Source organism: Virgibacillus dakarensis (genome assembly GCF_900155625.1).
Taxonomy (GTDB): domain Bacteria; phylum Bacillota; class Bacilli; order Bacillales; family Amphibacillaceae; genus Lentibacillus_C; species Lentibacillus_C populi.
In genome coordinates this window covers 920,643-978,313 of the sequence record NZ_LT732553.1, presented here as the reverse complement: position 1 = coordinate 978,313, position 57,671 = coordinate 920,643, and the positions used below count along the sequence as shown (strand labels likewise).

The following is a 57,671-nucleotide window of genomic DNA, read 5'->3' as shown; positions in this document are numbered from 1 at the left end:
TGCTATCTTTGGCTAAAATCTGGGTAAGCATTAATAGCATCATGTCTAATAAGAAATTCAACAGCCAGACAGCATCAAGATAAATCGTCACTTAAGCTCTTCCTTTCCCGCATCGCCCCAATCATCATTGAACCTTTTAAAAATCACCGGAAAATGGATGCGTTAAAAGAAGTATAGCGGACTTGTTCAGCAAAGTCTGTCATTTCTTGTATGCGTAATAGCGCTAATTTTAAGAAGTTATCGGGGAGTTTGTCATATGCATAAGAGGAAGCGCTCGGTTAGCGGCTAGAGGACTCTCGCTCTCCAAGCAGGGTGGTTCGGTGTTGCCGCCGGGAGCGGCGGTTTTAACCGAACAAACAACCGCAGGAGATAAAGGAAACATGCCACTAAAAAAGGGATATGTTGACGCCTGAGCGGCAAGCCCGTTTTTAGCGGGTCTTCCTTCCTACCCGAACCGATGTTGACTTTCGTACGGGGGCGGGTGTTGTCCACTAGCCGTTTTAGCGCTGGAGCTGGACGTGGCATATTTTCGACAGATATGGAGGTAGAGGTAAGAATAAAGAAAAAAATCACGGTAACCACAAATAAACGGATGGATAACACATCCATCCGTTTATTTGTGGTAATTTATACTTATCATTATCTTTTTCTGTTCCGGTTCCGTAAAAAGGTAGGAATATCTAGTGTATCTTCTTCCTGCTTAGAGGGCTGCTGATTTACATTACTTCTTGATTCCCTTCGTGGCATTTCTTCATTTACTTTTGTTGCTGCAGCTTGTTTATGGTTGATAACCGGTCGTGCTTTTGGCTGAGGCTCAGCTTTTTGGTTTTCATCAAAGCCGGTAGCAATTACCGTTACGATTATTTCATCTTTCAGGTTTTCATTAATGACCGAACCAAAGATTACATTTACCTCATTATCGGCTGCTGAGGTAACCAAATCAGCTGCCTCCTGTACTTCATATAAGCTTAAGTTTGTTCCACCGGTAATATTCATAAGAATTCCATGCGCCCCATCGATTGAGGTTTCCAGTAACGGAGAAGAAATAGCTTTTTTTGCGGCCTCTGTTGCCCGGTTTTCCCCTGTAGCAATGCCAATTCCCATTAATGCAGATCCTTTGTCAAACATGATCGTTTTAACATCAGCAAAGTCAACATTAATTAGACCCGGTTTTGCAATCAAATCAGAAATACCTTGTACACCTTGGCGTAGTACGTTATCCGCTTCACGGAACGCTTCCAGCATTGGGGTGTTTTTATCGACTATTTCGAGTAAACGGTCATTCGGGATAACAATTAAAGTGTCCACACAGCTCTTTAATGTGTCAATTCCTGATATTGCTTGTGTCGATCGTCTTCTGCCTTCAAATGTAAATGGACGGGTAACAACACCAACTGTGAGTGCGCCTAAATCCTTCGCGATTTGAGCGATGATAGGTGCTGCCCCGGTTCCGGTTCCGCCACCCATACCGGCAGTAACAAAGATCATGTCTGCCCCTTGCAGTACTTCTTCAAGCTGCTCTTTACTTTCTTCGGCAGCCTTTTTTCCAACCTCCGGATTTGCACCTGCCCCCAATCCACGAGTGAGTTTTCCGCCGATTTGCAGTTTTACCTCCGCTTTTGATAGATTTAATGCCTGTGAATCCGTATTGACTGCAATAAATTCAACACCTTCAACACCGTGTTCAATCATACGGTTAACGGCATTATTTCCACCGCCGCCAACCCCGATAACTTTAATTGTCGCCAGTTGATCCATATTTGTGTCAAACTCCAACATATACCGTTCCTCCTAAAATATACAAAATTACGAGAGTTCCAGAATCTAAACATCAACATTTAAGACCGCTGCTCCCGGCAGCAACACCGAACCACCCTGCTTGGAAGGGCAAGAATCCTCTAGCCCCTAACCGGGCGCTTCCGCTTTTGAATTTAATCAAAAAAGTATTTAAATAAATTGGCGATTCCAGATTCCTTTTTCTTCTTCTCTATTTTTTCCTCTGCTTTTGGCTGTTTTTTCGTTCGTTTTGGTTTTTCTTCGTAGGAATTCACAATAACAGATGGAAATAAATCTTTTCCTTGTATTTTCGCATTACGATAAGCAAATTGCAAGATTCCCACTCCTGCTGTAAATTGCGGTTCCCGAACGCCTATATAATCTGGTAAAGACATTCTGACATTTGCCTGGAATAAATCCTGGGCAAGTTCAAGTACACCAGGCATTTTCATTGTACCACCTGTCAGGACATAGCCACCTGGTAATTCATGGTACCCCATTCGTCTGATTTCCCGTTCAGCATACGCATAAATTTCTTCCAATCTTGCTTCAATCATATCGGCAATTTGCAGCTGGTTATACGTTTGTGAAGTATCGCTGCCAATTGTCGGTACGGTAAATGTTTCATCCTCCTGTGCATCATCGAAAAAAGCATGTCCATAATTTAGTTTAATATCTTCTGCATCCTCTGTCGACGTCCTGAGACCTATTGATAAATCCTTTGTAATGTTATCACCACCAAGAGGAATAACACTTGTTGACACCAAATGGTCATTTTCAAAGACGGATACAGTTGTACAGCCGCCGCCAACATCAATTAGTGCGACACCGAGATTTTTCTCATCCTTTGATAATGCAATAGCCCCTGCCGCAAGCGGCTGCAAGCAAATATCGGTTACTTCCAGTCCTGCACGTTCCACACATTTTAAAATATTATGTAAAACCGTCTTTGAACAGGTAATAATCGTTCCTTCCATTTCCAGGCGAACACCGATCATTCCACGTGGATCCGTTATCTCATCCAATCCATCGACAATAAATTGCTTCGGTATCACATCAATAATTTCCCTTTCCGGTGGTATCGAAACAACCTGCGCTCCATCAATTACCCGAGTTATATCCTCATCACCAATTTCCCTATTCTCACTTTGGACAGCTACCACGCCGTGGCACGCCTGCAGCTGTACATGGTTGCCATTAATACCAACAACCACACGGTCAATCTGCATTCCTACCATCCGTTCTGCTTGCTCTACAGCATTACGGATCGAATGAACAGTTTGATCAATATCAACAATGGCACCCTTTTTCATGCCATTTGACGTTGCAGAACCTACACCAATAATGTTTAATGAATCATTTAGCACTTCACCAATAATGACTTTAATTTTTGATGTACCTACGTCCAAGCTTACTAGTATTTCACTGTTGTCCAATGAAAGGCACCTCCCAATAAAGCATCTGATATTCGTATAATCAGATCGTTTCTATCTGCTCTATTCTATTATTATAAATTAAAATTCCATAAGAATATACTCAAAAATAAAAGATATATAGAGTATTTCTACAAAAAAACATCATTTCCCTTTTATTTTCCATTACTTTTTTCCTTTTTCTTAAAATAAAATTCCTTTTTAAGCAAATGCATGCTGCTGATTGCTATAGTTTGCAAGAGTCTTATACCAAATGCAAATATGGCGGCCAAATATAAATCAATTCCCCATTGCAAACTAATAAATGTTAAGCCAGACCGAATGCCATTATTTAAAAGCCCGCTGATAAAGTGAAACTTCATTCAGTTGGGGTTTCCCCATTCGACGTTAGTTGAACGAATCAGGAATTTACGGGCTGTTTACTCCTCCATCTTCCCGTTTTTGGTTTACTCACGCTAGGGGTATTCCAGCCAGTTAATGCGTGATAAAAATTTTTTGCCAACAAATTTCTTTGCAAAATCCATATCCCGCCAAGTAACATCAAATGCAGCATGTACTAGAGCAGCGGGATAATCCATGATTGCCACAGCCTTTTCCCCAGCACTAAACAGTTCGTTAACAACTTGGTGTATATGACTTTCGAGAACCAGATAATTACTTGGGTTTTCCTCGTCTGGAATATAATTAGCATCATGCGAAGTGACTATCATACCATCACCATAAACAGGTAAATCACCATTAATAATTTGAATTCATTACTTTGTTCAACACATTTGCCAATCAGCTTCTCCCGATCAGCAAATTTTATTTCTAAATCTGAATCCTTTTGGGAAAACATGCCTAGTCTTCCGTTTCATCATTCGTCCCCTCTTCTTTCGTCTCCTTATCAAAGGATTCGAAATAAGCACCAACACCAATATGGATAATACCTTTTTTATCCGGGTTGAGTTGGGCGACAATGGAAGGATAAACTTTCATTTTAGTGGCAAAGTCCCGTATTGTGCCATCGACAAGATAACCGTCATTCATATAAAGCATGATCTTATTTTTATCTTCATCTGTTGGCTTCCAATGAATTTCCGATATCATATTTAAAATACTGTCAGGAAGCTTGTTTAATTCACTCGTCATTTTACGCAAATTTGCTTTATCCGAAAAGTCCATTAATAATGGTGCATCCCCATTAATAGACTTTTCCTTAATCGATGTTAAGACTTGTCCATTACCCAGAACAGGATGAAAAGCACCATCGACGTTTATATAACCAACACGATCATATTCGGATAAATGAATCTCTACTGTCCGTGGAAGTTTTTTAGTAATTTCCACTGACTTTATTGTTGGATTCTTGTGTAACCTTTTTTTTATATCCGTTTCATTGATGGTCCAAATATTTGTTTTATTTGTTATGTTGCTTTTTTCAACAATTGCTTCATCCGAAATAAATGAATTGCCTGTTACAGCCACCGTCTTGACATTGCTTAACGGTGATTGTAAATAGACTATAATCGAAATCAACAAGAAAAAAATGGATAGATAGAATATTAATCTTCTATTTGCTTTCTTTTTTCGAGCTTGCTTCAATTTCGGAATACGATCCTCAATCGAAACAATTTTCTTTTTCTCCATTCTATTCTTCCTTTGCAAAAAATTTAGCGACATGAACGTTTGTCATTTGGTTACAGAAATTATATCATAGATTACAAATAATCATGTAGTACAAATTACCTGTTGCCAATACAATAAAAGCACGCCTTTACAGGAAAGACGTGTTTTTTTGTCTTCTAGGAAATTATCACTAGCGTTGCATAAAAAATAAAAGATCTAGTCAACCATTTTGATTTGTAACTTATTTACATTTATCAATTATAAAGAATATTCAGTCTCACCTTCTTCGTGAATCAGAGAAAAAAAGATAATAGGGCTATAAAGGTAGTCCTTCATCCATTTTTTGGAATTCATTAGTTATTTAAACGAGTGGATCGTACGTTAGATCATCTAAATGTAAAACATCTCCTGATTCATATTGTGCTAAGGTTTCTTCAAATATTCGCTGATGCTGCATCTTTCGGCGTCCGTTGGATGTTCGATCCGGTTTTTTGAAAAGTTCTTTTATGAAGCTCGAAAGACTTTTAGACCAAAAATCACTTACCCAATTGAACATTTCCAGTAATGTACCTTTATATCCTAATTTGTTTTTCATTAACAGATTTAAGCAGAATGTAATCATCGCGATGTAAATCTGGTTGAATACGGCATTTTCGCTTTGTCCGTAAAATTTTATCAAGACCAAATGCTGCTTTATCCATTTGAAAAACAATTCGATTTGCCAACGTGTACGGTAGAGGTCACTAATTTCTTGCGCGCTCACTTTTGCATCATTGCATACAATCGAAATGAGGTTGCCTTTACTATCCAATGTTTCTACCAAATGTAAAGGATGTTTCATATTTCCGATTTTCACCATCGCATCACGAATGATTGCAGAGGATGGATCTACAGGTAGTTCCTCTATCACGTGAACGATCGTATTTGCTTTAATTCTGGTGACAAATCGAATTCCGTTTGCACAATAATACTCAAATTTGCCAAAGTCGAAATAGCCGCGGTCGAATACGTGAAGCGCATCTTTACCCAAAATTAATGGGTCTAACTGTGTGACATCTGCTGGCTTTGCAGGAGTAAGAATCACGTCATTTGGATAAGAAACACCATCACAAAAATTGACGGAAGTATGTAGCTTTATTCCAGCTTTTGTCTCTCGGAAAACGGCCCATTCATATTGGCTAAGGCACATCGAGATCGTTGATGAATCGATTAAATGTATCTTTCCAAGTGCCTTATCTGCTTGCTTGGAACCGAGTTCTTGATGCAATTTTTGAACCAGATGATGCAGGATAACCTGAAAAATTTCAGGCGGTATTTCACCCAGCTTTCGTGAAAGCTGAGATTTACTAATACGCTTTATGCCAACAAGTCTTTGTACCATTTTCTTGCGTTTTACATTATCGCTTATCCGCCCAAGACTCTTTAATTCTTTCAGCTGAGCATAAATGAAAGTTCTGATAAACGTGAGTACACCAAGCTTTTTTACATATTTATCGATTTGGGCATGGTCAATCATTTTTTGTATAACTTTTGTATCCAGTGGATGAATGTATTCCTTAAATACATGTTTTATGGTATTATTGTCCATGTTAGCTCCTTATAGTTAGGGATTTGGACTGGACTACCATACCCTAATTATAAGGCTTTTTTTATGACTTTTAAAGGTTAAATTGCCATTATTGCCAAATTTCACATAAAATATATTTCTTGACTTTTATATTTTATTTTCCTGCAACGCTAGTGGGAAATTATAAAATTTATACGCTGTGGATAACTGGATAGTCGAGAGGGACCACGTCCAGTTCCAGCGCGCAGCAGCTAGTTGATGTTTCTGTTTTCGGGTTGATGTATTCATTTCTCGAGTCAATGTACTTGCTTTCCGGTTGATGTCTTCGCTCTGGGGTTGATGTCTTCCGTTCTTCGGTTGATGTCCTTGCTCAAAGGTTGATACCTACAGCCCTCCGGTTGATCTCAGTTATAAAGTGGAGTATCTACTGACATTTAACAGTATCCCTACTGAACAGAGCGTAAGGGTTAAGGAAGAACCACCATAGCTTAAAAATGGCAGTGTAATACCTGTTACCGGAATTAATCCAATAACAACACTAATATTAATCATCACCTGGATCGTTAACATCGAGACAATACCAAGCGCCAGAAAACGTCCAAATGGATCCGGTGCCGCCAAAGCTATTTTTGTTCCGCGCCAAAATAATAACCCGAACAACCCAATGACAATTGTTCCGCCGATAAATCCAAGCTCTTCACCAAGGATCGCAAAAATAAAATCATTTTGCGGTTCGGGCAAATAGAAATATTTTTGTATACTATCCCCTAGTCCAACCCCCATCAGCCCCCCTGGTCCAAGTGCATAGAGTGACTGGATAATCTGGAATCCAGTATGTTGAGGATCCTCCCATGGGTTTAAAAAGGCTGTTATCCGGTTAATACGGTAAGGTGCAGAAATAATTAGCAATAAAAAACCAACAATACCGATGGATGCTAGTCCGAAAAAATGGGAAATTTTAGCACCAGCTATAAAAAGTAACACCATACAAGACAGGACAAGTACAATTCCGGTTCCCAGATCGGGCTGCAGCATGATTAACCCGAAAGCTGTAAATACTAAAAGCAATGATGGGAAAAAACCTTTCTTAAATGACGTAATATATTTCTGATGAGACGCCAAATAGACGGACAGGTAGATGATTAATCCAAGCTTCATAAACTCTGATGGCTGGATACTAAATGCGCCAATACCTATCCAGCTTTGTGCACCGCCCCGTTCCAATCCAATTCCCGGAATTAACACGAGTAATAAGAGGCCAAAACAACTAAGTAAAATCGGCTTCGCATACTTTTGCCATGTACCGTAAGGAATAGCCATGATAAAAAACATGGCAGCAATTCCAACCCCTGTAAATAACAATTGCCGCTTTAAATAAAAGAAACTATCTCCATATTTGTAATCTGCCCAAACATATGACGAACTATAAACCATCACTGCACCTACAAGCAGTAATGCAAATATGATACCGAGCAACGTATAATCTGGTGCATTTTGCTGTTTAAATATTTTCCGAAACAAAAGCAACACCCCTAATCCATCTTCATAGAAATTGGGGCATTATCTCAGGTTGATAATCATAGTGAAATCAAAGGCGATTCCGACCTTCCGAACTCCTGCATCTGACATCCGTACAAGACAAGCCCCTACATTAATGTATGCACAGCTTGCACAAACATGTCACCTCTTTCTTCAAAAGTTCGATATTGATCCCAGCTGGCACATGCTGGGGAAAGTAATATAACATCATCCGTATTGGATACTTCATACGCTCTTTGAACTGCTTCTGTTACATCCTTTACAAGTATGGAGTGTATTCCAGCTTCATCAGCGAGATTTTTTAATTTTTCTTTGGTCTGGCCAAACAGCACCATTGTCTTGACATTAATAAGGTAAGGAAGCAAGTCGTGAAATCCATTTCCCCGATCCAAGCCACCGGCCAGTAAAATAGTTGGTTTGTTAAAGGATAACAAAGCTTTCTGGGTTGCTAAAATATTCGTTGCCTTTGAATCGTTATAGAAAACCCGCTTATTAATTGTATCAACGTATTGCAATCGATGCTTTACACTGCTGAAGGTCGTCAATACTTCCCGGATCCCATCGTTTGTGGCACCACTTAGCTTCGCAGCACTGACCGCAGCTAATATATTTTCCAGATTATGCTCCCCGACAAGGGTGATTTCACGTTTATCGATTATTTTTTCATTTTTAAAATAGATACAACTCGTATCCGCCCAGGCACCGTTTTCCAATTTTCTTTTCACCGAAAATGGAACCTTTGTTGATTTTGCATCCCGTACAGCCTCTGCAACGATTTCATGTTCCGCATTATAGACAAGATAATCATCGCTGCTTTGATTTTTAAAAATATTGCATTTTGCCTCTTTGTAATTTTCAAACGTGCCATGATAATCTAAGTGTGCCTCAAAGATATTCAGCAGCACGGCAATTTTGGGTTTGAATGTTTGGATACCCATTAATTGAAAGGAGGATAGCTCCAGAACCATTTTTTCCTCTGCTTTAAGAGTGCGTGCAACATCAGTCGCGACAGTTCCGATATTCCCGGCAAGCTGAACGGCTTGTTTGCTTGCTGCAAGCATTTGTGCCGTAAGCATTGTCGTAGTTGTTTTACCATTTGATCCTGTTATGCCGATGATCGAGCCTTCCACCATTTTTCCGGCAAGCTCAATCTCGGTAATAACTGGAATCCTTCTGTTTTGTGCTTCCTGAACAATTGGATTATCATACGGAATTCCCGGATTTTTCACAATTATTTCAATTCCTTCCAAAACAGAAAGAGGGTGGGAGCCTGTAACAACCTCTGCACCCACCTGAGTTAATTCTTTCACAAGTTTCTCGTCCGCCGATACTTTCACGTCGTTTACACGCACATGGATATGACTGTCCAGTAATAATTTAGCTGCTGCGGTACCGCTTTTCGCCAATCCTAAAACAAGGACATGCGAATATGGAAAATCTGTTAATTTATTCAAGTCAAGCCCACCTCAATATATATGCCAAGTACACTAAAAACAAGTCCCACTAACCAGAATGTTGTGACAACCCGCCACTCTGACCATCCTAATAGTTCATAGTGGTGGTGTAATGGGCTCATTTTAAATACCCTTTTCCCTGTTGTTTTAAACGAAATAACCTGAATGATGACGGACAATGTTTCAATAACAAAGACACCGCCGATAACGACTAAAATAATTTCCAGTTTTGTTAAAATGGCAATGGCTGCAATGGCTCCACCCAACGCTAATGATCCCGTGTCCCCCATAAACACTTTAGCCGGGTGTGCATTAAAAACAAGAAAACCGAGTAATGCACCAACAACCGCTAAAGCGAAGATGATTACTTCATAATGAGAGAAACCATACCATGCCAATATACCAAACGCACCAAAGGCAATTGCAGCCGTTCCCGCCAATAAACCATCAAGCCCATCGGTTAAATTCACGGCATTCGATGAACCCACGAGCATAAAGATAATTAAGAGTGCATATCCCCAGCCAAGCTCCCATTGCACGGAAGTTCCGGGAATCTGAATATATGTCGGAAAATCATGCGCATCCAATATAAAATAAAAAATTAGAGCAATAATGATCTGGCCAAGCATTTTCTGTTTAGACGTCAAGCCTAAATTACGCTTCATTACAACTTTAATAAAATCATCCAAAAACCCTAACAGACCATATCCGGCAATTACAAAAATTAATAACCAGAGCTCATAGCCAATACCTTCAGGACTGATCTTTTTAACAATAATCAATGATGTTACGATAGCACTGATAACAATCATAATACCGCCCATTGTTGGTGTGCCGGTTTTCTTTAAATGGGATTTCGGTCCTTCTTCACGAATGCTTTGTCCAAACTTTAATCTGCGTAAAAATGGAATAAATAAAGGTGATAAAAGGACGGTAATTAGAAATGCTATTAAAATGGTTACAATTAATACTAAAATATTCACTGGTGCTTCCAGCCTCCTCGTACGAACCGTCCATTGGTTTATGGATGTATAATTGCGTTGACAAATGACTCAAACTGCATTCCTCGTGATGCTTTAAACAACAAGAGTGCATCCTTTTTCAAATATGGACCAAGGGCGTCTGTCAGCGCCTCTTGTGATGTAAAATGGTTGCAGGTAATATTAGGGTGATGCTGTTCCACTGCTTTCGTTATTTCCTCAGCATGTTCGCCCAGTGTAAATAAAACTGTTATCGAATCATCGATCACCGCTGCAACAGACCGGTGTAGCTCGTTTGCGTAATCGCCCAGTTCAAACATATCTCCAAGCACAAGCACTTTATCTGTAAATCCGGTCATTTGCTTAACAACTTCAATCGCCGCTTTCATGGATGTTGGGGATGCATTATACGCATCATTTATCACAGATACGTCATTCGTACCTGTCATTATCTCGAATCGCATGGAAGTTAACGTTAATGTCTGTAATGCCTGCTTGATTACGTCCTTATCAATTCCTAAACGCGAGCCAAGAGCAACAGCGTATGCTGCATTTTTGGCATGGTGCTTACCGAGCAGGGGAATGTGATATACATGTCCGTCAGACAGGTTAAAAACTGTTTCATTATGATTTGTACGAACAGACTCAATGATGACATCATTACTGTTTTCAAACCCGCATGTAATAACATTATCGCGTTTATGCATCGACTCTATTAATGGTTCATCCCCGTCAATTAAGAGGAGACCGTTTTGTTTCAAGCCTTGGGTAATTTCAAGCTTTGCCTTTGCTATCCCCTCCCGTGAACCGAGGTATTCGATATGAGATTCCCCAATATTCGTAATGATGGCAAAATCCGGTTTGGAAAGTATGGAAAGTTGTTCTATTTCACCAAAATGATTCATACCCATTTCAAGTACAAGTACTTCCGTTTCAATTGGCATGGAAAGAATCGTTAATGGCACACCAATATGATTATTAAAATTGCCGTTTGTATAATGTGTCCGATAGCTTGATTTCATCACCGCTGCAACGATATCCTTTGTCGTTGTCTTGCCATTTGAGCCCGTAATCGCAATTACTGTCGGGTCAATTTTGTCCCGGTAGTTTTCCGCAAGTGTCTGCAATGCGGTTAAGGTATCTTCAACAAAAAATACTGGAAAGTCCGTTGGTAAAAACCGCGGCAATGGACGCTGTTTATTCCATATAACCGCTACAGCACCATTATCAAAGGCTTGTTTAACATAATCATGCCCGTCAAATTTTTCCCCTTCAAGTGGAATAAATAACGCTTTTTTTACTTCCTGCCTGCTATCCGTTGTCACAGCATCGACTGCAATTGCATCTTGTGCTGCTCCTTGATAATCAGTTAAGAAAGTAGTAAGCCACTTTGTCGTAAATAACATATCAATTAATTCTCCTTAGCTTGAATTGCTTCTTTCGCTACTTGCCGGTCATCGAAATCGTATTTCACTTCCCCAATTTGCTGGTATGTTTCATGCCCTTTTCCGGCAATCAATATTATATCATTATCTTTTGCATGCTTAATAGCGTATGTGATTGCATCTTTTCGGTTCACGATAACATCATAATGATCTGCTTCCACACCTTCTGTCATATCGTGCAGAATGGCTTCAGGGTCCTCTGTTCTTGGATTGTCAGATGTAAAAATTGCCCGATCAGCATATTTCAAGGCAATGGCTGCCATCAATGGACGTTTGGTTTTATCACGATCCCCGCCACAACCGACAACAACATAAATCTTTCCTTTTGCAAAGCCTTTAATTGTTTGTAATACATTCTCGAGGGAATCCGGTGTATGCGCATAGTCGACAAGTGTCGCAAATGACTGGCCAGCAATTACCGGTTCAAAACGCCCGCTAACACCAGTTATATTTTCAAAAGCAGATTTGATGCTTACTAACGGGATATGAACAGCTATTGCAGCAGCACTTGCCGCCAGCATATTATAAACATTGAACATTCCAATAAGTTTACTATTTATTTCAGCCTCACCAGTTGGCGTTTTTAACGTGAATTTAGTACCAGTTGCCTCCAGCTGAATATTAGCTGCCATTACTTGCGCTCTGTTTTTGCATCCGTACGTCATAACGTGCTGAGCAGTACTGCGTTTTAGCAGTTCGCTTGCTTGATCATCTTCATTAATAACAGCGAATTTTTTACGTCCTTCATTATAGGTATTTCCTAATTGGGCAAACAAAAGACTTTTCGCCCGTAAATAATCATCCATATCTTTATGATAATCCAAATGATCCTGCGATAAATTGGTGAACACCGCAACATCAAAATCACAACCATATACGCGCCCTTGGTCCAATGCGTGAGAGGATACCTCCATAATTGCCGCTTCCACATTTTGCTCAGCCATTTGATTGAACTTTTTTTGTAAAAATAATGCGTCTGGCGTCGTATTTTTTACCGGATAAACTACTTCACCAATTTTCATTTGAATAGTACCAATCACACCGGTTTTCCGGTTAATCTGGTTAAATATCGATTCGAGCAAATAGGTTACAGTTGTTTTGCCATTCGTTCCGGTGATCCCAACAAGCGGAAACTTTGTTGTTGGATAATCATAGAATTTCGCAGCAAGCATTGCCAGTGCTCTGGAAGTATTTGCAACGGTAACAGTTGGCACTGCCGTTTCCAGCTCTTTTTCCGCTAAGATGGCTGCTGCACCATTGCTTGCGGCTTGTTTAACAAAGTCATGCCCATCAACCGTGTAACCCTTTATACAGACAAAGAGATCCCCAGCTTCCACTTCACGAGAATCCATTTTGATTGTATTGATATCGATGGTTTCGATTGAATCAACTGCATGATAAAAAGGTAAGACGGAAAGAATTTCTTTTAATTTCATCATAAAACATCCTAACTGATTGAAATATAACCTACATATGTATTCTGCTCTATGTGCATTTTTAAGAGGGTGGAGCCACCCTCTTTTATTAATCAACTGGTCAAACGGACATCGCTCCTGCCCGGGCGCTTTAGCTTTTGTTCGTCTAGCTCCAGCGCCCAGGAGCTAGTGGGCTTTTGTTATCATTATAGCAAAATTTATTCGGATTCACGATCTTTTTTATCAGAAAAATATATTCTGATTTTTGAGCCTTGTTCAACTTTTGTCCCGGGATCCGGTGCTTGATCGATAATATAATCACCTGATCCACTTGTTTCAATCGACAGGTTTGTCATGTATTCGGTTAATTCTTTTTTCTTTAACCCGACTAGATCAGGTACCTCGATTTTTGGCTGCTCCGGCCAAAGGTATTCTTTATCCAGACCGCCTTCTCTAGGTTCCACACCAAGTGTCCTTAAACTATCTCCGATAATTGTTCCGACAATCGGCGCAGCTACCACGCCCCCAAATTGGACGGTGCCTTTCGGATTATCAATTGCGACATAGACTACAATTTCCGGATCGTCAGCAGGAGCAAACCCAATAAAAGAAACGATATAGTTATTTTGCATATATCCGCCATCAGGTCCTACTTTCTGGGCAGTCCCGGTCTTTCCCCCAACTCGGTACCCATCTACATATGCTGGCCTGCCTGAACCATTAGCAACAACACTTTCTAACGCACGTCGCACCTCTTTAGAAGTCTCTCCGGAAATAACTCTATCTTTTGTCACAGTCTCAACTGTCTCAACTGTCTCTTTTGTTTGCGGATCAATCCACTCTTTAGCAATATGTGGTTCATATAAATATCCGCCATTTACTGCAGCGGCTACCGCCATTACCTGCTGAATCGGGGTAACAGACACCCCTTGTCCAAATGATGTTGTAGCAAGCTCAACAGGTCCGATGTTTTCCTGTTTAAACAGAATCCCGGTTCCTTCTCCTTGTAAATCAATCCCCGTTTTCTTCCCAAATCCGAAATTTCTAATATACGAGAACAATTTTTCCTTTCCTAAATCCATCCCCAAGCTAACAAAACCAGGGTTACAAGAATTTTGCACAACTTCTAAATAGGTTTGGTGACCATGGCCGCCGCTTTTCCAGCAATGCAGCTCTGTTCCATCGACAGAAATGGAGCCATCATCATCGAATGTGTCGTTCATCAGGTCTACTTGTCCTTCCTCAAGAGCGGCTGCCAATGTAATAATTTTAAAGGTTGATCCAGGTTCGTAAGTTTTCCAAATCGGTAAATTCCGATCAAATATTTCCGAATCAACTTCCTGATAATTTTCCGGATTAAAGTTCGGTCTGGATGTCATCCCAAGTACACCGCCTGTTTTGGGATTAACAGCTATCGCCAGTGCCCCATCCGGATTGTATTTTTCTACTGCCAAATCCAGTTCACGCTCCATAATCGTTTGCACTTTGGAATTGATAGTCGTTTTCAAATCCAGTCCATCGACAGGGGGTTTGTATACGTCTGCCATCTCTGTTAGTTTCTTTCCTTTGGCATCCGAATAAAAGGATAGGCTCCCTTCCTCACCACTGAGCTTATCATCATAATAGAGCTCCAATCCCATTAATCCTTGGTTATCGATTCCGGCAAAACCAAGCACATGTGACAAATCATCTCCAAACGGATAATTGCGTTTGGAATCCTTTGCCAGATAAACGCCTTCCAAATCAAGCGTTCGTAATGCTTTTTCCTGTTCCTTTGTAATCTTTCTTCCCTCGGGATTGATATTTACCTGTGATCTTACTTGCGTGACATAGTCGTAAGCCTTATCGACGGATATGTCCAAAACAGATGCCAATTTCTCCGCAGTTTTTTGCGGCTCTTTTACTTGTCGGGGAACAATGATGACAGAGGGAGCAGAGACATTCTCAGCCAAAATCTCCCCATTAACATCTAAAATATTGCCTCGCTCCGGTTGAAATGCAATGTTCCTTGTCCACGAATTATTCGCCTTCGCCATCAACTTGTCGCCGATAATAAATTGCACATATCCTAGTCGAAAAACAATGACAGCTAGTACTAATAATCCACAAAGAAAAACAGTGACTATTCGTTTTCTTACCGTTACAGCAGATACACGTTTCATCTTCCATCCCCTTTTCATAGGCAGGCTTGTATCCACTATATGAATGAAGAAATATGAATAGAACACTGTTTATAAGCATAAAAGCGGAAGTCTCTGCGTAATGGAGCTGGACATGACATACAAGAACACGCTTTCTGTTAATGGCGTTTGTTACAAGTCCAAGGCAGGGCAAGCCCAGCCTTGGTCACAAACTGCTCAATGAGACACTTAAGTCTCGCTGTCATTTTCCGCTTTTTTATCTTTTTCCTTTTTATTTACTGGTACTTCCAGTTCAACACCTAGATAGTCATTCTCTTTTACCTTTGCACCTTCCTTAATACTTTGACTGACGACATAACCATTACCCATCGTTTCAATTTTTAAATGCAGTAAATCAGCCAGCTGTAAAACATCACGCATTGACCAGCCTTTAATATTTGGCATTACAGGTTTGTTGGTCACCAATAGAATGCGATTGTTCGGTAATAGCTTATCACCTGCTGCTACACTTGCATCTACCACTTTGTTACCAGATCCGATCGTCGTTACATGTAATCCAGAATCAGTTAACTTTTGTTTGACCGATTCCGTATTTTCATCGATTAAATCTGGAACCTTAATGGTATCAACCGGTTTGTTTGCGTCCTTATCAGGCTCAATATTTAAATAGCGTAAACTGTTTTTCATGACATTGTTAAAAATAAATGACACTGGCACAGAGCCAGATTCATGGCTTTCATCGTCTAAATCCGGTTGTTTGACAGAGACATACATCATTAATTCCGGATCATCTTTTGGTGCCATACCCAAAAATGAAAAAATATAGTTTTCCGCTCCGGTTAAATATCCGCCATTTTTGGAATTCGGTATTTGTGCAGTACCTGTTTTGCCAGCAACGGAGTAATCTTCCAAATCATAATATTTTCCAGTCCCATGTTCACCTTTCACAACCGTTTCAAGCAGATCCATAACATGCTCAGAAGTTTCTTTGGAAATTGGCTGTCCGACAACCTCTGGTGATTTTTCCTTTATAACTTTCCCTGTTTCCGAGTTGGTTATTTTGGAAATAATGTATGGTTTAACCATTTTTCCGTCATTTGCGATTGCCGTGGCTGCTTTCATTTGTTGAATAGGTGTCAAAGTGGTTCCCTGACCAAATGAGGTCGTCACTTTTTCTATTGGCCAATTATACAAAATTTCTCCAGTTACCTCTTCAGGTAAATCAATGCCTGTTTTTTGATCAAAATCAAATGCTTTGAGATAGTCCAGGAATTTTTCTGGTCCAATTTTTTCCCAAACCAGTTTCATGGCCGCAACGTTTGATGAACGCTGAAATCCTTCATCAAATGTAATTGAACCCCACGTTTGTTTCCAGTCGCGGATCGGCTTATTCCGGTCACTAATCCGATAACTGCCGGATTCAAACCATTCGTCCCCATTATAAACACCCTCCTCAATTGCCGCTGCCCACGTAAACATCTTCATTGTTGAGCCTGGTTCAAACGGCGTTGAAATAGCATCATTATACCAATTTTCCACATCTTTCGGGCTATTGGGGTTATAGCTTGGCCGATTGCTCATGGCAATAATTTCACCTGTTTTCGGGTTCATTACAATGGCAGTGATCCGTTCTGGATTATATTTCTTATCCACTTGTGACATAACATCCTCTAGTAACGTTTGTATCTTTTGATCAATGGTCAAATAAACATTGTTGCCATTTTGCGGTTCTTCAATGACTTCTTTCGGGTCCAATAGTTTTTTGCTATATTTGTCACGCTGATAAGAAATATGACCCGCCTTCCCACTTAAGACTTTGTTCATTTGATTCTCAATGCCGGTTACTCCACTTATTTTTCCATCATCTTTGCGGGCAAACCCAATGATTTGCGAAGCAAACATACCATTTGGATAGTAACGGATCGCTTCTTTATCAAATTTGATTCCGGGTAAATCCAGCTTCTCGATTTTTTCCTTTGTTTGTTGTGATAACTCCCTGCCGTTTGTCCCGAATTCAACTTGAAACTTACCGTTTTTTATTCCATCCCTTAACTTTTGCAGAATGAAATCTTTATCCGTATCTAATAAAGGAGCCAATTTTTCCGCAGTTTTCTCCGGATCATCTACATGCATGGGCTCCTTGGAATCTTTCGTATATGTTTTATCAACTATTGCATAAATACGGAATGTCGGCCGGTCATATGCTAGTGTCATTCCATTACTGTCCAGTATTTTTCCTCTGTCTGCATGAAGGGGATAAGATGCCGTTCTTTTCTTTTCTGCCCAATCATTCAGGGAGACACCATTAATTTCACCTGTTGCCTGAATATATAAAAATCGGCCAGTTAAAATCAGGAAAATCGCCACAAATACAAGAATGAGGATCCCGGACATGAAGTGTGTTGTCTTATTCTTTTTCATACCATATCCACCTTGTTAGTTGTTTAGTGCACTAGCCTGCTTTACCTCTGCATCTTGAATTTTCAGCCCATGTTTCTTAGCAATTGAGGTAATGCGTTCCGGTCTGGATAACTCTTTCTTTTCATACCGATACCCTTCATTCACTACCTCTTGTTGTTTTACAGTACGCTCCAGTGACTGCAAATCTCTGTTCAGGCTATCTGTTGAGGACGAAAAAGAAACCATATAAATACCTGCTGCAATTAAACAAACACCAATGATGGAATATAAGATTTTTTCCCCTTTGGTAATCCAGCTTGTCTTACGTACGACCCTGACTTGTTTTTCTTTTGGTTTATTCGTTTGGTATGACTGTTCCCATTTGTGAGCGTGATTTGCACTCATGATTTCTTCCACCCTTCCTCATAAGTAAATGCTTCATTCCATGGATATATTTTTTCTGCAATACGCAGTTTGGCTGATCGTGAACGGCGATTGCTTACCAGCTCCTGATCACTTGGATTTATCGGTTTTCGTGTAATTAATTTAAATGGTGCTTCATGATCTTTTGGAATGACCGGTAAATTTCTTGGTACCTCTTTTGTTGTACTCCATTTTTTAAATGCTTGTTTACATAGTCTGTCTTCAAGGGAGTGAAAGGTAATTACCGCAATCCGTCCATTAACAGCGACTACTCTTGCCGCCTGGTGCAGTGCGTCATTAAATGCCGCCAATTCGTCATTCACAGCAATCCTTAATGCTTGAAAAATCCGTTTTGCAGGGTGGCCGCCTTTCCTGCGGGCAGCAGCCGGAATCGCATCTTTGATAATCTCAACCAATTGATGAGTCGTGTCGATTTGCTCCAGCTTTCGGTATGCCTCTATTTTTCTCGCTATTTGTTTAGCAAATTTTTCTTCTCCATATGTAAAAAATATCTTCACTAATTTCTCATATGGCCACGTATTCACAACTGTAAATGCTGTTAATTCCTGTTCCTGATTCATTCGCATATCAAGCTTGGCATCGTGCTGATAGCTAAATCCCCGATCCCCCCGATCCAGTTGCGGGGATGAAACCCCAAGATCGAACAAAATACCATCAACATGAGGTATTGCTAACTCATGCAATTTTTGTTTCAGGCTCCGAAAATTGCTGTGCACAAATCTTATTCTACCCTGGTAAGGAGAAAGCCTCTGTTTTGCCGCTGCGAGCGCATCCAGATCCTGGTCGAATGCTACAAGCAACCCGTTTTCAGTTAATCTGGAAGCAATCCGCTCTGAATGCCCTCCACCACCAACTGTACAATCAACATATGTACCATCCGGCTTTATCGCTAACCCTTTCACTGCTTCTTCTTTTAAAACACTGTAATGATCAAACATGCTTGTCTCACCTGTTTCGGGCAAAATTAAGAGGTTTGGTCGAAAGAAATCGCATGATCTTTTCTACCTCTTTAAATATCAAAGTCCATTAAATTTTCGGCAATCTCGGCAAATGATTCTTCAGAGTCATTGAAATAATCATCCCAATTTTCACTTGCCCAAAATTCAATTCTGTTGGATACACCGATTACTACGCATTCCTTTTCTAATACAGCGTAGTTTCTAAGTGGTTGTGGGATATTTATTCTGCCCTGTTTATCAATTTCGCATTCTACCGCACCTGAAAAGAAGAAACGGGTGAATGCTCTAGCATCTTTTTTGGTAAGCGGGAGTTTTTTCAGCTTCTCTTCAAGTAATTTCCATTCATTCATTGGGTAAGCAAACAGACATTTATCAAGTCCGCGAGTCACAACAAAGCTTTCACCAAGCTCTTCGCGAAACTTAGCAGGGACAATAATTCTTCCCTTCGCATCAATGTTATGCTGAAATTCACCCATGAACATATGGTTCTCCCCACCTTCTTGTATTTATCTTACCACATTCCCCCACAATCCACCACTCCATTTTTCCAAAAAAATATATCGTGTGTAAAAATAGGTCTATTGTCTTAGTAAGAAGCATAAAAAAAGCTGTCATTAGTCAACTTAACGCTTCATCAACCATTTGTACTGCGTGGGGTTAAAAACCTGATTTACCACGTTTATTTTCACAAACAGTCTTGCGTTATAAGCTACTAAAGACAGCTTTTTCATGTTTGGTGGCGGAAAGTGGGGGGCTTTTAACGGGATGATGAATTAATTAACCGATCCTTTCTATTCTGCCTCTCCACCTATTCCCTGCAAATCCCGGCAATTTCAATTCTACTTCTCATCACCAAACTTATATATATACAAGATAATGCTCATTTGCAAACGAACAGGAAGCTTCCGTTAATTCCTTAATAAACTGACTTCCATATTGATTGATCCATGGCAATGGATTCCAGACACGCTCCTGCAATCCATTATTCGGGTGTAATGCAGTGTGAATACAATCAAATTCAGATAATTCCTTTGCATATTTTTCCTCAAGTGCTTTTGTCATTCTATCTTCCAAATAGTCAATATCACGAAACAGATAAGATAAATTTTTATCTGCCAGACCGCCTAAATCAGCGCGAATATTTCTTGCAACATCCCGAAGCGGTTTATGTACAGCTTCAATAGATTGCCTGATTTGTTGCGCCATTATTTTTACCGGCGGGTTACTCTGCCCAGCTAGCCAATTCCCGCGTTCCTGAATAACCCCATTGTTAACTGCATGACCGCTTGGAATAGCATATCTATTTAATAACTTTTCCACATTCCGCTCGACGAATGTGAAGGAAAGACGCGGCATGACAGGAGGCATTTTTATTTCCAATGCGCGAAATGCCGGCTTCAATGCTGACCAATAACTTATTTCTCCAGGGCCGCCGATAAATGCCAAGCTCGGAAAAAGCAATTCCTGCATTAATGGTCTTGTTACGACATTATTGCTTAGCAGTTCCGGTTGTGTTTTGGCAATTTCAACCAGCTGTTCGGTTGTTAACACCACATTATTTTGCTTTCCTGCCCACTCCCCGGTATCGTTCCGTGTTAATAGGATCCGCTCCTCTTTGTAATGATAAAACAGATGGGCATCTCCCGGCTCAGTGCCCAATGAGATTGGATAGCCGGATTGCTTCAACCGCTGCTCATACTCATAGACACCTTCACTAATTTCTGGTTGCTTTTCGATGAGGTTTATAAAGTACTCGCTCTCCAGTTCCCTTAACTTGGCATGTGCCGAATCAACTAATACAACACCTTCACTAGCAAATAATTGAAAAATAATCCGAGCAAAAAAGTCGACGTATGTGGGCGATTTATCCAAGCATCCTTTTATCGTATCATATAACTGTTTCGTATGTTGTGTTTCCTGAAGTTGTTCAAATATATGATCAATCCATTGGTTTGCATAGACTTCATCTTTCTCAATGGCAGATACAGACATTTTGCTAACCATGCGCTGTAACAATTGATATTTCTTCATCCGGGGAATTTCGGGAAGAAAAATATGATTGATTTCAGCAAAATCATGATCTTCACCGGCAATCCAAAAAACCGGTATTACCGGAATCGATAACTTTTCTTCTTGCTGGCGTGCCAGCTGAATAATCGATATGATTTTATTTATCGTATACATGGGACCTGTTAAAAGACCTGCCTGTTGTCCGCCAATAACAACCACACTGTTTTCATCCGTTAATCTGTTAATATTTTTATATGTAGCTTCAGGAGCATCCCACTCACGATTGATCATCATCAACGTCTCTGCTAATTGTTTTCTATTAAAAGAACGTCCCTGTAAATCCCGAATCCTGTTTTGGTATGTTGCTTCCTGGAAAGGATGATAGTCAAAGTAATCCAAAATCTTTGTTTTATTATTTCGATAATCCTTCATTAATTCAGATTGATTTTCTAATGAGATAGGGTCGATCCGCATAGATTGCATGCTCCTTTAAAAATAATGAGTACTGCCCAATACGTATTGTACATAAAACAGCAAATAATTTCATGCAATCTGTTTAAGCAGAGGTCAGAGGTTGGAAGTTGGATGTCGGAGGGATGAATTTGTTATAAGTATGTGTTCGAAAAGTCGCTGAACCTGAGTCTTGAAGGGTCGAGGCGGCGTAGTTTCGGGCAGCGGACTTGCACAAGACGTACTGTGCCCACAGGACTGGTTTTAGCAGAAGATCCCCTTCCGCCAACGCTAGCGTTCGCCGCTTATCATTTGCTGGCTTTTGAACATCCTCTCTATAAATAGAACAGCTGCTGAATCAGCCCAATCAAAATCAGACATATGTATAAAAAAGTAAAAAGTAAAAAGGTAAAGCGCCAAAACCCCTTAAATGCCCGTTTGAAATCAACTTCTGTCCTGGTTTTCCACTGAATGACAATGATGATTGACAAGATACACAACAGGAGTACGATAATCCAGCCGTAGAAACTGTTGTTAAATATAACCGACATTAATGTCATGACAGCCAGTATGTACCATATCGTCGTCCAATTTACGGCTGTATGAAACGCCCTCCACTTCTGACGATAGATTTTTACCGAAAACTGATAAACAACCCATGTAGTTAGAATTGGGGCAGTAATGATAAATGCAATAGAATAAATGATAATATCCAACATACCTAATCCATGAGCTCCTTTTTCAATCTCAGTGCTTTTATACTGTTATAAGCAAATTGTGTAAATGGAATATCGTGATTTGCATGATGCAGTAAATAACCGGAAATAGCCTCATTCTCCGTCTGCCTTCCTTCTTCGATATCCTTCCACATCGATGACATATTTTCCTTAGTGTTACTGGCTATCTCCTTGACATGGTTCCATTGTTCTGAAAAATCCAGTCCCAGCACATCTGCTGCTTCCCGGCACAGTTCCAGGGCTATCGTACTAATGTAAGGGTTCGTAATGATATCTCCGTTTGGCACCCCGAATAAAGCTGTCAACGGATTGATTACAGCATTTACGACCAGCTTTTTCCCGAGCATAGAAAGCCAGTCATCTTCCAGCTCTATCGGAAAATCCGGTCGGTCCCATTTCGATACCATCATTTCTAACAGACTTCTATCACCATTATAGGAGGCAATCCTAATGCCCCCTTTTCCCGTATGTGCAACTGTATGATCATTTATTTTTCGTGCCCCATGTTCAACAATTCCGAGGAAAACCTGCGCCTGTATGTCACGCAACAAGTCGACATGCCCCATCCCGTTTTGCAGGAAGATAATAGGTGATTGATGTTTATTAAATAGAGGAGTTATGTTTGCAACCTGAAATTGTTTAACACAAATAAACAAACAATCCTCCTTCGCTAATTCTTCCGTTAATAATGCGCTCACTGACAAAGGTTCTCGCTGGTGCGCTAACCTGATACCGTATTCGTTGATTACTTGTTTCTGCTCTTGTCTCCGTACGTAGATCGTGACCTCATGCCCATCGGAAAGATATGCACTAATTAATAAACCAATGGATCCGCCGCCAATAACGCCAATCTTCATTGTTTCCAGTCCCTTCTTGTCTCTAACTCATTGTAGCAAATACCCGTGACTTTGTGTGAAAAATGGTGAAATTTAAGAAATTGCTCCAATATGTTTGTTTCTTTGTCTCTTGGCGAATATTAGCACTTTTCCCGTGTAATATGAATTCCAGGAAGTTTCCTGTTTGCTCTAAACTGTGCCGCCTCGACCTTCAGAAGTCAATTTGATAACTTTTGAACACTTATTTCAAGGTGTTTATTTCATTCGCGGTCTATTTATATTATAATAAGAGAATATATACGAAAAATTAGTTTTTTGACAACAAGGGGGAGAAGGATATGTCCGAAGCAAAGGTAGAAAGACTGTTAATCAATTATAAAACATTGGAAGAGTTTGAACGATTTACAGCATATGGCAATCAGGAATTGTCCATGCTGGAGGATTTACGCAATAACATTGTAGAAAATGATAGTGAATCACCATTTTACGGTGTGTACTATGGCAATGCATTAGCTGCCCGCATGAGCCTGTACAAAGTGGACAAAAAATATGACCAATATTTCCAGCCTTCACAGGATTATTTAATTTTATGGAAACTTGAAGTGCTGCCGAATTATCGGGGAAGAGGGTTTGGAAAAGCATTGGTGGAATTCGCCAAAAACTGCAACCTGCCAATCAAAACGAACCCATTAATTAATTCACAAGGTTTCTGGGAAAAGATGGGTTTCCAGAAAGCAAAATATGAAATGGAACGTGACTTTGGCGAAAATCCCTTAATTTGGATGCCTGAAGGGGTAAAAGAGAAAGAATAATACAGGGGGAGATCAGTCCCCATTTACACTAGTTTTTACCAAGCAGTGTGCTGGAGACTGTCCCCTTCCTTACCCCTCTTTTTTCGTATTTACCCACTTCCATAATTTGCCCATTTCCTCCCAAGCATCCTCATAGCGCTTTAACTGGGACTTTAGTGTTTCATTTTCCTTTTCAAGATGGGTAATGATTTTTTCCTGTTCTTTTTGCGTTAATTGGTTTTCCACGGAATAGTTCAATTTCATTTTTTCCAATAACGATATTGCCGTGTCTATTGTATTCTTTTCAGCATTTTCTCGTTGTTGTACATAGGTCCAAGCCTTTTTCCTTCCAGCCTGTTTGCGTTCTTCCTTCGCCCGCTGAATAGCATCCTGGTAATTCTTGCGGATCGTTGCATTCCAGCGAAAACCACAGGCAGCAGAAGTCCGTGATAGTTGCGCCGCTACATCCTTAAACGCCTCTAGTTGTGTTTGACCCTCCCTAATATAGCGAATTACTGTTTCGGCTAAAATAACATCTTCATCTTTTGTCCATGCATCTTGGCGTGTTGCCTCCATAACATCCCTCCTTACTATTGCTATAAAATGTATGCAAGAAGTAGGAGTGATAGAATAACTGTTTTACTATTTTTAAAAGTTATCATGTTATTTATGGCTATTTGCAAGTGAATAATTTTTGACAGCCGCTTTATCTTCTTCCATTTCCAAAGCCTGGCCCAATTCCGGATCTTTTTATCCATTGAAGCTCGAGAAACTGAAGCGGGGCATGGCCAATTCTGTTAATGTATTGAAAAAGTGACTTTATTCAGCGGGGGTTCCGACGCACAGGACGTGCTAGTGCTGGCGAATGCATGCGGATGTGACGGTTTTAGCCCCACCTTCCTCCCCACCTTCACGTTTTTGGTTTACTCACGCTTAAAGGTGGGGGGATTACGGCCCGTTAATGCGTGTTAACGTTATATTTTTTATCCTTTCTTTACTAGTAAAAAACAGATCACTGTAAATAGTGATCTGTTTACTACCCGAAATATAGCGCGTCTAGCTTCGACACAGCAACGCTTTTGTTAGTTATTTACAACTTCTTTTCCGTCATAATGCCCACATGATTTGCAAACATGGTGTGGTTTTGTTAGTTCACCACAATTTGAACATTCTACCATGCCAGGTACGTGTAATTTTTTATGAGTACGACGCTGATTTTTTACTTTTTTAGAAGTTCTTCTTTTAGGTACTGCCATGACTTACACCTCCTTCAAACGAAAGTAAAAATGGAATGGGGTATTCTTATTTTTCTTTCTTATTATCGTCCAATAAAGACTCCAATTTTTTCAAGCGCGGATCGACCGGTTTTTCAGTGTTTTCTTTAGAAATGAAATCCCATCCAACGCCTTTCATCGGGGCACTTTCAATTGCATTTGCATCATTGGAAAATACTCGAAATGGAACCTCTAATAAAATATTTTCCTTTATATATGGAGTTAAGTCAAGCATTTCTCCATCAATCGGATGAATTTCATTTTCCTCTTCGTCTTCACCATAATAGTCGGATAGTGTAAACACTTCATCCGCCTTTATTTCAAACGGATAAGGCACATCAACGAGTGTCCGGGCACAAGGCAAAATCATTGTGCCTTTGATCGTGAACGTAAAAATAAGCTGTTCACCTTGTAATGTGCATTCCCCAAAAACATGTACCGGTTCAATTTTCCGAATGTCATTGTTCATTGCTTCCAATTCAGAAACATCCACAACTTCATCAAACTTAAAAGGCTCATTATAGGTACTTCGCTTAATCTGACTAACTGAGAATTTCATCTTCATCACCTCGAAAGCAACAAAAGTAATTTTAAAAGGAAAATGGACTTTTGTCAACATATTTTCTTTACAAATCCAAAAGCGGAAGCGGCCGGTTAGCGGCGTATGGACTGCGCCCGGGCAACGCGGGTGGTTCGGTGTGCTGCCGGGAGCAGCGGTTTTAACCGAACAAACAACCGCCGGAGATAAAGGAAACATGCCACTAAAAAAGGGGTAGACGTGAGTTGGCCGCAATGGCCGTTTTTAGTCGGCCTTCCTTCCGCCCCGAACCGATGTTGACTTATCATACGGAGGCGGGTGTTGTCCACTAGCCGCTGGGCGCTGGAGCTAGACGCCACACTATATGAATGTTCAGTTCAGTTACAACTTATTCATATCCTCAAAATGAAAACCATTTTACATATAGCATTCCCTTATCATTTTACATCCATCCTTGGACAAGTGCTAATCAAAGGATTTTTTGCTAAACTAAAAGAAGATGTTCAAAATGGTAACATACGGTAGTGTAAAAAGTTCTATGAAAACAACCTCAAAATAAAACTTCCAAATTTTTGAGAGGAGAAAAACTACCGCCATCGCTCTTGACAAACACGACAATGGTTTACATGTGAGGTGTCAAGGGCGAAGGGAACAAAAGAAGGCATGACAAATAAGCCCTTGACTTTTACCATTTTAAACCATTGTCCAGTTCGGTTTGTCAAGAGTTCGCTACGCCGATGGCTAGTTCGTCGGGCTCAGCTAAACAAAAGCTAGGCCGATTGCTGCTCTATCAAGAAGTCCTGAGCCATGGAGATTAGCTTTGTCCATCTTTCCGGCATATTTGGCATTTTTTCAAGTTCCGGGATGATGACAGGAACACTGTATTCAAGTGATGCGTGCGGGCGTAAGAAGTTAAAATACGCCACAAACAACGTCACGTAGGAAACAGATCCTTCCTGGGAACCAAACCCAGTTGTAGCCCTGTAGTTGCCTTTAAACGAGCGATTCAACCGTTCAATGATTTGTTTCAAGGGACGGTATTCCTTGGAAACAGGGTCGTCGTTGGTAAGCCCAATTACCTTATGTATATCGAAGTGAATGCCATGTTGTGCAAAGTAATGCTGGGCTAGAATATAGATTGGGTTGCCGTCAACGACAAACATTAAGTCATCAGGAATTGTCTTGAACTTTTGCAGGACTTCATCCAATGCCTTGATTGCGGATTGTGTATCACGATTTGGTGAAACCGGATAAGACAGGATAATTTTCTTCACCGCATCAAAGAAAAAGAATAAATAATGCCAACGTCCTTTCACGCGGATATAGGTTTCATCACCACAGAAGCTGTTAGATAGTTCATACGGATAGTGATCAACATATGGCTTTGTGATGAGTGCGACACTGTTCATGTAATTCAATATCGTCTGGTGCGAGATTTTAATTTGATGAACATCGTACATCAGTGCAGCTGTTTTTCGGGCAGAGAGACCATAGTTCACATGATACGTTAAAATAAGTCCTAATGTATGTGGTGAAGCATAGATCCGTGAAAGATCCACTTTAGGATTCACTGGTGATTCCTTGGATAAAGGTTTGAAATCAAAGTAAAATTCACGAAAGATATACCGAACCTTAAACGCCTGTGGATCTTGTTTAAAACGTTCTTTTTCTTCTTCGGTCATCTGGTTCAGCTTCTTTTGGTAAAAGGAACAATTATTGTTTTTACACTTGAAAACGTAGAAATCCTTACGTTCTTTGATTCTTTCTAGTGTTTTCAAGCAGTGAGGGCATTTGATAATAGCCTCTTTCAAAAAGCGATTCTGTTTATTAAACAGACAACCACACACTTTACATTGGTATTGCCCTTTGTCACCGTTGTTGGCATATAAATACGAAGCAGGGGCCGAACACTTTGGGCATGTTAACGTCGCTGGCACCTTAACCACACTATTTTTACGGCGAGCGACAGGTTTTAATACTTTACCATGTTTAGCTTGGTATTTCAGGATAAGTTCTTGAAAATCGAGTTTTTCCAGGGTTTCGATGACAGGCATTTCATCGACTTCCAATTTTCTGTAAGGCTTATTAACAGGCTCATCAAATTGAGCTTTAGCGACCGATTTACCTAAAATAATTCCTAAGAGCCCAAAAATAATCTTTTCTTGGTACTTGATATATTGAAGCAAATAGGCTATAAATTGAGGTAACAACTTGTCACTTCCTTTTTGGGTGTTTATGGGTGTGTGGTTACCTCATTAATACCCTAAATTTAAGGGGGTGGCAAGTTTTTTTGTATAAAAACGCATGAAATCGGGAAAGACAATAGTTTTTACTAAGAAACATTTGACAATACGTAACATACATAGGGGGTGTACAAATGAAGGCATGTGGTTTAATTGTCGAATATAATCCATTTCATAATGGTCATGTATATCATCTTAAGAATGCGAAAAACGTTTCCAATGCTGATTGCATGATTACCGTCATGAGTGGCTCTTTCCTGCAGCGCGGAGAGCCTGCCATTATTGACAAGTTTTATCGGACAAAAGCGGCTGTCACCAGTGGAATAGATATTGTTGTCGAGCTTCCCTACGCTTTTGCGGTTCAGAGCAGTGACCTGTTTGCGAGGGGTTCCGTCCTGACACTTCAGGCATTAGGGGTTGATTCGATTTGTTTCGGCAGTGAGTCAGGAGACATTACTGATTTCATTTCAGGTTACCACTTGTTTAACGAACAGGCTGAACTATTCAGGGAAACGCTGACAACCCAATTGCAACAGGGGCTATCTTTTCCGGAAGCGAGTAAGGCTGCTTATCAAAAAATCGGCCTGACAACAGCTGGAATGGATTTGACCAAGCCTAACAATATACTGGGATTCAGCTATGTGAAGGCTATTTTGGAAAATAATTTGCCAATTGAACCCTTAACCATTAAACGCAGTAAGAGCGGGTATCACGACAAAACGATTACAAGCTCGATCGCCAGTGCAACGAGTATTCGCGAGCAGCTTTTTGCAGATAACAAGATTACCCCCGAAATAGCTGCTGCCATTCCAGAAGCAACGAAAGAACAACTGAACCGTTATCGCCATATTGCAACTAGCTGGCATCAGTGGGAAGATTATTTTCCTTTGTTGCATTACCGCGTTATGACGATGACGGAGCAAGAACTCTCTGCTATCCAAGGGGTTGATGAAGGATTGGAATATCGGCTCAAAAAAACGGCAAAACATGCTACCTCATTTGAAAATTGGATGGAGCAGTTAAAAACGAAACGTTATACCTGGACGAGACTGCAGAGAATGTTCGTTCATATTTTAACGAACACAAAAAAGCGGGATATGACCTTCGTTTTAGAAATGGCTTCCATGCCATATGTACGGTTACTGGGCTTAACTAAAACAGGGCGACAATACCTGAACAGTATAAAAAAACAGATTGAGATTCCAGTGATTACAAAATTAAGCCGGAATATGCATCCGCTGCTTCATTTGGAGGAAAAAGCAAGTGCCGCTTACTATAGTATTCTCCCACCCGCCCTGCAAATGAAATTACGCAGCCAGGAATTGCAACCGCCTATTATGGATCCGTGATATCAAAAGTGCTGTACCATCAAAAATGATACAGCACTTACGGTTTTTATTTCAAATTTTGTAAGTATTGCAATGCATCGTCAAACGTATCAACCGGAACAATTTTCATATCTGTTCCAATCTCCTCTGCCGTCTTTTTGGCGACCTCATAATTGGAATCCGGGGCGCCATTTTCATTGGGGGCAAAAAATATTTTACAGCCCTCGTCATCTGCGGCAATCACTTTTTTATCAATCCCGCCTATACGTCCAACATTTCCTTCGTAGTCCATTTCACCTGTTCCGGCAATTTGATAGCCGTGTGTTAAATCCTCTTTCGTTAATTGATCATAGATTTCCAGCGAAAACATTAGTCCGGCGCTCGGACCTCCAATACTGCCACTGGAAAACTTGACTTTCGGATTTACCGTGACGCTCCGGTCTGTGACCAATTGAATACCAATGCCTATTTTATTGTCGAGTTTTTTAAATGTCTCAAGTGTAATGTCCCTGGTTAACGTTTTGTCATCCCGCTTAAATTCTATGGAAATGGTGTCACCAGCATTTTTATTCTCGACATAGGAAATTAGATCATCCGCCTGCTTTACTTCATTTCCATCAATACCGATAATCCGGTCTCCCATTTTTAACTTTCCCTCAGCAGGCATTCCTTCAATAACCGTGACTACATATACACCATTATATTCGATATTAATATCTGCTCCAGCCGCTTGATACGCTACAACGGTGGACGCCTCCTGCGAGTTCTCCATCATTTGCAACTGTGCATGGAAATATTCATCTTCGGTAATTCCCTCAGGTCTGACCTCTTTTAATGGCAGTACTTCCTGATGTGGTAAAAGCTTTGCCCAGATGTATTGAATCGGAGTCGCTTGTCCTCCTCTAACAGTTACCAAGTGCATATCACCTGCACTCTTATAACCGCCATCAACTGCAACGATTGGATTTAATGGATCGGCCCCGCCCGGCTTATAAATATAATACGGCAATTGATATGCAGATAGAAAAAAAGCAATCGCTACAACAATAATTAAATACAGTATATGGCGCTTGGTAATTTTCACAATATAACTCCTTCCAATTTCAAAATACAACTACTGTACAAATGGTTTGTCTAAAAAGTGTATGGCATAAATGCCGGGGGTATGTGCGTATATTGATAGAGACTCGTACAAAACATGATCACATTTTCAAACCATTATGTTTTTATTATTGCTTTTATGCTGAACTAAAAATTATTCTACTACTATCAAAAAAAGAAGTACAGGGGTAGCACTTCACTAGGGGGCTTTATGTTGAAGCAAATTATAAAAACGCTTGTTTTAGCCGGAATTACAGGGTTTATCGCATTTGCAATATTGACAGTTCCCGACGAAGCCTCCGAGGCCAGCGTGCGCGGACTAAACATATGGTGGGAAAGTGTATTCCCGACATTACTGCCCTTTTTTATCATTGCTGAATTACTGATCAGCTTTGGTGTCGTTAATTTTATTGGCGTACTTTGCGAACCGATCATGCGTCCAATTTTTAATGTGCCTGGCGTCGGCAGTTTTGCCTGGATAATGGGAATGGTTAGCGGATATCCAACAGGAGCCAAAATTTCTGTGCATTTACGGGAAGAGAAACAAATAACACAGATTGAAGCAGAACGACTAGTCGCATTTACCAACGCCTCCAGTCCACTATTTATTATTGGCGTAATTGCAGGCGGGCTTTTCAATGATTTAAAACTTGGCATCCTTTTGATTGCTTGCCATTATATAGGCAATACATTTGTCGGTATTTGTATGCGATTTTACGGAAGATCCAAAGAAAAAGGAAAAAAGCCAGCGGGAAACAAAGTATCACTGACGCGAGCGTTTAAAGAAATGCACCGGACAAGATTGAACGACCCCCGCCCGTTTGGACAAGTCATGGGGGATGCGGTTCTGAATTCGGTTAAAACATTAGTAATGGTTGGCGGATTTATCATCCTTTTTTCCGTTTTCACAAAATTATTATATATCCTGGGTATTTCACCAATTATTGCTAATTCATTCCATTTCGTTTTCCATGCCATTTCACTTCCGGTAGAATTAGCGCTGCCGTTTTTATCGGGACTTTTCGAAATTACGTTAGGCTCACAAATGATATCACAAACATTTATTGATAGTTTGCTGGCCCAGATGGTTATTGTCAGTTTTATTCTGGGTTTTCACGGTCTCTCTGTTCAGGCTCAAGTATCCAGTATTATTGCGAGAACAGATATTCGTTTTGCACCTTATTTTTTTGCACGTTTTCTTCATGCTTTCTTTGCCAGTATCTTAACCATTATTTTATACAAACCACTATATGTAAACAGGGAGGCGTTCGAGCTGGAAAGTATCCCCGTTTCAGAAGGTGCAGATCAAACTATTTGGGTGAGTATTTTAGATATCATAAAGCACGCTGGTCCATTTATTACGATCCTCTTTTTGGCAATTTCGGTACTCATCCTCTATCGGCGAAGGTTTATAAATTAAAAGAATGCTGCACGAAAATCATGTGCAGCATTCTTTTAATTTACAATCTGAATTTCTCCATAAGGGCTTTTTCGACTGCCTTTGGAACAATATCGGATACATCTGCCTTATACTTGGCCACTTCTTTTACAATACTTGAGCTCAAAAAGGAATACTGATTGTTTGTCATCATAAAAAATGTTTCAATATTTTCATCCAGCTTTCGATTCATCGATGTGATTTGTAATTCATATTCAAAATCACTAACTGCACGTAAACCGCGTAAAATTGCACGCGCATTTTGCTCCCTCGCATAATCAATTAATAGACCAGCACTAGAGTCAACCGTAACATTTGGTAAATCCTTTGTCGTTTCCCGAAGTAGCTCCATCCGTTCCTCTACTGTAAATAACGGTGCTTTTGATTGATTGTTAAACACGGCAACAATTACTTGATCAAAAATTTTTGCTCCGCGCTGGATGATGTCTAAATGTCCGTATGTAACTGGATCAAAACTACCTGGACAGATTGCCAATCTGCTCATTCTGCATACACCTCTTCTATCGCTTCTTTAACTATTGCCTGTAACACGATGTAAAGTGAAACTTCATTTAGCACAGGACGTCCTAGTGCAGGCGAAGGCATGGGACGTGACGGTTTTTAGCCTGCCCTTCCTCCCCCACTGAATGTTAGCCCGAGGCTCGTACGATGTGGGTCACAAGGATGTCGGTCAGTCTTTGTTCCTAAAATCGGATATTTACGTGCTGCTGGTATACTCACGCCTAGAGGTGGGGAGTATTACAGTCCGTTAATGCGTGATAAATAGTAATGCCGATTGTCCCCCCATAGTTTTCCTGTTTCAGAATCTTTACATGTTCAAGGTCATCAGGTAAAACTTCGGTTGCATCGTGTTCACAATAAATAATACCATTAAGCTTTACCAGCTGTAATGATTCAATAGTATGTAAAAATTTGGCATAATCGATTTTACTATATGGCGGATCAAATAAAATCAAATCGAATTGCAAACCTCTTTCTGCGAGCCTTTTTAGCGAACGATATGCATCTGTGCGATATACCTCTGCTTGCTGTTCAAGATGGAGCGCATTTAAATTCTGATGAATGGTTTGAATTGCCTTTGGATGTTTATCGATAAAAATTGCCTTTTCCATCCCCCTGCTCAGAGCCTCAATACCTAACGAGCCGCTGCCAGCAAACAGATCCAGACATAACCCGCCAGTGAAAAAAGGTCCGGCAATCTGAAAAACAGCCTCTTTTACCTTATCAGTTGTTGGCCTTGTTGACTTACCGGGAACCGTCTTCAAGTGTCTGCCTTTCATTTCACCTGCTATTACTCTCATATTATTCACCTCAAACTGCCGCTAATCGACATTTTACCACAAAACAAACATACAAGCGACTGTTCTTTTAAGGTGTTGCAATCCATACCTCAAAATTCTGTATGGATTTTAAGTACGTGTTCAATAAGTCGCCGTACTAAGTCTTGAAGGTCGAGGTGGCATAGTCTTAGAGTACCCGGGGTTGCACGGGCCGTGCTGACCTCTGCTGTTGAAGCAGAAGATTCCCTATTGCCAACTTTATAGTTCGGCACTTATCATTTGGTGATATTTTGAAACATCCTCTTAAAAATCTATTCAAAAAACGTATATTATTCTTTTGGTCGTCCATAATAACATAACGAGGCAGCTAATACTTAGCTTAGTTGTTTCAAAACACGGAGAAGACTTACATTTCCCCATAAGTTCTCCTCCGGTTTCTCCTCTCCCTTTGCCTTTTTGTTTTCGAGCAGAAAGCAAAAAGACCTGCAGAACATTCTGCAGGTTTTCTTTTTGTCAGATAAGAAAGTATAAACTTTCTTATCCTGCATAAGTGCAACTAAGGCATTCGCCCAAAGGCTTGGCGAATGCCAAGTTTTCTAATCACTTTTTCCTTCCGTTCATTATGTACCTGAGGAAGGGGTATCTTATATCGAAGGATTGCTTTCCTTAAATTCCCATTTTATAATCGTACTGCTTGGCCTTGTCGGGCTTGGCATTCTCATAATTTGTCCGAATAAAGGGCTTATAGGAGTGATCTATCTTTGATACAAAGGAAAGCTTCAGCAGCTTTTTTTCAATGTCTTTTATCTCATCCTGGTCAACATATAAAACAGCATATTTTAATTTTTTTGATGTATAAATCAAATGACCATAGCGCTTTATTTGTCTCAGGTTTTTCATATGCTGGAACCAGACAATGATTCCTTGACGGTTTGTTCTCATGTTAAGCCCTCACTTACAACATTATTTGGACATAGTATAGCAAATTATCTAAGTGGATAGCTAATCTGTTACGATGCCCGGCAGCCGCAACCACCGCCACTTCCACAGCCACAACCGCCATCACTTAGTGCAGCACCATCCTTTGGTGCTTTAATATCCTTGCTTACACTTAATGCAATATATTGACTGATTTCATCCAGTAATTTTTGCAGATTGCGTTCTGCGACCTTGAATGCTGCTACTTTCTCATTCATGTCCATCTTCCGTTTGATTGAACGTACTTCTTTCATGATCTGATTGTAATCAGGATGATATCTGCCAAATCGCTGGACATCCTCGTAGTGTATTTTTATATCGGTAAAAGCTTTAATCAGCTTTTGTGCTTCATCATCATTATCCAACGCTTCACGGGAATTATTGTAGGCTTCCATGACATCAGACTGTAAAACCATCCGTCCTAGCAGTTCGGAGCGATCCAGGATATCTACATATTCCATCGTTGCTATCATTTGAGTTTTTCACCTCCAATCTTATCATATCATGAATGCTGCTAATATTAAAGCTGGCTAATCTTTCATTGATTCGGCAAACTGAATCAACATTCCTGCCATTTGCACCTGATTGCTTATTTTTTCAAGCCGTTGCGGAAACGTTTTACCGTAAAATTTCTTTGCTTCTCTTTCAAGCTCCGCTATTCGGTTTGGATCTCTCGTTAGATATCGGTACCAAATTGGGTTGTAACGGACAAAGTTTAATAAATGCGGGTGTGACTGTAAATATTGGTAACTAAACTGCTGCACCTATCTCACCTCTTAATCCCGAAACCAGTTAATTGGCCGGGGTTCATTTTTAGGGCCAGGCGAAGATTTTTTCGTTTCCTGAAATTGGCCCAGCACCTCTTGTATGGTGGCAATTGTCGTACTTAGCTGCTTCACTTGTTTTTGCACTTTGTTGATATCAATATTTTCAGTCATTTTTAGCAGCTGGCTAAACAATTCGGATTGCTTCTTTGTTCCTTTCTGTTCTGAATTTTCCTCAACATCTTCCTTGTATTGTGACCAATATGGATCATCTTCCCCGAGTAGCACCCATTTCTCATAATGCTCCTGCCATGATCTTCCACTTTTCCTGATCTCTTTTACTAATTTAGGATGGTTTGCCAAAAAGGCCTTAAATTCCCTGACAGTCGGATGTAATTGATCTTCCATGATTCTCCTCACCTCATTGATGAATCGCTGTTACTAATTAATTTATGATATAGACTCATATACTGTGAGAATCCAATCGAATTGAAATTATATCCTGAAATCTGATCCGTTCAAAAAAGGAATATTAAACGTCTCTACTGTCCAATTTGTATTAAGTTCAAGACCAAAAAAGCCCACCTAAATGAAAGATGGGCTGCTAATTGTTCGTGAAAAAATTAATTGTACAACATTCTATGGCTTTTCAACAAAATTCTGTGTGTAATAAAAATGGTAAACGCCAACACCTAAATGCGTATAATCATTATTCAGAAGGGCAGCACGATGCCCTTCACTATTAAGCCAGCCTTCCATCGCTGCTGGGGCATCGGGATACTGGGCAGCAATATTTTCCCCAGCTGATAAATAATAAACTTCTTTAGCCGCCAATCGTTCTTTTAATCCATTACCATTCTTGCTGTAGTGCGAGAAGTAATTGTTCTCTGCCATGTCCTCACTATGAAGGAAAGCAACCTTACTGACAGTTTCATTCCATTTTACACTTTTCTTATCAAACTGATTGCGCATTACATTGGTAATATCAAAAATTTGCTGCTCCATGCCGGATTCTACCTTCGCCCATTCCTTGTCGGATAAGTTAGGCTCGTCCGGTAAATCACCCCGATATTCGATCTTATACGGCCGGTGCTTTAATAGAACATCTGCCGTTAGGATTCGGATGGAGGATAGTTTACCTGTAAATGTATCAAAATAACATTGAACAAAAACATTATCGGCAATTTTTGCTATTGGACGCATTTTGATGTCATCATCATTTAAGTGAAATGTATAAGAAGAGACCCCCTCATTATAGGAAACTTCTTTGGCAAATGAAAAATGTTTAGTAATTTCATCATAGGATTGGCCAATCTGGATCGGGTCGGTTGATAAATTATTTCCGGATGCATAGATTGTTTTAATCTCACCATCCTGTACACCAAATTGAATATACTGCTCATGCTGATCGGTATACACCCACCAATCATACCCATATGCACTCTTGTCGATCCGTAACGGGTCGCCTAGGCTTTTCGTTAATTCACCGGATGATTTGCCAACCCATAGAAACAAATCGCCCTTTAAAGTTATTTTTGGTAATTTCTTTTCCGGAACAGATTTTGATTCCAGCATACTCTTCTTTTCCTCTAATACATTGCCTATATCATGGACTGCTTCTTTTGGTGAAATATTATGTTTTTCCAGCAAATAAAAAGCCCCAAGTGCCAACAAAAATAGAATTAATATAGTTCGAATTAGACGCATACAGTTTTCCCCTTTTTAAATTATGTGTTCAAGAACTCACCAAATTATGCCAAAAGTTTAATGCGGCGTAATGAGAGTAAGACAAACAACAAAGCGTCCGGGTTCGCAGCATATTTGGTTACTTTTTGAACATCCTGTTTATTGTTATATTAAATATATGTATTAGGTTCCTATTCCATTCTACTTTATCTATTATTCCCTTTCCATTCCAAAAGTAACAACGGGGATGGAAACTTTGGGAAAAATTCATTCCCGCTTGCTCGGCGTACCTTTTCGATTTGCAACTTGGCGAATTTCGTACTATTATAGGTATAGTGAGGAAAATTATGTGAGGTGGAAAAAATGAGATTGGAAAATACTGGGATAGATGATGCAGTCGTTGATTTAAAACCATTAGACCATTTAATGGGTAAACACGCTTTTATTCGTGCCGGCCAATGGGATTACGAACGTGTTACGTATGATTACCGAATTGATTCCAAAGAAAAAAATATTACATATTACATACGTATTCAGGGTTATGCCCTTGAAGGTGATGTGGATCGCGGCAATGCAGTGATTAAACTGTTAACACCACTCCTGGGGAAACATTACTACCCACATGGCGTCGAATACGGTGAAGATGAAAACTTCCCGGAAAGCCTTGTGGAGCGGGCTTACGGTTTGGTAGCAAAAGTACAGGAGGAAGTTGAACAATATAAAAAATAACGGTAACAACTGCTCTTCCCCGTTTAGAGCAGTTGTTTTTTGTTGTTAACTAACGACAGACAGAGCGCACCCCATGCACTATCAATAGACTTTGACCCTTCGTATCATTCCTTTTAGCTTCTACCCGATTCCGATTTTAAAAACTGTTCAAAAAGGTAAATAAATGCTATATTTTTCATATACATAAAAAGATTTGCTTGTGAAAGGAGATATCCCATTAAATTGTTTCGATCGATCACAAAACGTCAATGGACACTTATATTTTTAACCATCATATTCCTGGTAGCAATCTATTTTATTTTACCTATTTCTGTTCCATTAATCATTGCATTTATTACTGCACTTGTGCTAAATCCAGCGGTAGGATTTTTTCAAAGGAAAACAAAAACCAACAGAAAGACAGCGGTAATCATCGTTTTTACGTTATTTTTAATTTTCATCGGCATCGCAGGCACATTTGTTGTAACAAAAGCTGTAACAGAATTAGTAAACTTTGTGGAGGATGTACCGGAATACTTTAACGATTTAAATGAGGTGTATGCTGAATGGGAGAAAAACTTTAAACAGTATTCCGAAAACCTGCCACAGGAATTTGTCCAGGAAGTATCAAGAAGTCTGGAAGATTATCTTTCTTCTTTAAGTACAACAGCGAAAAATGAAATTACTATTGATAACATTACACAAACGTTTGCAAAAATTCCGCAATACATGGTTAGTTTTCTTGTCTATTTAATTGCTCTATTTCTATTTATGCTTGAGTTACCCGCTGTCAAAGCAAATTCATATAAATTGCTAAAAAAAGAGACCGCGGAAAAAGTTTCTTTCATGAATAAACGATTAGCGGACGTAATTCTGGGATTTTTTAAAGCGCAATTTCTTGTCAGTGTGATTATTTTTATCGTTTCGTTGATAGGACTGTTTCTCATTGTCCCTGAAGTTGCCATTATTATGTCGCTTGTCATTTGGGTTATTGATTTCATACCTATTATTGGCTCGATCATCATCCTCGGACCATGGTCATTGTTTATGCTTATTACTGGTGATACTGTATTGGGGGTAAAACTGGCAATATTAGCTGTTATTCTCCTCGGGATACGTCGTACAGTAGAACCGAAAGTGATGGGGAAACATATTGGACTTTCACCACTGGTAACACTGATAGCCATGTTCCTTGGTATTAAAATGCTTGGACTATTCGGCTTTATTATTGGCCCATTGTTATTAATTATGTTTAATTCTGCGAGAGAGGCAGGATTAATTAAATTGAACATTAAAATTTAAGAACAAAGGCGCAAGCGCCGGTTAAGGAAGGCCGACTAAAACCGGCACGTCCTGTGCCAACGTCGGCATGACCTGCATCCTGCAGGCCCGCGTATATGCTGCGCCCTGCCAAGCAGGGTGGTTTGGTGTTGCTGCCGGGAGCAGCGGTCTTAACCGAACAAACAACCGCAGGAGATAAAGGAAACATGCCACTAAAAAAGGGGTAGACGTGAGTTGGGCGCAAAGCCCGTTTTTAGTCGGCCATCCTTCTTGACTTATCGTACGGAGGTGAGGGAAGCATACTAGCCACTGGGCGCTGGAGCCGGACGTGGCCTGCCCTGACATGAGTGGAATAGAGCCTGAATCTTATACTTTCTTACTTATTAAAAAAAGCGTGAAAGCACCAAATGCTTTCACGCTTTTTATGATCCTAGTATCGCCTTAATCATACTTGTCGTTTGTCCGCCATCATAAATAATATATAGAAGCAGGTACACCATAACACCGGTAATTGCACTAAAGAACCAGATGATACTTGTAATCGGCCCTATTCTTCTATGTATCGTTATTTTACGCTTTAATGCGAGCGTTATCGTTACAACTCCAAAGATAGCACCAACAGTTGCTAAAAAAATATGGAAAATCAAGAAAACCGTATAATAAATTTTAATACTATCCGGGCCGCCAAAACTTGTATTACCGATAAAGGCAGTTCTTGATACATAAATGATAAAGAATAGCAACGCACTTATCGCAGCACAAATCATGGTCCGTTTATGTGCTTTGGCCTTCCCCTTAATAATCAATCTCCAGCCAATTGCAACTAATAGTGCGCTTAAAACGATGAAAAAAGTACTGATTGTTGGTAATAATGGCATCAAATTAATTCCTTTCTTACAACAAATTAAGAGTGAAGCCGTAAACACTCTATTGAAAACAATTTACAGCTTCAGATGTTTGGTACGAGATTACTTTGCCCCGTCCGGTTCCGGAATAGGATCGACTTTAAGACTTTCCCGGGTAAACCAGGAAAAGAATACCTTCGCCAAAATAACTCCATACGTTATTTCTTGCATTAGTTTCATAATAATACCGCCCAATTGCTGATCTTCCATTGTGCTCATTGGTGAGAACATTTCCGGTCCAGAAATGGAAGGAGCAAGCCCCTGTAATACTTCACTTGGTACACACAATGCCAGCGCCTGAATCCATGCACCGTCTTGTGAATATGCTGCGTACAAAGGTACATCTGCAAAAATAATTAGTACACATGCAGGCGTAATAAGAACCCCATTGGCAAATATGTAGCCAATCTTTAACAATGGAGATAACTTATTGAATTGCTTTAAAGGTGTCAAGACTGGAAACCAAACGATAAATGCTGCAACGAGAATAATCGTTGAAATCAGCGTATGAGCGACCGGTGAGGATTTTGTATAATCAAAGACTGCCGGAATATGGTAAATTGAAAACATTGTATTAAACAGCAACAGCGAAATAATTGGTTTGGTAAGCAGCTTGATGACTGGTCTTAGTACAGGTACATGCACAACCCGTTCCCAAATCCAAACCGGAATTCCCTTAATCATCAGGATAGGAAATACCAAGTAGTAAGTCGCCAGCTGAATCATATGGGCTGACAGCATGATATGTGTTAACAAATCAACAGGAGAGCCTTTAACAATGTATAATAACAACATTCCCAAATAGAAAAAGAACTGCTGTTTTCCCGTTGGGTTTTCATCAACACCAAACTTGTGCCGATACCGAATGGTTATCAAATAATATGCGAGACAAAGCAATAAAATAAAGGCGAAATAATAAGGACTCCACAACGCACGGAAACCAAATATTTGTAATTCCAACCACATATTAACTCACTCCATAAAAACAGCTTATACCTTATATTATAACGTATTTAATCCGCTTGCACGCATTACGAATGTGACAGAAATACAACAATGTGGGATAAAGTGAAACTTCATTCAGAGGGGTACCCTTCTTCCCCCCACTGAATGTTAGCCTGAGGCCGACACGATGTAGGGCTGGTGCTGGACCTCGCGTGCTAAGAAAATAAAAGACCAGGAAGAATCCCGGTCTTTTATTCATGTTACCACCAAGTAATTACAGTTAGTCCTGCCAATGTTAGTAATGCTGCCCAAACGCCGCCGTAAATCATTACAGCTGCCATTTCATGTCCTTCATGTTTCATGTGCATGAAGTAATAAAATTGGAATCCGACCTGAACGACTGCAAGCGTAATCAGGATAGGAATTGCGATCATTTTATCCATACCTGTTATAACGACAACGAATGCAAGAATGGTAAACACAATCATTAGTGCAAAGCTAATTAATTGCTGCTGCATTTCCTCTTTATTTTTTTTCTTTTGAAATGAATCGAGTTTGGATCCGGTGTTTTCAGTCATGGATTATCCCACCTTTCCCATTAGATATACTACTGTAAAGATGAATACCCAAACAACATCAATAAAGTGCCAATACAAGCTCCAAATATAAAATTTTGGAGCATTGTACAGGTTCAGTCCACGCTTTGCATTACGAATTAACAGTACAATCGCCCAAAATAAACCAAACGTTACGTGACCGCCGTGAAAGCCAAGGAGTGCATAAAATGCCGATCCGAACGCTGATGAACGGAATGAAAAACCATACTCGGTAATGTAATGCGTGAATTCATAAATTTCACAGCCTACAAATCCAAAGCCAAGAATAATAGTGATAACAAACCAAAGAGCCATTTTCTTAAAATCATTATTCTTCATATGGTAAATTGCATAAACACTTGTTAACGAACTTGTCAATAACAATACAGTCATCACAAATACAAGTTCCAACCCAAATAAATCTTGACCCGAAGGACCGCCTGCTGTGGAATTGTGCAGCGCTAAATACGTTCCGAACAAACTGGCAAAAAGAACGGTTTCACCACCGAGAAAGAACCAAAATCCGATAAACTTATTTTTACCTTCAAGGGTAGCTTTCTCCGGATCGTGCGGCATTGTTTCTGGATTTAAGGAATGATCGTGACTCATAACTAGTCAGCCTCCCTTTCAAGTTCTTCTTTCGTAATATGGTGACCCAAGTCATCTTTCATTGATCTTATTACCATCATTGCCAATGAGAACGCCATACCGCCAATAAGCACAGCCAACCATGCTTTATTGTCTGTTTGGTAAATAAAACCAAATCCAGCAACAAATAATCCTAATGAAAATAGAAACGGCAAGAACGAATTGTTTGGCATATGAATATCACCTAATGGTTCAGCAGGTGTCATTTCAGCTTTACCTTCTGCTTTTTCAACCCACAATGGATCAAGTCCGCGTACAAGCGGTGTTTGTTTAAAGTTATAATGGGCCGGTGGTGATGCTGTTGCCCACTCAAGGGTACGACCATCCCACGGATCTGCAGGTGCTTTTTCACCTCTTGCACTAACAATTGCGTTGATAACAAACACAATAACAGCAAAGGCCATCAAAAAAGCACCAATTGTACTAATCAAGTTACCAGTATCAAGATGGTCACCTGAATGGAATACCCAGTAACGACGAGGCATACCCATTAATCCAAGGAAATGCTGAATAAAGAATGTTAAATGGAATCCAATAAAGAATGTCCAAAATGTTAATTTGCCCAGTTTTTCATTCAAAATTCTACCGAACATTTTTGGCCACCAGTAATGCAGGGCAGCAAAAATACCAAAGATGGTACCTCCGACAATAACATAGTGAAAGTGAGCAACAACAAAGTACGAATCATGATATTGATAATCCGCAGCAACTGTTGCCACCATTACCCCAGTCATCCCGCCAATAGTAAATGAAGGGATAAACGCCAATGACCAGAGCATTGTGGAATTGATTGTAATATTTCCACCCCATAATGTTGCAAGCCAATTAAAGATTTTAATCCCTGTCGGAACAGCAATCGCCATTGTTGCAATGGAGAAAATGGAGTTGGCTACCGGACCTAAACCAACCGTAAACATATGGTGAGCCCATACCATAAACCCTAAAAATGCAATCAACATTGTTGCAAATACCATTGCCGTATAACCGAATAAACGCTTTTTGGCAAAGGTTGAGAAAACATCACTAAATACGCCGAATAGCGGTAATATCAGTATATAAACCTCTGGGTGTCCGAAAATCCAGAATAAATGCTCCCAGATAATCGTGTTACCACCTAATGACACATCGAAAAATGCTGTGCCAAACATACGGTCAAACATTAACAAAAACAGCCCTACTGTTAAAGCTGGAAAAGCAAACAAGATTAGAACACTGGCAATAAATGATGCCCATGTAAATAATGGCATCCGCATATATGTCATACCAGGTGCACGCATATTGACGACTGTTACCAGAAAGTTAATACCGCCGATTAATGTCCCAGCACCTGCAATCTGCAGACCCATTACATAAAAATCCACACCATGACCTGGCGATGTTGTTGACAACGGTGCATATCCCGTCCATCCAGCGTCTGGAGCACCGCCCAGGAACCAGCTGCAATTTAGTAATATTCCACCAAACATGAACAGCCAGAAACCCAAGGAATTTAAAAATGGAAAGGCTACATCCCGAGCACCAATTTGCAATGGTAAAACGGCATTCATAATTGCGAAAATTAACGGCATGGCCGCTAGAAAAATCATGGTTGTTCCGTGCATCGTTATCATTTCATTATATAACCCTGCACTCAAAAAGTCATTATCTGGTTTTATCAGTTGAATACGGATTAACATGGCTTCTATTCCGCCGATCAGGAAGAATAAACCACCGCCAAACAAATATAAATGTGCAATTTTTTTATGATCGACAGTCGTTAAATAATCCCATAATACAGCGCCAAAGCCTCTTTTCTGAGTAGCTGCAATACTCACTACTTTAACCTCCCTTTAACATCTTCCATCCCTTAAAAAATCCAATTCTTATCTTTTTCCTAGTCTCCAGCACTTTCAAGCGTAACCTCAGAAGGATTTAATTGCATTAAATAATCAGCGATTTTACTAGCTTCTTCGTCGGAAAGTTCTGGATAATTGTTTGTCATTTTATTTCCGGGTTTAACAGATTCCGGATCCATAATCCATTTTACAACATTTTCCTTATTATGGTCCATAATACCGGCAACTTTTGAACGGTTACCAAAGTCTGTTAAATTCGGTCCGACCTGAACAGGGGAAGATCCAATAGCATGACAACTCATACAGTTTTTCTCGTTGAATAATTCCTGCCCCTCTTTGGCTGTATCTCCTTCAGCGACTGCTTTTGGATCAACACCTTGCATATCATTGACCCACTGATCAAACTCATCCGGACTTACGGCAACAATCTTAAAGTCCATTAACGAATGGGAAGGTCCGCAAAGCTCAGCACACTTACCCCAATAAACCCCTTCTTCATCCGCTTTAATGTACATGGTATTTTCATTTTCAGGGTTTACATCCATTTTACCTGCAAGTGATGGTACCCAGAATGAATGAATAACGTCAGAAGATTTCATGTTAAGATATACTTTTTCACCTGTTGGAATATACAGATCCTGACTCGTTTGAATTTCCTGCCCTTTATAGTTAAAATGCCACCAATACTGATTCCCGGTTACTTCAACATTTAACTTATCTTTAGCACCTTTTGTATCAGCCAGGTCAAACGTTGCAATCGTTGTCGGAACAGCAATTATAATTAACAGAACAATTGGAATGACTGTCCAAATCGTCTCCAGAACTTTATTCCCTTCAACCTGCTTAGGGATAAAATTCTCTTTTCCTTTTTTCTTGCGAAAACGAACCAATACGGTAATATACACTATTGCAACAACCAACAGTACAATCGACATTACTACTGTTGTAAGGATAATTAAATCGTATGATGTCTGTGCACCATATCCTTTAGGTTTTAAAGCTGTTAAATTTTCTCTACCACATCCCGTAAGTACGAGTGCCAGTAAGCCTAACAAACTTAAAGCCCGGAATTTTCCCATCCAACCTTTCATGTATTCATACCTCTCTTTCTCTTTTGTTTCTTCCTTATATTTGATTTTTAATTAAGGACAATTACGTATTATCATTAACTGAAGGGGAATTCAAATGTGACGATTACCATCAGTAGAAAAATGATGGTTAAATAATTCAATGAATAAATAAACATCAAATTTGCCCATTTCAAATCGTTTTTCATAAAGAATCCACCAATACCCAGTGCAAGCCATCCGACATTAAGCAGTGTTGCTATCACTATAAATGTAGTGCCAAGTGAAGCTAAGTAAAATGGCAGTGGCAATAGACATGCTGTATACACAACCATCTGCCGCTTTGTAAATGCAAAACCATGAACAACTGGGAGCATTGGGATACCTGCAGCTTTATATTCTTTGCATTTTTTCATTGCTAATGCAAGAAAATGTGGCGTTTGCCAGATAAACATGATCAGAAACAATACAATTGCTGCCATATGAAGCTCAGGATCTACAGCTGCCCAGCCAATCAGCGGCGGTATTGCCCCGGAAAAACTTCCTACAACCGTGTTTAAGGTGTACCTGCGTTTCGACCACATCGTATACAGGACGACATAGATAAACCAACCCAGAAAACCAAGCACAGCAGCTTCAAGTGTGGTGAAGAGCAACATGATAATACCTGCAGCAGTTGAAGCAATACCCAAGGCAAGCACCTGGTTTAAGGGAATGTTTCCCGTAACGGTTGGCCTGTTTTTCGTGCGGGTCATAACCGGGTCAATGTCAACATCATACCAATTGTTCAGGATACAGCCACCAGCTATAACGAGAGCGGTTCCAGCCATTGTTAACAGGAAGATGCCCCAATTCTCCATAAATGATGAACCTGTAAAATGAAGAGCCAGCCAAAATCCGGCGAATGCTGTTATTAAATTGGAATTGACGATTCCCATTTTTACCAGTGATTTCAAATCATCAAAAAATGTCGTGTCTGTTTTTTCGGTTGCAGTTAATTTACCCATCATTTGTGAAGTTGTTGTTTCCGCTTTATTCAATCTAATATCCCCCCTTCAAATTCCCAACAAAAAGGCGCAAATATATAAGCATACTATCAGAATGCAGCTATATTAACTAATATTCCCCAAAGTATCCTATCATTATCCCAATTGTACCATGGAATTGTATTACATTCTATTTAGCAGGATGTTTAAAAAGTCCGGTAAAAATGACACTTCGGGATAGGGGATCTTCGACTAAGTACCGACACGTCCTGTGTCGAACGTCGAAGTCACCACATCCTGTGGAAGCTAGATAGCTTGTATCTGCGGTCTAGAACTTCTCGGACTTTTTATCCGCCTTTTTGACAACGCACCTTAACTACATACGGTTTAATACTTTTCCGGCTCGCCAAATGTGACAAAATTGTGAAATGGAGACCAAAAATAAAATAAAAGGCATAATAGCCTTCGGTTATAAAACTAAATATATGTAGTTTTCCCGTCTGAAAGGGCAAAGTGGTGGAAATCTTAACAAATATCCCCTACATTATTTCTAGCAAACAACGCTCCACTTTGCAAGGGTTTTTTCTTTTTTTATTGTGAAAACGGTAATAAATCATGATAAGGTGACAATTATGTGTAATTTGTACGTTTATCATTGCTCTTCACACCAGAAAAGTATTACTATATAACTATTGCAAAATATTTTCCGATTTAAAGTGAGGCTTTTTGTATGATTAGAACATTGAAATGGCTATCGGTAGTTGCAACGCTTGGTATGGTCTTTGTCTTAATCGGTGGCGCTCTTGTAACTAAAACAGGTTCCGGTATGGGCTGTGGACCAAGCTGGCCATTATGTCACGGCGAATTTGTGCCAAGTGAGATTACCCCAGAACTGGTTATTGAACTTAGCCACAGATTAATATCCGGCATTATGGGTATTGTCGTGCTGTTATTATCTTATCTGTCTTGGAGATATATAGGGCATATCCGTGAAGTGAAGTTTCTTGCCTTTTTATCAAGTTTCTTTTTAATCCTGCAAGCATTAATTGGTGCAGCAGCTGTTATTTGGAACCAATCCGATTTCGTTTTAGCTACCCATTTTGGTATTTCGCTTATTTCCTTTACGGCGATATTTTTATTGATGCTGCTCATTTTTGAGATTGACAAGAAATTTGATACAACCTCTTTGTATATCCGTAAACGACATCGGATTGAAATATACGCTATTACAATATATTCACTTATCGTTGTTTATACCGGCGCATTAGTCCGGCATGCGCATGCCAGCATGGTGTGCGGCAATTGGCCATTCTGCACCAATAAGTCACCCTTTTCATTTTCATCCTTCAGCTTTGAACAATGGATCCAAATGGGGCATCGACTGCTGGCCGGTATCCTGTTTATTTGGACAGTTGTCCTATTTGTTAAGGTTGTGAAGAACTACCACAATAATCGAGTAATGTTGTGGGGCTGGGCGACGACGTTACTGCTAATTATGCTGCAGGTTTTCTTTGGAGCTATGATCATTTTTACAATAGTTAACTTGGGTATTTCATTATTGCATGCGTTTGTTATCTCTTGCTATTTCGCCATGTTAAGTTATTTCGTCTTACTTTCAACTAGAAGTGCAAAAGCAGAGAATGGAAATCAGAAGTCTGATGACGGAGATCAGAATTCAGAGGCAGGTAGTCAGAAATAGAGTAACAGAGGGCTGATACAGGATAATGCCGATAAAGAGCCATTTTCTGTAATAATTATTTGTAATATAGAAATGGGAAGCAGGTATATTAATCTGCTTCCCATTTTTTCATTCAAACTCAATAAGCAAGTCATTCACAGTTATTGCTTCTCCATTTTTTACGTAAACATCTTTAATTACCCCTGCAAATGGTGCCTGTACAGTTGTTTCCATTTTCATTGCTTCTGTAATCAGCAAGTGATCCCCTTTTTTCACTTTTTCCCCTTTTTCACAGACTACCTTTACAACAGTTCCCGGCATTGTTGCACCGATATGCTTGTTATTATTTGTATCTGCTTTCGGCTTAACGGCAAGCTTGGATTTAACACTTTCGTCCTTCACAACTACTTCGCGTGACTGTCCATTTAATTCAAAATAGACAACTCGAGTACCATCGGGATGTGCCTCCGAAACGGAAACCAGCTTAACAATGAGCGTTTTTCCTTGTTCGATAACTACTTCAATTTCCTCTCCCAGCCGCATGCCGTAGAAGAATGTTGGTGTGTCAAGTACGGACATATCCCCATAGGTTTCAGTGAATTTATGGTAATCCATAAACACCTTTGGATATAGGGCATATGAAATCAAATCAAAGCTGGTAACCTGCCGATCAAGTGTTTTAAACAATGTGTTTCTTAGCTGTACGAAATCAACCGGGTCAAGCAATTCTCCCGGTCTTTCGGTAATTGCCTTCTTCCCCTTCAAGATAATTCGCTGCAATTCCTGTGGGATTCCCTGATATGGCTGTCCGATATATCCTTGTGCAAATTCCACCACCGAATCCGGAAAATCAATAGCTTCACCACGTTCGTATATATCATCTTCTGTCAAGTTATTCTGTACCATGAATAATGCCATATCACCAACTACTTTTGAGGAAGGCGTCACTTTAACCAAATCCCCAAACATTTCGTTAACTTGGCGGAACATCACCTTTACATCATTCCATCGATCTTCAAGTCCTACAGCTTTTGCTTGTTGTTTCAAGTTGCTATACTGGCCACCTGGCATTTCATGGAAATATACCTCCGTATGTGGTGCCTTCATCCCACTTTCAAATTCTGTATAGTATTCCCGGACATGCTCCCAGTATTGTGATAACTTTTCATACGAACCAATATTAATGTTAGGCTGCCGTTTTGTACCTTCAAGGGCGTGGTACAATGTTTGTGCACTTGGCTGTGATGTTAGCCCGGCCATTGATCCACAAGCGACATCTACGGCATCTACACCGGCCTGGATTGCTCGTGTGTACATTTGAATCCCATTGCCGCTTGTATCGTGGGTATGCAGGTGAATTGGTATGTCAACTGTTTCTTTTAATGTCGCGATAAGCTGATATGCTGCTTCTGGCTTTAACAATCCAGCCATATCTTTTACACCTAAAATATGGGCACCTGATGCTTCTAGTTCCTTCGCTAAATTTTTATAATACGCCAGGTCATATTTGTTACGGTTTGCATCCAAAATATCCCCTGTATAACACATCGTTGCTTCGGCAATTTTATTACTGTCACGAACCGCCTGAATGGCCGGCCTCATTCCTTCAAGCCAATTCAAACTATCGAAGATGCGGAATACATCGATTCCTGCTGTAGCACTTTTTTCTACAAATTCCTGAATAACATTATCCGGATAGTTCTTATAGCCAACCGCATTACTGGCACGCAAGAGCATCTGGAACAGAACATTCGGAATTCTTTCCCTGAGACTAAGCAGTCGCTCCCATGGATTTTCTTTCAGGAACCGGTACGCTACATCGAACGTCGCTCCACCCCACATTTCCAGAGAAAATAACTCTGGTGTTAGTCGTGCTGTTGGTTCTGCTATTTGCAATAAATCTTTTGTACGTACACGAGTGGCTAATAAGGATTGATGTGCATCCCTGAATGTTGTGTCCGTGTACAGCACTTCCTTTTGTTCCTTAAGCCAGTTTGCTAAACCATCAGGACCTTGCTTATCCAAAATTTGCTTTGTTCCACCGGGTATTTCCTCGGCATGATGTACTTTTGGAATTGGCGGCTTCGAAAAATACGGTTTTTTCTTTTTGGCCATTCCTTCAAAACCATTAATCGTTGTATGACCGATATAAGTTAACATCTTTGTTCCACGGTCTTTCCGTTTTGGAAACACAAACAATTCTGGCGTCTGATCAATAAACGTCGTGCTATACTCACCAGATAAAAACTTCTTATGAAGAATAACATTTTCTAAGAATGGGATGTTTGTTTTTATCCCGCGAATCCGAAATTCCTTTAAATTACGAACCATCTTTTGCGCTGCTTGTTCGAATGTTAACGCCCATGTGGAAACCTTCACTAATAACGAATCATAATGCGGTGAAATTACTGCACCTTGAAAGCCGTTTCCGGCATCAAGCCGAACACCAAATCCGCCGCCAGTACGGTAGGCCATAATTTTGCCAGTATCCGGCATGAAATTATTTAGCGGGTCTTCCGTCGTTACCCTTGACTGTATTGCATAGCCGTTTGTTTTGATGTTGTCCTGTAGCGGGATACCGATGGCATCTCCATGAAGCGGCTGTCCCTCCGCTATTTTAATTTGCGTTTGCACAATATCAACACCAGTAATAAGCTCGGTTATGGTATGCTCTACTTGAACCCGCGGATTGACCTCAATAAAATAAAAGTCATTACCTGTGACTAAAAATTCAACAGTACCTGCATTTAGATAATCAACATTCTTCATCAGGTTGACAGCTGCCTCACAGATTCTCATTCGTAGTGTTTCATCAAGTGATACACTTGGAGCAATCTCAACAACTTTTTGATGCCGTCGTTGTACTGAACAGTCACGTTCAAATAAATGAACGATATTGCCGTCATGATCCCCAATAATCTGGACTTCAATATGTTTCGGATTTTCAATTAATTTTTCAACGTAGACCTCATCACTGCCAAACGCTGCCCTCGCTTCAGATTTAGCGCGATCATATGCTTCGGACAAGCCATTTTCATTACGTACAATCCGCATTCCTCTTCCACCGCCGCCAAGGGAAGCCTTGATAATGATCGGATACCCGTATTTCTCCCCAAATGCTTCAACTTCATCAAGCGAAATAACTGGACCATCGCTGCCTGGTATTACAGGTAATCCGGCATTAACCGCCTGTGTTCTGGCTTTCACCTTATCCCCGAACATATTTAAATGCTCGCTTGTTGGGCCGATAAAAAGAATCCCTTCCTGTTCACAGCGTCTCGCAAATTGAATATTTTCGGATAAAAAGCCGTATCCAGGATGAATGGCATCAACACCAACGTCTTTTGCAATTTCAATAATCCCTTCGATATCCAGATACGCATCAATCGGTTTCTTTCCTTCACCGACTAAATATGCTTCATCTGCTTTATACCTGTGATAGGAACCTGTATCCTCATTCGAGTATATCGCAACAGTTCGAATGTTTAATTCTGTACAAGCACGAAACACCCGAATTGCTATTTCCCCGCGATTTGCGACCAATATTTTGTTAATTTGTTTTACATCAGCCATGATCTTCCTCCTCTATTAATATTTTGTGGTATATCTTTCTCTTTTGCTGGAACAGGCTGCTGTTCTTTCAGTTTTACACTTCTGGCAATATTATTTAAAATTCCCATGGAGATCATCATGATCAACAGGGAAGAACCACCATAACTAACAAACGGCAACGGTACACCAGTAATCGGCAGGAGTCCGCTTATCGCACCTAAATTAATAAATGACTGGACACCCACCATCGAAGAAATTCCGATGGCGAGTAATGCCCCGAAGCTGTCTTCACACTTTCTGGCAATGAAAATTCCTCTAAGAACAATAATCGCAAGCATTCCCATTACTAAAATAACCCCAACAAAGCCAAGTTCCTCAGCAACAACCGCCATAATGAAATCAGTATGGGCCTCTGTCAAATAACCAAGTTTCTGTACACTGTTGCCAAGTCCTTCACCGGTTAATCCACCAACACCTATAGCCAGATAGGATTGAATAAGGTGATAGCCATCATCGTCTGGATGTTCAAAAGGCTGATAGGCTCCAGTAAACCTGGAAATCCGTTCATCTGTTACCATGTTCGGGATCGCAACCAAAATAATCAATAATCCGGCTGCAATGAGGATAAACAAATGTCTGAATTTGATTCCCGAGCTAAAAATCACGGAACAGGCAATTAAAAAGATAATGGCGGCAGTTCCGATGTCTGGCTGCAAGACAATGAGCCCGAGCACGAATCCGGTTAAAATTAATGGTGGCAATACACCTTTATTAAACTCATTAATATAGGCTTGCTTTTTGGAATAAACAGAGGCTAAATACATGATTAGTCCCAGTTTCGCAAACTCGGCGGGCTGAAGGCTGATAAAGCCAAAGCTAAACCATGACTGTGCACGATTAACCTCTGTTCCAAAAAACAATACACCGATCAATAAAATAATAATGAATAACATGATTATTTTCATTAATTTTTGATAATATTTGTAAGGAAAGAGACTGCAAATAATAAACCCGACAGCACCAATGATAAACCACTGTAATTGCTTAAACAAATAATGGGTACTTTCATAATCTTCCATGACTGCTGTAACCATACTGGCGCTGTATATCATAACCATTCCGAAACCGGCTAACAGAAGCGGAGTAATCATTAATGTGAAATCGTTATTTTTTAATTTCTTTATCATCGTACTTCTCCCCAAGCTATGTATTTAGGTAAAGATGAAATCGAAATTTTTAATAGTATAACACATTTGGCTAAATAGCGTAACCTATTTCTATTGGCAAATTTCTTTTTCGTACTTTACTGCCCTATGTAAATGAATTAGTATAACAGGTATAGTTTATAATAAAAAAACCTTGCCATGAAATTGTCGGCAAAGTTTTTGCTGCGGAACGCCAAAATGAATTACACACAAAACTACACAGATTTTTGCGCTGCTTCGTGTAATATATTTAGCTGTCTTTCGAGATTTTCGAGTAATGCTTTACCTTCATTCTCACCGATTAAATTTAACCGCACTGCAAAATCGATTTCTCTTGATAGACCAAACATTTGTGTATCTAAAACCTCTTCATATAAAGGACATTGCGGTGTCATTAAGTTCTCAATTTGAACTTCAATTAGTTTTAAAATTTTATCAGCATCAGCCTTAAGAAGGGCATAGGCTTTTTCACGATGGCTTACGGTCACCTCAGATAACAAATATATCCCCTCCACATAGAAAGACTTCCTTCTCTACTATATTATCGTTACAAGCCATAAATTGCAAATAAAAGTTTGCAGAAAGTGTGCGGAAAATCACTACATTATCTCAGATGAAATTTTTATCTGTGTCTGCTATTCTTGGTAGGGATATATACTATAAAGGTGGTAATAGCAATGATCATACCAATAACAGGAAATGTTAACTATCCAATTACACTTGATCCAACTGTTTGGATTTTTGACGATCGAAAAATTTTGCTTGAAGAGGCGTTTTCGAAAAGAGCGGAAACTACGGTAAAAGAAGATGAGGTGGAAAAGGCTTCAAAACGCTGGGACCGTGCAGTATTCCAGTCAAGTAAACCACCAGTCAACCCTAATATCTCCCGCAAAGAAGGAGAAAAAATATTAACCAATTCCTATGTTATGCCAATCAGGGATTTTATTGACAATGCTGAATGGGATGCCAATGCAGAAAAAGCAGTACTAGTTACCAGCAGCGATGAAATAACCATCTCACTTGATCTACTAAGAAAATGTTTATTACTGTTTGCCATTGATGGGAAAATAATAAAAGAAGATGGACCTGTTTACATTTTTTACCCAGACGGTTCGAATATGGATAATCCGATTAAAGGCCTTCAGAAAATAATCATAAAGTGACCTGAACTTAATAAGGACCATAAAGTTGGATTTAGCTGATTGCCCGATTAAGGTAATCAGCTTTTTTGTATAATTTAAATCCTCAGGTTAAAAATAAACCAACAACTTCATTTTGAAGGAGGACAGTACATGAGATCTCGATTTTATAAATTTCTTATCGCGAGTTTCATCCTCTTGGCCGGGTGTCAGCAGCAAGGAGATGAAACTTCCCTGCCACGTGAGCAGGAAGGCGGAAATCAACCTATTCAGGTGGAAGATTCGAATCCAGCAAAAAGAAAAAATGTAACAAATGAAGATATGGCAAATCATTTAGCTAATGTTGCCAGAGATGTTCCAAATGTAAATGATGCTGCTGCTGTTGTTGCGGGTCCATATGCAGTAGTCGGGATTGATGTTGATAAGGATTTGGACCGTTCTCGTGTTGGTACCATCAAATATTCTGTTCTTGAAGCGTTGAAGCATGATCCATATGGTAAAACTGCGGTAGTTGTTGCTGATGCGGACATAACAGAACGATTACGCCACATGAGTAATAAAATAAGTCAAGGGCATCCCGTACAAGGGGTCGTTGATGAATTATCCGGAATTGTTAGCAGGTATATGCCGGACTTCCCAATAAATGATGACCAGCCGGAAGAACCGGATCAAAATAAAGAAGTTATCCCGAAAAAAGATGAAGACAAATTGGATAATATCCAAGAAGATCAGTCTAATCCGGGAAAAGGTAATCAATAAGCTCGGGAAGACACTGGCCGCTGGAGCTGAACCTGTCCAATGAGAAAATGAAAAGGTGTTTCCAAATTGGAAACACCTTTTCATATCTGGAATTAAACTTAACCAGATTTATTTCTGTTGTTCCTCTTCCTTTGCTTCATTATAATACTGTACGCCAAATTGGGAACCTTCTGAAACCATTTTTGCATTCTCAAATTGAGCCAGATCTTGATTGTCCGTTTGGTCAGGGATCCCTGCATCGTCAAGCGCGGAATCCTTACCCTCATTTTTAAACATCCCTGATACCGATTTGGCCTTTTCCATTAGCTTTTCTCGTTTGTCTTTGTCCTTCAGCAAAAATCCTGCTGTACCGATGCCAGCGGCTCCTAATGCCGAAACAATGTAACGTTTTTTCATCGAATCGCCCTTTCGTCCTCTTTTACTTCTTTATATTCCCCAATATTTTTCTGTCAAACCTCAGATAATATACTACTTTCATAGACATTTGTCCTGTGTTATAGTTAAATAAAGCAAAACTTGCTATTAGAGGATGTTCAAAAAGTCCGGTAAAAATGACGCATCGAATTTCTTCGTTGGCTTGCTTTTCCGCTCCTCATGTACCTTTTTATGTACACTCCGGTGCCGGGAGCTACCCCGCCTCGAACTTCTCGGTCCTTTTTATCCTCCTTTTTGAACACGCACTATTAGTAGCATTACTGGCCATTATAGATGGGTGTATACAGCCTGGTTTGAGGTGATAGGATGCAGGTCAAATGTGTTATCTGCGACAATATAGAGGGTATAGATGATTATTCTTTGCAGGCAAAACGTTTACGAAACCGGAGAATTCATATGTATTTATGCAAAACTTGCTATGAGCGGATAGATGAAAAAACGAAAGCAAGACATAAATCCGGAAACTTCCGTCTGTACAGAGAAAAGAAACGAAAAAATGATCTTATTTAATAAAGAACTCCTTTGTAATTAGGAGTTCTTTATTGAATTTTACCTATTCATTATTAGCGCGTGCTTTACGTTGCTGATGTAAGCGGAATCGATAAACCCCCATCACCACCGAAATAATAATTAAGCTTTCAGTCATTGGCATTTTAAAAATACTGAATATCGTTATAATATATGTACCAATTGCAAGCATTATATACACAAATAAAGATTTGAGAATGGGCAGCTTCCGGGCAAAACCGAGTTTAAATGCAATTGCGCCAAAGATCAGATTAAGCACATACAAAGTCAGAAAAATATGATCAGTTCCATAGTTATCTTCAATTAAATTAAAAATAAAACTATCCATTCTATAGCCCCCAATAAGTGCGTGTTCGAAAAAACTCTTTTACTATCATACTAAATCTTTCTAGCACATGCTAGTGCAAACATGTGAAAGAAATCCAACAAAGTCATTGCTTTGAAAAACCTTGAAGGATGATTTATACTGGACTATGTAACGTACAGTAAACGATTATAGAGGATGTTCAAAAAGTCCGGTGAAAATGACACTTCGGGATAGGGGATCTTCGACTAAGTACCGACACGTCCTGTGTCGAACGTCGAAGTCACCACATCCTGTGGGAGCTCGTTGGCTTGTTTCTCCGCTGCTCATGTATCAGGAATAAGGATCTTCTGCTAAAAACCGCCCACGTCCTGTGGGCAACGCAGAAGTCAGCACTTCCTGTGCAAGCCCGCTGCTCGAAACTACGCCGCCTCGAACTTCTCGGTCCTTTTCATCCTCCTTTTTGAACACACTCTTATAGTAATAAAGATAGGCTTTTTTGGCAGATAAGAAACCACCATGGCTCCGCATTCGCGCAGCCACCATCTATGATGAAAAAGAATTTCTAATCTAAATGGGAGGATTATCTCATTGATTTATGGCAATACAGTTAATGACAATACGACCAGGTCGAAAATACTTTGGTGGATCCTTAAAGGGGATACCCTGTGTAAGAAACGGGCTGTGGCAGTACGGAAGCACCATCTATTGTGCCTCGAGCACGTATACAAAAGTTTTACAAGAAAATTACTGTCATTTGTATTGTTAATTTAATGATGAGGTGAGTCTCCTATGGAAGCAATGATTGAAAGATGTGCGGGTCTAGACGTGCATCAAGAAACAGTAGTCGCTTGTGTCTTATTCGGTCCATTGGATAAAAAGCCAAAAAAGTCCATTGAAACTTTTCGAACTACAACGAAAGGCTTATTAGAACTAAACGATTGGCTGACATCCATGCAGGTAACGGACGTTGTGATGGAAAGTACCGGTGTTTACTGGAAGCCGGTGTGGAATGTTCTAGAAAGTAATTTTCAACTAGTGCTTGCCAATGCCAAACATGTAAAAAACGTCCCGGGCAGGAAAACAGATTTCAAAGATGCCGAATGGCTTGCCCAATTATTACGGTGTGGGCTTATTGAAGGCAGTTTTGTACCGCCAGAGGATATTCGTGATTTGCGGGATCTAACACGGTATCGAAAAAAGTTGGTTCATAATCGTACAGCCGAACAAAACCGCATCCACAAAATTCTCCAAGATGCGAATATCAAACTTACTTCTGTGCTATCCAACATTTTTGGCCAATCTGGACGTCAAATTTTAGAAGCCATCATTAATGGTGAAAAAATAGAAGAGAAGGACCTTCAGAAGATGGTGCATTGGCGTGTAAAGGCGAGCCTGTCTGAAATAGCAGAAACCGTCAACGGGCGGATACGTCGTCACCATCGCGATATGTTGCGCTATCATTGGGAACACATGATTTATATAGAACAAGTAATAGAGGAACTGGAAGAACAAATTGACCAATGCTTAACTCCTTATCGCAAAGAGGTTGAATTACTGGATACCATTCCTGGTGTAAACAAGGATGCAGCAGCTGTTTTCGTTGCAGAACTGGGGGTTGATATGTCTGTCTTTAAGAATTCTTCTAAGCGTATGGCATCATGGGTTGGTGTAAGTCCGGGAAATAACGAAAGTGCTGGAAAAAAAAACTCCAGTAAAACAACAAAAGGTAATAAAGCATTAAAAACAATGGCAGTAGAATGTGTACTAGGAACTTCAGGACAAAACAATCGAATAAATGCACACCGAAAACGGATTACCAAGCGACAAGGCAAGAAAAAAGGAACGATAGCTTCAGCTCATTTAATTTTAACCATTGCATTCAATATACTAAAAACAGGAGAACCATATCAAGAACTAGGTGCAAATTATATGAAGAAGGAACAAAAAAATAAGGAATTAAAAATGATTGAATACCTAAAAAGGAAGGGATATAATATTTCACCCTCTGATCAAAAAACGGCTTAAATGGCATCATACAGTTAATAAAAAAATAAATAAAGCCCTCCAAAAAAATGAGTAACGAAAGGGCCTAGTTAGGTGTTGTCTTCTTTGGAAAATTGTTTTCATACAAAAGTATAAACTTTCTTATCCTGCATAAGTGCAACTAAGGCGTTCGCCCAAAGACTTGGCGAATGCCAAGTTTTCTAAAATTTAGGAGTGAAAAAATGAAGAATATTAACCTCCCTATGTTATTGTTGGCCACACTGGTAATTGCCATGTTTCTAGCTGTTGGTGTCGCAATTTCCTATCACAATATCTGGTTCGTTCTCTTGTTTATCCTGCTTGGCTTTGCCACAATGGGATTAGGATTAACTATTAAACGAAAAAGAAGTGGCTCGCAATAATGCAAGTCACTTCTTTCCTTTTTCAATGAAATCTTTGATAACAGGCTTTCGTATAG

The 57,671-nt window shown here is 39.9% G+C and carries 58 protein-coding genes (2 of these 58 cut by a window edge); 11 read left to right on the top strand and 47 right to left on the bottom strand.

The annotated features are described in order from the left end of the window. The 21 genes from spoIIGA to CZ382_RS04780 form a co-directional block, all read right to left on the bottom strand. Positions 1-91: the beginning of a sigma-E processing peptidase SpoIIGA gene (gene spoIIGA / locus CZ382_RS04875; protein ID WP_088050091.1), read on the bottom strand. It extends 830 nt beyond the left edge of the window; only the first 91 of its 921 coding nucleotides appear in the window; its start codon is at positions 89-91; its stop codon lies off the left edge, out of view. Positions 92-639: 548 nt separating this feature from the next. After that, positions 640-1,779, bottom strand: a complete 1,140-nt coding sequence (ftsZ, locus tag CZ382_RS04870; protein ID WP_088050090.1) for a cell division protein FtsZ — start codon at positions 1,777-1,779, stop codon at positions 640-642. A gap of 152 nt (positions 1,780-1,931) precedes the next feature. Then, positions 1,932-3,212, bottom strand: coding sequence for a cell division protein FtsA (ftsA, locus tag CZ382_RS04865; protein WP_088050089.1), 1,281 nt, complete (start codon positions 3,210-3,212; stop codon positions 1,932-1,934). Between the two features lie 152 nt (positions 3,213-3,364). Further along, entirely contained in the window at positions 3,365-3,571 is a 207-nt protein-coding gene (locus CZ382_RS04860) for a DUF1290 domain-containing protein (protein ID WP_088050088.1), read from the bottom strand. A 93-nt stretch (positions 3,572-3,664) separates the two neighbouring features. Continuing rightward, entirely contained in the window at positions 3,665-3,919 is a 255-nt protein-coding gene (locus tag CZ382_RS04855) for a hypothetical protein (protein WP_088050087.1), read from the bottom strand. Next, positions 3,916-4,047: a hypothetical protein gene (locus CZ382_RS24510; protein ID WP_268811311.1), complete on the bottom strand. Its 132-nt coding sequence runs from the start codon at positions 4,045-4,047 to the stop codon at positions 3,916-3,918. Before CZ382_RS24510 ends, CZ382_RS04855 begins: the two co-directional genes overlap by 4 nt. A gap of 2 nt (positions 4,048-4,049) precedes the next feature. Then, on the bottom strand, positions 4,050-4,838 hold the full coding sequence (locus CZ382_RS04850) for a cell division protein FtsQ/DivIB (RefSeq protein ID WP_088050086.1): 789 nt from the start codon (positions 4,836-4,838) through the stop codon (positions 4,050-4,052). 340 nt (positions 4,839-5,178) lie between these two features. Beyond that, complete coding sequence (locus CZ382_RS04845; RefSeq protein ID WP_088049366.1) at positions 5,179-6,405, bottom strand: IS4 family transposase; 1,227 nt, start codon at positions 6,403-6,405, stop codon at positions 5,179-5,181. A gap of 387 nt (positions 6,406-6,792) precedes the next feature. After that, complete coding sequence (gene spoVE / locus CZ382_RS04840) at positions 6,793-7,905, bottom strand: stage V sporulation protein E (RefSeq protein WP_250889776.1); 1,113 nt, start codon at positions 7,903-7,905, stop codon at positions 6,793-6,795. A 125-nt stretch (positions 7,906-8,030) separates the two neighbouring features. After that, positions 8,031-9,377, bottom strand: coding sequence for a UDP-N-acetylmuramoyl-L-alanine--D-glutamate ligase (gene murD, locus CZ382_RS04835; protein ID WP_088050085.1), 1,347 nt, complete (start codon positions 9,375-9,377; stop codon positions 8,031-8,033). After that, entirely contained in the window at positions 9,374-10,360 is a 987-nt protein-coding gene (gene mraY / locus CZ382_RS04830) for a phospho-N-acetylmuramoyl-pentapeptide-transferase (RefSeq protein WP_088050084.1), read from the bottom strand. Before mraY ends, murD begins: the two co-directional genes overlap by 4 nt. Before the next feature lie 38 nt (positions 10,361-10,398). Further along, positions 10,399-11,763, bottom strand: coding sequence for a UDP-N-acetylmuramoyl-tripeptide--D-alanyl-D-alanine ligase (locus CZ382_RS04825; protein WP_088050083.1), 1,365 nt, complete (start codon positions 11,761-11,763; stop codon positions 10,399-10,401). 5 nt (positions 11,764-11,768) lie between these two features. Further along, positions 11,769-13,238 (bottom strand): UDP-N-acetylmuramoyl-L-alanyl-D-glutamate--2,6-diaminopimelate ligase, encoded by a 1,470-nt coding sequence (locus tag CZ382_RS04820; RefSeq protein ID WP_088050082.1) that lies wholly within the window; start codon positions 13,236-13,238, stop codon positions 11,769-11,771. A gap of 197 nt (positions 13,239-13,435) precedes the next feature. After that, positions 13,436-15,379, bottom strand: coding sequence for a stage V sporulation protein D (locus tag CZ382_RS04815; protein ID WP_088050081.1), 1,944 nt, complete (start codon positions 15,377-15,379; stop codon positions 13,436-13,438). Positions 15,380-15,586: 207 nt separating this feature from the next. Continuing rightward, positions 15,587-17,779 carry a penicillin-binding protein gene (locus CZ382_RS04810; protein WP_088050080.1) on the bottom strand — a complete coding sequence of 731 codons (2,193 nt, stop codon included), beginning with the start codon at positions 17,777-17,779 and terminating at the stop codon, positions 15,587-15,589. A gap of 15 nt (positions 17,780-17,794) precedes the next feature. Further along, positions 17,795-18,163: a cell division protein FtsL gene (gene ftsL / locus CZ382_RS04805; protein ID WP_088050079.1), complete on the bottom strand. Its 369-nt coding sequence runs from the start codon at positions 18,161-18,163 to the stop codon at positions 17,795-17,797. Continuing rightward, the gene (gene rsmH, locus CZ382_RS04800) at positions 18,160-19,140 is read right to left on the bottom strand and encodes a 16S rRNA (cytosine(1402)-N(4))-methyltransferase RsmH (protein WP_088050078.1); all 981 of its coding nucleotides are present in this window, start codon (positions 19,138-19,140) and stop codon (positions 18,160-18,162) included. Before rsmH ends, ftsL begins: the two co-directional genes overlap by 4 nt. Positions 19,141-19,211: 71 nt before the next feature. Then, positions 19,212-19,643: a division/cell wall cluster transcriptional repressor MraZ gene (gene mraZ / locus CZ382_RS04795; protein WP_088050077.1), complete on the bottom strand. Its 432-nt coding sequence runs from the start codon at positions 19,641-19,643 to the stop codon at positions 19,212-19,214. Between the two features lie 376 nt (positions 19,644-20,019). Further along, on the bottom strand, positions 20,020-21,645 hold the full coding sequence (gene bshC / locus CZ382_RS04790; RefSeq protein WP_088050076.1) for a bacillithiol biosynthesis cysteine-adding enzyme BshC: 1,626 nt from the start codon (positions 21,643-21,645) through the stop codon (positions 20,020-20,022). Between the two features lie 311 nt (positions 21,646-21,956). Beyond that, positions 21,957-22,340, bottom strand: a complete 384-nt coding sequence (locus CZ382_RS04785) for a DUF3397 domain-containing protein (RefSeq protein ID WP_088050075.1) — start codon at positions 22,338-22,340, stop codon at positions 21,957-21,959. A 2-nt stretch (positions 22,341-22,342) separates the two neighbouring features. Beyond that, positions 22,343-23,215, bottom strand: a complete 873-nt coding sequence (locus tag CZ382_RS04780; protein WP_088050074.1) for a 2-dehydropantoate 2-reductase — start codon at positions 23,213-23,215, stop codon at positions 22,343-22,345. Between the two features lie 317 nt (positions 23,216-23,532). Here CZ382_RS04780 and CZ382_RS04775 point away from each other — a divergent pair, with 317 nt between their 5' ends. Next, entirely contained in the window at positions 23,533-24,006 is a 474-nt protein-coding gene (locus tag CZ382_RS04775; RefSeq protein ID WP_088050073.1) for an N-acetyltransferase, read from the top strand. Between the two features lie 69 nt (positions 24,007-24,075). Here CZ382_RS04775 and CZ382_RS04770 read toward each other — a convergent pair whose 3' ends face one another. The 4 genes from CZ382_RS04770 to CZ382_RS04750 form a co-directional block, all read right to left on the bottom strand. Further along, positions 24,076-24,561, bottom strand: a complete 486-nt coding sequence (locus tag CZ382_RS04770; RefSeq protein WP_088050072.1) for an RsfA family transcriptional regulator — start codon at positions 24,559-24,561, stop codon at positions 24,076-24,078. A 506-nt stretch (positions 24,562-25,067) separates the two neighbouring features. Then, the gene (rpmF, locus tag CZ382_RS04765) at positions 25,068-25,241 is read right to left on the bottom strand and encodes a 50S ribosomal protein L32 (RefSeq protein WP_088050071.1); all 174 of its coding nucleotides are present in this window, start codon (positions 25,239-25,241) and stop codon (positions 25,068-25,070) included. Positions 25,242-25,287: 46 nt separating this feature from the next. Continuing rightward, entirely contained in the window at positions 25,288-25,818 is a 531-nt protein-coding gene (locus CZ382_RS04760) for a YceD family protein (RefSeq protein WP_088050070.1), read from the bottom strand. Between the two features lie 749 nt (positions 25,819-26,567). Further along, complete coding sequence (locus CZ382_RS04750) at positions 26,568-28,007, bottom strand: DDE-type integrase/transposase/recombinase (protein ID WP_088049299.1); 1,440 nt, start codon at positions 28,005-28,007, stop codon at positions 26,568-26,570. A 167-nt stretch (positions 28,008-28,174) separates the two neighbouring features. Here CZ382_RS04750 and CZ382_RS04745 point away from each other — a divergent pair, with 167 nt between their 5' ends. Further along, positions 28,175-29,389 carry a nucleotidyltransferase gene (locus tag CZ382_RS04745; RefSeq protein WP_088050068.1) on the top strand — a complete coding sequence of 405 codons (1,215 nt, stop codon included), beginning with the start codon at positions 28,175-28,177 and terminating at the stop codon, positions 29,387-29,389. 46 nt (positions 29,390-29,435) lie between these two features. On the opposite strand, the gene CZ382_RS04740 is transcribed toward CZ382_RS04745, so the two are convergent. Continuing rightward, positions 29,436-30,452, bottom strand: coding sequence for a SepM family pheromone-processing serine protease (locus tag CZ382_RS04740; RefSeq protein ID WP_088050067.1), 1,017 nt, complete (start codon positions 30,450-30,452; stop codon positions 29,436-29,438). A gap of 228 nt (positions 30,453-30,680) precedes the next feature. On the opposite strand from CZ382_RS04740, the gene ylbJ reads away from it, so the two are divergent. After that, a complete protein-coding gene (ylbJ, locus tag CZ382_RS04735) occupies positions 30,681-31,889 on the top strand; it encodes a sporulation integral membrane protein YlbJ (protein WP_088050066.1) in 1,209 nt (402 codons plus the stop codon). Between the two features lie 40 nt (positions 31,890-31,929). On the opposite strand, the gene coaD is transcribed toward ylbJ, so the two are convergent. The 7 genes from coaD to CZ382_RS04700 form a co-directional block, all read right to left on the bottom strand. Beyond that, positions 31,930-32,412 carry a pantetheine-phosphate adenylyltransferase gene (gene coaD, locus CZ382_RS04730; RefSeq protein ID WP_088050065.1) on the bottom strand — a complete coding sequence of 161 codons (483 nt, stop codon included), beginning with the start codon at positions 32,410-32,412 and terminating at the stop codon, positions 31,930-31,932. 238 nt (positions 32,413-32,650) lie between these two features. Further along, complete coding sequence (gene rsmD, locus CZ382_RS04725) at positions 32,651-33,229, bottom strand: 16S rRNA (guanine(966)-N(2))-methyltransferase RsmD (protein WP_088050064.1); 579 nt, start codon at positions 33,227-33,229, stop codon at positions 32,651-32,653. A gap of 645 nt (positions 33,230-33,874) precedes the next feature. Further along, a complete protein-coding gene (locus tag CZ382_RS04720) occupies positions 33,875-34,150 on the bottom strand; it encodes a YlbG family protein (protein ID WP_088050063.1) in 276 nt (91 codons plus the stop codon). A gap of 68 nt (positions 34,151-34,218) precedes the next feature. Continuing rightward, a complete protein-coding gene (locus CZ382_RS04715) occupies positions 34,219-34,659 on the bottom strand; it encodes a YlbF family regulator (protein WP_088050062.1) in 441 nt (146 codons plus the stop codon). A 57-nt stretch (positions 34,660-34,716) separates the two neighbouring features. Continuing rightward, the gene (locus CZ382_RS04710) at positions 34,717-34,950 is read right to left on the bottom strand and encodes a YlbE-like family protein (RefSeq protein ID WP_088050061.1); all 234 of its coding nucleotides are present in this window, start codon (positions 34,948-34,950) and stop codon (positions 34,717-34,719) included. 12 nt (positions 34,951-34,962) lie between these two features. Next, positions 34,963-35,358: a YlbD family protein gene (gene ylbD / locus CZ382_RS04705; RefSeq protein WP_088050060.1), complete on the bottom strand. Its 396-nt coding sequence runs from the start codon at positions 35,356-35,358 to the stop codon at positions 34,963-34,965. Positions 35,359-35,589: 231 nt separating this feature from the next. Then, positions 35,590-36,657, bottom strand: coding sequence for a CAP domain-containing protein (locus tag CZ382_RS04700; RefSeq protein WP_088050059.1), 1,068 nt, complete (start codon positions 36,655-36,657; stop codon positions 35,590-35,592). A gap of 342 nt (positions 36,658-36,999) precedes the next feature. Here CZ382_RS04700 and CZ382_RS04695 point away from each other — a divergent pair, with 342 nt between their 5' ends. Further along, positions 37,000-37,365, top strand: coding sequence for a YugN family protein (locus CZ382_RS04695; protein WP_088050058.1), 366 nt, complete (start codon positions 37,000-37,002; stop codon positions 37,363-37,365). Positions 37,366-37,587: 222 nt separating this feature from the next. Then, positions 37,588-38,646 (top strand): sporulation integral membrane protein YtvI, encoded by a 1,059-nt coding sequence (gene ytvI, locus CZ382_RS04690; protein WP_088050057.1) that lies wholly within the window; start codon positions 37,588-37,590, stop codon positions 38,644-38,646. Positions 38,647-39,047: 401 nt separating this feature from the next. Here ytvI and CZ382_RS04685 read toward each other — a convergent pair whose 3' ends face one another. The 7 genes from CZ382_RS04685 to cyoE all read right to left on the bottom strand — a co-directional run bounded on the left by CZ382_RS04685 (position 39,048) and on the right by cyoE (position 45,661). Continuing rightward, positions 39,048-39,503, bottom strand: a complete 456-nt coding sequence (locus CZ382_RS04685) for a DUF420 domain-containing protein (RefSeq protein ID WP_088050056.1) — start codon at positions 39,501-39,503, stop codon at positions 39,048-39,050. 90 nt (positions 39,504-39,593) lie between these two features. Then, positions 39,594-40,496: a cytochrome c oxidase assembly factor CtaG gene (gene ctaG, locus CZ382_RS04680; RefSeq protein ID WP_088050055.1), complete on the bottom strand. Its 903-nt coding sequence runs from the start codon at positions 40,494-40,496 to the stop codon at positions 39,594-39,596. A 239-nt stretch (positions 40,497-40,735) separates the two neighbouring features. Next, positions 40,736-41,053 (bottom strand): cytochrome c oxidase subunit IVB, encoded by a 318-nt coding sequence (gene ctaF, locus CZ382_RS04675; RefSeq protein WP_088050054.1) that lies wholly within the window; start codon positions 41,051-41,053, stop codon positions 40,736-40,738. Between the two features lie 3 nt (positions 41,054-41,056). After that, entirely contained in the window at positions 41,057-41,680 is a 624-nt protein-coding gene (locus CZ382_RS04670; RefSeq protein ID WP_088050053.1) for a cytochrome (ubi)quinol oxidase subunit III, read from the bottom strand. 2 nt (positions 41,681-41,682) lie between these two features. Next, complete coding sequence (gene ctaD / locus CZ382_RS04665; protein WP_088050052.1) at positions 41,683-43,533, bottom strand: cytochrome c oxidase subunit I; 1,851 nt, start codon at positions 43,531-43,533, stop codon at positions 41,683-41,685. Between the two features lie 59 nt (positions 43,534-43,592). Then, on the bottom strand, positions 43,593-44,645 hold the full coding sequence (gene coxB / locus CZ382_RS04660; RefSeq protein WP_088050051.1) for a cytochrome c oxidase subunit II: 1,053 nt from the start codon (positions 44,643-44,645) through the stop codon (positions 43,593-43,595). Between the two features lie 74 nt (positions 44,646-44,719). Continuing rightward, on the bottom strand, positions 44,720-45,661 hold the full coding sequence (cyoE, locus tag CZ382_RS04655; RefSeq protein WP_284732496.1) for a heme o synthase: 942 nt from the start codon (positions 45,659-45,661) through the stop codon (positions 44,720-44,722). 676 nt (positions 45,662-46,337) lie between these two features. Between cyoE and CZ382_RS04650 the strand changes: the two genes are divergently transcribed. Then, the gene (locus tag CZ382_RS04650; protein ID WP_088050050.1) at positions 46,338-47,306 is read left to right on the top strand and encodes a COX15/CtaA family protein; all 969 of its coding nucleotides are present in this window, start codon (positions 46,338-46,340) and stop codon (positions 47,304-47,306) included. 108 nt (positions 47,307-47,414) lie between these two features. Here the strand turns inward: CZ382_RS04650 and pyc are convergent, their stop codons facing one another. From pyc to CZ382_RS04635, 3 genes are all read right to left on the bottom strand, one after another. Next, positions 47,415-50,858: a pyruvate carboxylase gene (gene pyc / locus CZ382_RS04645; protein ID WP_088050049.1), complete on the bottom strand. Its 3,444-nt coding sequence runs from the start codon at positions 50,856-50,858 to the stop codon at positions 47,415-47,417. Further along, positions 50,846-52,024 (bottom strand): putative lipid II flippase FtsW, encoded by a 1,179-nt coding sequence (ftsW, locus tag CZ382_RS04640; protein ID WP_088050048.1) that lies wholly within the window; start codon positions 52,022-52,024, stop codon positions 50,846-50,848. Before ftsW ends, pyc begins: the two co-directional genes overlap by 13 nt. Positions 52,025-52,257: 233 nt before the next feature. Further along, entirely contained in the window at positions 52,258-52,542 is a 285-nt protein-coding gene (locus CZ382_RS04635) for a YlaN family protein (RefSeq protein WP_088050047.1), read from the bottom strand. Between the two features lie 177 nt (positions 52,543-52,719). Between CZ382_RS04635 and CZ382_RS04630 the strand changes: the two genes are divergently transcribed. Together CZ382_RS04630 and CZ382_RS04625 are read left to right on the top strand one after the other, a co-directional pair. Next, complete coding sequence (locus tag CZ382_RS04630) at positions 52,720-53,205, top strand: hypothetical protein (RefSeq protein WP_088050046.1); 486 nt, start codon at positions 52,720-52,722, stop codon at positions 53,203-53,205. A gap of 129 nt (positions 53,206-53,334) precedes the next feature. Further along, positions 53,335-53,940: a YhcN/YlaJ family sporulation lipoprotein gene (locus CZ382_RS04625; RefSeq protein WP_088050045.1), complete on the top strand. Its 606-nt coding sequence runs from the start codon at positions 53,335-53,337 to the stop codon at positions 53,938-53,940. Between the two features lie 108 nt (positions 53,941-54,048). Here the strand turns inward: CZ382_RS04625 and CZ382_RS04620 are convergent, their stop codons facing one another. Next, complete coding sequence (locus CZ382_RS04620) at positions 54,049-54,336, bottom strand: hypothetical protein (RefSeq protein WP_088050044.1); 288 nt, start codon at positions 54,334-54,336, stop codon at positions 54,049-54,051. Positions 54,337-54,681: 345 nt separating this feature from the next. Here CZ382_RS04620 and CZ382_RS04615 point away from each other — a divergent pair, with 345 nt between their 5' ends. After that, entirely contained in the window at positions 54,682-54,885 is a 204-nt protein-coding gene (locus CZ382_RS04615; RefSeq protein WP_088050043.1) for a YlaI family protein, read from the top strand. A 43-nt stretch (positions 54,886-54,928) separates the two neighbouring features. On the opposite strand, the gene CZ382_RS04610 is transcribed toward CZ382_RS04615, so the two are convergent. Continuing rightward, positions 54,929-55,231 (bottom strand): YlaH-like family protein, encoded by a 303-nt coding sequence (locus tag CZ382_RS04610; protein WP_088050042.1) that lies wholly within the window; start codon positions 55,229-55,231, stop codon positions 54,929-54,931. 309 nt (positions 55,232-55,540) lie between these two features. Then, the gene (locus CZ382_RS04605; RefSeq protein ID WP_088050041.1) at positions 55,541-55,738 is read right to left on the bottom strand and encodes a hypothetical protein; all 198 of its coding nucleotides are present in this window, start codon (positions 55,736-55,738) and stop codon (positions 55,541-55,543) included. 261 nt (positions 55,739-55,999) lie between these two features. On the opposite strand from CZ382_RS04605, the gene CZ382_RS04600 reads away from it, so the two are divergent. Both CZ382_RS04600 and CZ382_RS04595 read left to right on the top strand, forming a co-directional pair. Continuing rightward, positions 56,000-57,235 (top strand): IS110 family RNA-guided transposase, encoded by a 1,236-nt coding sequence (locus tag CZ382_RS04600; protein WP_088050040.1) that lies wholly within the window; start codon positions 56,000-56,002, stop codon positions 57,233-57,235. Positions 57,236-57,435: 200 nt separating this feature from the next. Then, on the top strand, positions 57,436-57,615 hold the full coding sequence (locus CZ382_RS04595; RefSeq protein WP_088050039.1) for a DUF5325 family protein: 180 nt from the start codon (positions 57,436-57,438) through the stop codon (positions 57,613-57,615). Between the two features lie 6 nt (positions 57,616-57,621). On the opposite strand, the gene CZ382_RS04590 is transcribed toward CZ382_RS04595, so the two are convergent. After that, positions 57,622-57,671, bottom strand: the 3' portion of a protein-coding gene (locus CZ382_RS04590; RefSeq protein WP_088050038.1) for an inositol monophosphatase family protein. 760 nt of this gene lie beyond the right edge of the window; 50 of the gene's 810 nt are visible here — the last part of the coding sequence; its start codon lies beyond the right edge, outside the window; it ends in the stop codon at positions 57,622-57,624.

Bases quoted from the DNA above. Each gene is read 5' to 3' on its own strand.
- ftsZ (WP_088050090.1), bottom strand. From the start codon at position 1,779: ATGTTGGAGTTTGACACAAATATGGATCAACTGGCGACAATTAAAGTT.
- CZ382_RS04860 (WP_088050088.1), bottom strand. From the start codon at position 3,571: ATGAAGTTTCACTTTATCAGCGGGCTTTTAAATAATGGCATTCGGTCT.
- CZ382_RS04855 (WP_088050087.1), bottom strand. From the start codon at position 3,919: ATGATAGTCACTTCGCATGATGCTAATTATATTCCAGACGAGGAAAAC.
- CZ382_RS24510 (WP_268811311.1), bottom strand. From the start codon at position 4,047: ATGTTTTCCCAAAAGGATTCAGATTTAGAAATAAAATTTGCTGATCGG.
- CZ382_RS04850 (WP_088050086.1), bottom strand. From the start codon at position 4,838: ATGGAGAAAAAGAAAATTGTTTCGATTGAGGATCGTATTCCGAAATTG.
- CZ382_RS04845 (WP_088049366.1), bottom strand. From the start codon at position 6,405: ATGGACAATAATACCATAAAACATGTATTTAAGGAATACATTCATCCA.
- CZ382_RS04825 (WP_088050083.1), bottom strand. From the start codon at position 11,763: ATGTTATTTACGACAAAGTGGCTTACTACTTTCTTAACTGATTATCAA.
- CZ382_RS04820 (WP_088050082.1), bottom strand. From the start codon at position 13,238: ATGAAATTAAAAGAAATTCTTTCCGTCTTACCTTTTTATCATGCAGTT.
- CZ382_RS04815 (WP_088050081.1), bottom strand. From the start codon at position 15,379: ATGAAACGTGTATCTGCTGTAACGGTAAGAAAACGAATAGTCACTGTT.
- CZ382_RS04810 (WP_088050080.1), bottom strand. From the start codon at position 17,779: ATGAAAAAGAATAAGACAACACACTTCATGTCCGGGATCCTCATTCTT.
- ftsL (WP_088050079.1), bottom strand. From the start codon at position 18,163: ATGAGTGCAAATCACGCTCACAAATGGGAACAGTCATACCAAACGAAT.
- rsmH (WP_088050078.1), bottom strand. From the start codon at position 19,140: ATGTTTGATCATTACAGTGTTTTAAAAGAAGAAGCAGTGAAAGGGTTA.
- mraZ (WP_088050077.1), bottom strand. From the start codon at position 19,643: ATGTTCATGGGTGAATTTCAGCATAACATTGATGCGAAGGGAAGAATT.
- bshC (WP_088050076.1), bottom strand. From the start codon at position 21,645: ATGCGGATCGACCCTATCTCATTAGAAAATCAATCTGAATTAATGAAG.
- CZ382_RS04785 (WP_088050075.1), bottom strand. From the start codon at position 22,340: ATGTTGGATATTATCATTTATTCTATTGCATTTATCATTACTGCCCCA.
- CZ382_RS04780 (WP_088050074.1), bottom strand. From the start codon at position 23,215: ATGAAGATTGGCGTTATTGGCGGCGGATCCATTGGTTTATTAATTAGT.
- CZ382_RS04775 (WP_088050073.1), top strand. From the start codon at position 23,533: ATGTCCGAAGCAAAGGTAGAAAGACTGTTAATCAATTATAAAACATTG.
- CZ382_RS04770 (WP_088050072.1), bottom strand. From the start codon at position 24,561: ATGGAGGCAACACGCCAAGATGCATGGACAAAAGATGAAGATGTTATT.
- rpmF (WP_088050071.1), bottom strand. From the start codon at position 25,241: ATGGCAGTACCTAAAAGAAGAACTTCTAAAAAAGTAAAAAATCAGCGT.
- CZ382_RS04760 (WP_088050070.1), bottom strand. From the start codon at position 25,818: ATGAAATTCTCAGTTAGTCAGATTAAGCGAAGTACCTATAATGAGCCT.
- CZ382_RS04745 (WP_088050068.1), top strand. From the start codon at position 28,175: ATGAAGGCATGTGGTTTAATTGTCGAATATAATCCATTTCATAATGGT.
- ylbJ (WP_088050066.1), top strand. From the start codon at position 30,681: ATGTTGAAGCAAATTATAAAAACGCTTGTTTTAGCCGGAATTACAGGG.
- coaD (WP_088050065.1), bottom strand. From the start codon at position 32,412: ATGAGCAGATTGGCAATCTGTCCAGGTAGTTTTGATCCAGTTACATAC.
- rsmD (WP_088050064.1), bottom strand. From the start codon at position 33,229: ATGAGAGTAATAGCAGGTGAAATGAAAGGCAGACACTTGAAGACGGTT.
- CZ382_RS04720 (WP_088050063.1), bottom strand. From the start codon at position 34,150: ATGAGAACAAACCGTCAAGGAATCATTGTCTGGTTCCAGCATATGAAA.
- CZ382_RS04715 (WP_088050062.1), bottom strand. From the start codon at position 34,659: ATGATAGCAACGATGGAATATGTAGATATCCTGGATCGCTCCGAACTG.
- ylbD (WP_088050060.1), bottom strand. From the start codon at position 35,358: ATGGAAGATCAATTACATCCGACTGTCAGGGAATTTAAGGCCTTTTTG.
- CZ382_RS04700 (WP_088050059.1), bottom strand. From the start codon at position 36,657: ATGCGTCTAATTCGAACTATATTAATTCTATTTTTGTTGGCACTTGGG.
- CZ382_RS04695 (WP_088050058.1), top strand. From the start codon at position 37,000: ATGAGATTGGAAAATACTGGGATAGATGATGCAGTCGTTGATTTAAAA.
- CZ382_RS04685 (WP_088050056.1), bottom strand. From the start codon at position 39,503: ATGCCATTATTACCAACAATCAGTACTTTTTTCATCGTTTTAAGCGCA.
- ctaG (WP_088050055.1), bottom strand. From the start codon at position 40,496: ATGTGGTTGGAATTACAAATATTTGGTTTCCGTGCGTTGTGGAGTCCT.
- ctaF (WP_088050054.1), bottom strand. From the start codon at position 41,053: ATGACTGAAAACACCGGATCCAAACTCGATTCATTTCAAAAGAAAAAA.
- CZ382_RS04670 (WP_088050053.1), bottom strand. From the start codon at position 41,680: ATGAGTCACGATCATTCCTTAAATCCAGAAACAATGCCGCACGATCCG.
- coxB (WP_088050051.1), bottom strand. From the start codon at position 44,645: ATGAAAGGTTGGATGGGAAAATTCCGGGCTTTAAGTTTGTTAGGCTTA.
- CZ382_RS04650 (WP_088050050.1), top strand. From the start codon at position 46,338: ATGATTAGAACATTGAAATGGCTATCGGTAGTTGCAACGCTTGGTATG.
- pyc (WP_088050049.1), bottom strand. From the start codon at position 50,858: ATGGCTGATGTAAAACAAATTAACAAAATATTGGTCGCAAATCGCGGG.
- ftsW (WP_088050048.1), bottom strand. From the start codon at position 52,024: ATGATAAAGAAATTAAAAAATAACGATTTCACATTAATGATTACTCCG.
- CZ382_RS04630 (WP_088050046.1), top strand. From the start codon at position 52,720: ATGATCATACCAATAACAGGAAATGTTAACTATCCAATTACACTTGAT.
- CZ382_RS04625 (WP_088050045.1), top strand. From the start codon at position 53,335: ATGAGATCTCGATTTTATAAATTTCTTATCGCGAGTTTCATCCTCTTG.
- CZ382_RS04620 (WP_088050044.1), bottom strand. From the start codon at position 54,336: ATGAAAAAACGTTACATTGTTTCGGCATTAGGAGCCGCTGGCATCGGT.
- CZ382_RS04615 (WP_088050043.1), top strand. From the start codon at position 54,682: ATGCAGGTCAAATGTGTTATCTGCGACAATATAGAGGGTATAGATGAT.
- CZ382_RS04610 (WP_088050042.1), bottom strand. From the start codon at position 55,231: ATGGATAGTTTTATTTTTAATTTAATTGAAGATAACTATGGAACTGAT.
- CZ382_RS04605 (WP_088050041.1), bottom strand. From the start codon at position 55,738: ATGCGGAGCCATGGTGGTTTCTTATCTGCCAAAAAAGCCTATCTTTAT.
- CZ382_RS04600 (WP_088050040.1), top strand. From the start codon at position 56,000: ATGGAAGCAATGATTGAAAGATGTGCGGGTCTAGACGTGCATCAAGAA.
- CZ382_RS04595 (WP_088050039.1), top strand. From the start codon at position 57,436: ATGAAGAATATTAACCTCCCTATGTTATTGTTGGCCACACTGGTAATT.